General features: G+C 34.9%; 34 protein-coding genes (2 of these 34 cut by a window edge). 13 read left to right on the top strand and 21 right to left on the bottom strand.

The window, feature by feature from the left end; all coding sequences use genetic code 11:
- Window positions 1–75, top strand: partial view of a T9SS type B sorting domain-containing protein gene (locus NQQ59_RS20225; RefSeq protein WP_144216833.1) — the end only. Its footprint begins 3,981 nt before the window's first position; 75 of the gene's 4,056 nt are visible here — the last part of the coding sequence; its start codon lies off the left edge, out of view; it ends in the stop codon at window positions 73–75.
- 154 nt (window positions 76–229) lie between these two features.
- The gene (gene thiL / locus NQQ59_RS20220; RefSeq protein ID WP_144216831.1) at window positions 230–1,276 is read left to right on the top strand and encodes a thiamine-phosphate kinase; all 1,047 of its coding nucleotides are present in this window, start codon (window positions 230–232) and stop codon (window positions 1,274–1,276) included.
- A 103-nt stretch (window positions 1,277–1,379) separates the two neighbouring features.
- Here the strand turns inward: thiL and NQQ59_RS20215 are convergent, their stop codons facing one another.
- From NQQ59_RS20215 to NQQ59_RS20195, 5 genes are all read right to left on the bottom strand, one after another.
- Window positions 1,380–2,078 (bottom strand): response regulator, encoded by a 699-nt coding sequence (locus NQQ59_RS20215; RefSeq protein ID WP_144216829.1) that lies wholly within the window; start codon window positions 2,076–2,078, stop codon window positions 1,380–1,382.
- The gene (locus NQQ59_RS20210; protein WP_257698418.1) at window positions 2,068–3,870 is read right to left on the bottom strand and encodes a tetratricopeptide repeat-containing sensor histidine kinase; all 1,803 of its coding nucleotides are present in this window, start codon (window positions 3,868–3,870) and stop codon (window positions 2,068–2,070) included. The genes NQQ59_RS20215 and NQQ59_RS20210 overlap by 11 nt, the downstream gene beginning before the upstream one ends.
- A 351-nt stretch (window positions 3,871–4,221) precedes the next feature.
- Complete coding sequence (locus tag NQQ59_RS20205; RefSeq protein WP_144216825.1) at window positions 4,222–4,473, bottom strand: hypothetical protein; 252 nt, start codon at window positions 4,471–4,473, stop codon at window positions 4,222–4,224.
- Window positions 4,474–4,649: 176 nt separating this feature from the next.
- Window positions 4,650–5,468: a LytR/AlgR family response regulator transcription factor gene (locus NQQ59_RS20200; protein ID WP_144216823.1), complete on the bottom strand. Its 819-nt coding sequence runs from the start codon at window positions 5,466–5,468 to the stop codon at window positions 4,650–4,652.
- Between the two features lie 272 nt (window positions 5,469–5,740).
- Window positions 5,741–7,282, bottom strand: coding sequence for a glycine--tRNA ligase (locus NQQ59_RS20195; protein WP_144216821.1), 1,542 nt, complete (start codon window positions 7,280–7,282; stop codon window positions 5,741–5,743).
- 98 nt (window positions 7,283–7,380) lie between these two features.
- Here NQQ59_RS20195 and NQQ59_RS20190 point away from each other — a divergent pair, with 98 nt between their 5' ends.
- Complete coding sequence (locus NQQ59_RS20190) at window positions 7,381–8,061, top strand: ComF family protein (RefSeq protein ID WP_257698417.1); 681 nt, start codon at window positions 7,381–7,383, stop codon at window positions 8,059–8,061.
- Between the two features lie 3 nt (window positions 8,062–8,064).
- Here the strand turns inward: NQQ59_RS20190 and NQQ59_RS20185 are convergent, their stop codons facing one another.
- Complete coding sequence (locus NQQ59_RS20185; RefSeq protein ID WP_144216819.1) at window positions 8,065–10,740, bottom strand: zinc-dependent metalloprotease; 2,676 nt, start codon at window positions 10,738–10,740, stop codon at window positions 8,065–8,067.
- A 192-nt stretch (window positions 10,741–10,932) separates the two neighbouring features.
- Here NQQ59_RS20185 and NQQ59_RS20180 point away from each other — a divergent pair, with 192 nt between their 5' ends.
- The 4 genes from NQQ59_RS20180 (at window position 10,933) to NQQ59_RS20165 (ending at window position 14,623) form a co-directional block, all read left to right on the top strand.
- Entirely contained in the window at window positions 10,933–11,862 is a 930-nt protein-coding gene (locus tag NQQ59_RS20180) for a bifunctional riboflavin kinase/FAD synthetase (RefSeq protein WP_144216817.1), read from the top strand.
- A 116-nt stretch (window positions 11,863–11,978) separates the two neighbouring features.
- Complete coding sequence (locus NQQ59_RS20175) at window positions 11,979–12,416, top strand: hypothetical protein (protein ID WP_144216815.1); 438 nt, start codon at window positions 11,979–11,981, stop codon at window positions 12,414–12,416.
- Window positions 12,417–12,587: 171 nt separating this feature from the next.
- On the top strand, window positions 12,588–13,676 hold the full coding sequence (gene bioB / locus NQQ59_RS20170; RefSeq protein WP_144216813.1) for a biotin synthase BioB: 1,089 nt from the start codon (window positions 12,588–12,590) through the stop codon (window positions 13,674–13,676).
- 80 nt (window positions 13,677–13,756) lie between these two features.
- Window positions 13,757–14,623: a cupin-like domain-containing protein gene (locus NQQ59_RS20165; protein WP_144216811.1), complete on the top strand. Its 867-nt coding sequence runs from the start codon at window positions 13,757–13,759 to the stop codon at window positions 14,621–14,623.
- Window positions 14,624–14,669: 46 nt separating this feature from the next.
- Here the strand turns inward: NQQ59_RS20165 and NQQ59_RS20160 are convergent, their stop codons facing one another.
- The 3 genes from NQQ59_RS20160 to NQQ59_RS20150 form a co-directional block, all read right to left on the bottom strand.
- Complete coding sequence (locus NQQ59_RS20160; protein ID WP_144216809.1) at window positions 14,670–20,216, bottom strand: T9SS sorting signal type C domain-containing protein; 5,547 nt, start codon at window positions 20,214–20,216, stop codon at window positions 14,670–14,672.
- Window positions 20,217–20,694: 478 nt separating this feature from the next.
- On the bottom strand, window positions 20,695–24,537 hold the full coding sequence (locus tag NQQ59_RS20155) for a T9SS sorting signal type C domain-containing protein (RefSeq protein ID WP_257698416.1): 3,843 nt from the start codon (window positions 24,535–24,537) through the stop codon (window positions 20,695–20,697).
- 175 nt (window positions 24,538–24,712) lie between these two features.
- A complete protein-coding gene (locus NQQ59_RS20150; protein ID WP_144216805.1) occupies window positions 24,713–30,928 on the bottom strand; it encodes a T9SS sorting signal type C domain-containing protein in 6,216 nt (2,071 codons plus the stop codon).
- A gap of 281 nt (window positions 30,929–31,209) precedes the next feature.
- On the opposite strand from NQQ59_RS20150, the gene NQQ59_RS20145 reads away from it, so the two are divergent.
- The 3 genes from NQQ59_RS20145 (at window position 31,210) to NQQ59_RS20135 (ending at window position 40,297) form a co-directional block, all read left to right on the top strand.
- Complete coding sequence (locus NQQ59_RS20145; RefSeq protein ID WP_144216803.1) at window positions 31,210–31,692, top strand: regulatory protein RecX; 483 nt, start codon at window positions 31,210–31,212, stop codon at window positions 31,690–31,692.
- Window positions 31,693–32,097: 405 nt separating this feature from the next.
- The gene (locus NQQ59_RS20140) at window positions 32,098–37,098 is read left to right on the top strand and encodes an Ig-like domain-containing protein (RefSeq protein ID WP_144216801.1); all 5,001 of its coding nucleotides are present in this window, start codon (window positions 32,098–32,100) and stop codon (window positions 37,096–37,098) included.
- Between the two features lie 127 nt (window positions 37,099–37,225).
- A complete protein-coding gene (locus NQQ59_RS20135; protein WP_144216799.1) occupies window positions 37,226–40,297 on the top strand; it encodes a DUF7507 domain-containing protein in 3,072 nt (1,023 codons plus the stop codon).
- Window positions 40,298–40,354: 57 nt separating this feature from the next.
- On the opposite strand, the gene NQQ59_RS20130 is transcribed toward NQQ59_RS20135, so the two are convergent.
- The 12 genes from NQQ59_RS20130 to NQQ59_RS20075 all read right to left on the bottom strand — a co-directional run bounded on the left by NQQ59_RS20130 (window position 40,355) and on the right by NQQ59_RS20075 (window position 55,575).
- A complete protein-coding gene (locus NQQ59_RS20130) occupies window positions 40,355–40,969 on the bottom strand; it encodes a hypothetical protein (RefSeq protein WP_144216797.1) in 615 nt (204 codons plus the stop codon).
- On the bottom strand, window positions 40,959–41,390 hold the full coding sequence (locus NQQ59_RS20125) for an RNA polymerase sigma factor (RefSeq protein WP_372497278.1): 432 nt from the start codon (window positions 41,388–41,390) through the stop codon (window positions 40,959–40,961). The genes NQQ59_RS20130 and NQQ59_RS20125 overlap by 11 nt, the downstream gene beginning before the upstream one ends.
- Window positions 41,391–41,469: 79 nt before the next feature.
- A complete protein-coding gene (locus NQQ59_RS20120) occupies window positions 41,470–42,333 on the bottom strand; it encodes a TraB/GumN family protein (RefSeq protein ID WP_144216793.1) in 864 nt (287 codons plus the stop codon).
- A gap of 79 nt (window positions 42,334–42,412) precedes the next feature.
- A complete protein-coding gene (locus NQQ59_RS20115) occupies window positions 42,413–43,549 on the bottom strand; it encodes an aminotransferase class I/II-fold pyridoxal phosphate-dependent enzyme (protein ID WP_144216791.1) in 1,137 nt (378 codons plus the stop codon).
- 76 nt (window positions 43,550–43,625) lie between these two features.
- Complete coding sequence (locus NQQ59_RS20110; protein ID WP_144216789.1) at window positions 43,626–44,264, bottom strand: NAD(P)H-binding protein; 639 nt, start codon at window positions 44,262–44,264, stop codon at window positions 43,626–43,628.
- Window positions 44,265–44,452: 188 nt separating this feature from the next.
- On the bottom strand, window positions 44,453–44,734 hold the full coding sequence (locus tag NQQ59_RS20105; protein WP_144216787.1) for a F0F1 ATP synthase subunit epsilon: 282 nt from the start codon (window positions 44,732–44,734) through the stop codon (window positions 44,453–44,455).
- A gap of 71 nt (window positions 44,735–44,805) precedes the next feature.
- Entirely contained in the window at window positions 44,806–46,317 is a 1,512-nt protein-coding gene (atpD, locus tag NQQ59_RS20100) for a F0F1 ATP synthase subunit beta (RefSeq protein WP_109191011.1), read from the bottom strand.
- A 237-nt stretch (window positions 46,318–46,554) separates the two neighbouring features.
- Window positions 46,555–48,081, bottom strand: coding sequence for an SGNH/GDSL hydrolase family protein (locus NQQ59_RS20095; protein WP_144216785.1), 1,527 nt, complete (start codon window positions 48,079–48,081; stop codon window positions 46,555–46,557).
- A gap of 82 nt (window positions 48,082–48,163) precedes the next feature.
- Entirely contained in the window at window positions 48,164–50,995 is a 2,832-nt protein-coding gene (locus NQQ59_RS20090) for a TonB-dependent receptor domain-containing protein (protein ID WP_144216783.1), read from the bottom strand.
- Window positions 50,996–51,303: 308 nt separating this feature from the next.
- Window positions 51,304–53,154: a glutamine--fructose-6-phosphate transaminase (isomerizing) gene (glmS, locus tag NQQ59_RS20085; RefSeq protein ID WP_144216781.1), complete on the bottom strand. Its 1,851-nt coding sequence runs from the start codon at window positions 53,152–53,154 to the stop codon at window positions 51,304–51,306.
- A gap of 9 nt (window positions 53,155–53,163) precedes the next feature.
- Window positions 53,164–54,747, bottom strand: coding sequence for a DUF4270 domain-containing protein (locus NQQ59_RS20080; RefSeq protein WP_144216779.1), 1,584 nt, complete (start codon window positions 54,745–54,747; stop codon window positions 53,164–53,166).
- Window positions 54,748–54,768: 21 nt separating this feature from the next.
- Complete coding sequence (locus tag NQQ59_RS20075; protein WP_144216777.1) at window positions 54,769–55,575, bottom strand: glycogen/starch synthase; 807 nt, start codon at window positions 55,573–55,575, stop codon at window positions 54,769–54,771.
- Between the two features lie 77 nt (window positions 55,576–55,652).
- Between NQQ59_RS20075 and panC the strand changes: the two genes are divergently transcribed.
- The 3 genes from panC to NQQ59_RS20060 all read left to right on the top strand — a co-directional run.
- Window positions 55,653–56,531: a pantoate--beta-alanine ligase gene (gene panC, locus NQQ59_RS20070; protein WP_144216775.1), complete on the top strand. Its 879-nt coding sequence runs from the start codon at window positions 55,653–55,655 to the stop codon at window positions 56,529–56,531.
- A 14-nt stretch (window positions 56,532–56,545) separates the two neighbouring features.
- Window positions 56,546–56,896, top strand: a complete 351-nt coding sequence (gene panD, locus NQQ59_RS20065; protein WP_008465481.1) for an aspartate 1-decarboxylase — start codon at window positions 56,546–56,548, stop codon at window positions 56,894–56,896.
- Window positions 56,897–57,098: 202 nt separating this feature from the next.
- On the top strand, window positions 57,099–57,671 hold the start of the coding sequence (locus tag NQQ59_RS20060) for an alpha/beta hydrolase (protein ID WP_144216773.1). Its footprint extends 579 nt past the window's final position; only the first 573 of its 1,152 coding nucleotides appear in the window; its start codon is at window positions 57,099–57,101; its stop codon lies beyond the right edge, outside the window.

Here is a 57,671-nt window from a genome sequence, read left to right as displayed (position 1 = left end):
TATTGGTTTCGAGCCACCTATACCCAAAATGGCGTAATTGAGGAATTTAAAGCACATTTTGCTTTAAAACGTTAATCCTTTAAAAATACAATTTGGAGACACATTGTATGCTTCTCTGTAAAATGGAGAAATTAGAAAAAAACTCAGAACCTTAGTACCTCAGAATCTTAGCAACTTTAAAAAAAACCTTTGTACCTTTGCACCTTAATAACTTTGGAACTTAACAGAAATGATTGAAGATAAAAATCAGCAGAGAACTAGTATTGCTCAATTGGGCGAATTTGGATTAATTGACCATTTGACCAAAAATTTTGACGTTACTCAGGAATCAACTTTAAAAAGTATTGGTGATGACGCAGCTGTTCTTGATTTTAAGGAGAAAAAAGTAGTAGTTTCTACTGATTTATTAATTGAAGGAGTTCATTTTGATTTGGCTTATATGCCTTTGAAACATTTAGGTTACAAAGCCGTTGTGGTAAATGTTTCTGACATTTGCGCCATGAATGCAAAACCAACTCAAATTACGGTTTCAGTAGCGGTTTCAAATCGTTTTCCACTTGAAGCTTTAGAAGAATTATTTGCAGGAATTACGCACGCTGCAAAAGAATATAAAGTGGACGTTATTGGTGGAGACACAACCTCTTCTCAAAAAGGTTTGATTATCAGCATTACTGCAATTGGAGAAGCTGATGAAAACGAATTGGTTTACAGAAACGGAGCCAAACAAACTGATTTACTTGTTGTAACAGGCGATCTTGGTGCTGCTTATATGGGATTACAGGTTTTAGAACGCGAAAAGCAAGTTTTTCAGGTAAATCCAAACAATCAACCTGATTTAGATCCTTATACTTATTTGGTAGAACGCCAATTAAAACCAGAAGCACGAAAAGATGTTCGTACACTTTTGCATGCTCTTGAAATAAAACCAACTGCTATGATTGATATTTCAGACGGATTATCATCTGAAATTATTCATATTTGCAAACAATCTAAAGTAGGTTGTAATTTGTATGAAGACAAACTTCCTTTAGATCCTCAATTCATATCGACTTGCGAAGAATTTAATATTGACAGCACAACGGTTGCCATAAACGGTGGTGAAGATTATGAACTTTTATTTACAATTGACATTAATGATTTTGATAAGATAAAAGGAAATCCAAATTTCTCTGTAATTGGTCATATGGCCGAAGAAAATGAAGGAATACATCTTGTAACCCGTGCCAACACTAAAATTGCTTTAAAAGCTCGCGGATGGGATGCTTTGACAGAGTAGTTTTCAGTCGCAGTTTCAGTTTACAGTACCTAACAGAATTTTTAAATCTGTTAGGTATTTTTTTATATTCAATCTAAAATCTATATTCTAAAATCTAAAATATTTAGAAAAGTCCTTTACTTTTTGCTTCTCTGATCAAATCATCATCAGAACCACTTCTGATTTTAAGTAACTCTTTTAAATGTTTTTTTCTTTTTTCGATGGCATTCAGAGAAATCGGAACATTCTGCAGCATTTCATGAACAGCTGTTCCTTTTGACAAATGAATTAATATCTGCTTATCGTACTGATCAATTTCAATAGCATTATGAGTAGTCTGATTTAACATTTTAACTACGGACTGACTATAATATTTTTCATTTTTCATCACCTTATCAAAAGCCAAAAGCAATTCATCAAAAGTAAGATCATTTTTAATGATAAGTCCATTGGGCTGAATAGTTCTAATTATGGTTTTAATTTTTAGAAGTTCAGTATACATCGTTAGTAAAATAATCTTGCAGGAAGGCATTTTGGTCAACAGCAATTTTGCCAGATCTTCACCCGAATAAAGTTCTTTTTCTTCATAAGGCGGCATACTGATATCCAAAAAAGCGATATCAAAAACCGTCTTGTTATTACCTTCAATTATATCATAAGCTGATTTACAATCGTGTGCCTGAGAAATTAAAAACTCGTATTGTTTTGGATTATAACGCGTTATCGCATTTTTATACCCTTCAATAATAAATGGATGATCATCTACTATTAAAATATTCTTTTTAACTAATTGCGGAACCGGAGCTGTTAAATCAAATGTCATTATATTGCAGGTTATAATTTGGATCTATTGGGATATTTATAATAAGGATTGTTCCTTCTCCTTTGGCAGATTTTATAGTAACTGTACCCTTACATTCTGTTGCTCTGTATTCGATGTTGTGCAGACCAATTCCGTTCTTGGTTCTATTGGTATTAAACCCAACTCCGTCATCTTCGATCGTTAAGATCAAACTATCGCTTACATTCTTAAACTCTACTTTGATAATATCTGCATCTGCATATTTATTACAATTCTGAAGCCCTTCTTGAATAATTCGATATAAATTGATTTTAACAATATTACTAATTAATTCCCATTTAACATCAGAATCAAAAGAGGTGATCAACTTAGAACTATACGTATTCCTCTGATCTTCAAATAGTTTATTCAAAATAGCAACAAAATTATTAATTAATTCTGACTTTTCTCTATTTAAATCGTGAGAAATTTCACGTATATCCTGTTCAATATTCTTAAGTTCTGCAAGATATTTTTTTCTTTTTGAGGCTGCTTCAGCTTCATCAATCTTGTCCAAACTATCTAAACTGATTCGAATACCAAACATACGTCCGAGAACTCCGTCGTGTAATTCCTGTGCCACTTTTTTCTTTTCTTTAATTCGGGTAAGCTCGATTTCATTTTGTTGCGAAATCATTAAATTGTAAATATTTTCATTTGCAATTTGCTGTTCCTGCTTAAAAAGTAACTCCCTGTTTTTTGCCTGCTGAGTTTTATAAACATAAAAAAACAATCCGAGCAATGTACAAATACTAAAAACATAAATCAACGTTTTGTTCTTTTCCTGAAGATTGGAATTCAGATCTTTTATTTCGTTGGTTTCATATTCAATTCGGGAAAATTTTTCTCCCATATTGCGCTCTGCTTTTAGCATTTGGTCATTGAGCTGAATATATTCTTTAGAATAAATTGATGCATTTTTTGGATCAACAATTCCTATTTGCTTTAAGGCCGTTAAGGTGTTATTCAATTTATCTGAATAGCGCGAAATCAACAAAGCCTTTTTTGAAAATTGTATAGCCTCAAGAGTATCTTTTTTATACGCATAATATTCAGACAAGTGGATTAGATTGGATATCGTTGCTGTTTTTAATCCCAAACTATCCCTAATTTTTAGAGATCGATAAAAATCAGAAGGAAGATCATCCATTTTTCGAGATTTAAATTTAGAATAGGCTAAATTATCAAGCAACATTGCATATAATATTGTTTTTTCTTTAAATAAATTTGGTTCGCTTAATCCCTTTTGAAAATAAAATATCGCTTGTTTGTAGTTGTTCATACGCATATAAACAAACCCAATATTATTTAAAGAGGTGGCTTTCAGCTGTAGTTCTGAAGGAATAGATTTGTCATCTAATGTACTTATTGCTTTGTTTTGGTATTCTAAAGCTTTATGATATTCTTCTCTTTCATTATAAAGAATTCCAAGAAGATTATAACACTCATAAAGCTGATCACTAACATTTCTTTGATTTTTAAAAATTTCTAAAGCCTTAAACGCTGACATTTCACTTTCAAAAAAATCTGCTTCATTATATTGGAGACTTGCTTTACTTAATAATGTTTTAGCTAAATTAAGCTGATCGTTAATTTGCAGAAATTTTTTCTGAGCTTTATAATAATTTCTATAGGCACTATCAGAAATCATTTGAGAACTATAATAATCACCAAGATATGTATGTGCCTTTGCCACACTTGCTGCGTCATCTGCAATTAAGGATTTATCCAAAGCCATTTCAGATATCTTACGATATGATTTAAAATCATTCATATTATAATATCGATTAGCTATTTTAAATAGATTAGCTATTTGAAATGAATCATTTTTTTGAGTGATGACAATCGATAGTGCTTTTTGGGTGTAGCTTTGTCTCGTATTATAATTCAGATTATCGTCATTGGCTTTTGACAAATAAATAGGAAGGCTATCATTTAAAGAATTTACGTTTTTATCTAATTGATCTCTCTTAGTACAATTAAGAAAAATCAAAAATAAAAAAACTACTATTTGGTACTGTTTTCTCAATATTAGGTTCCGAATTTTACCAAAAATACTAAAACTAGGAACAAAAAAAAAGCTGTCAAAAAATTGACAGCTTTTTTAGTATTTATTTATATAGAATTAATCCATTTTTTTATTTCCACCAACAGATTGATTGATACTTGCAAAATTAGTTTGATCATTTCTGCTCATCAATTCATTATTTGCAACTACATCACGTTTTTTAGTACCTCCTGTCATACCTTGACCATTAACAGGTGGATCAATTTTTAATAATGAAGTCGACGAATTATTAGAAAATTCAGGATTTGCAAAAGAAGTTGCTACCATTACTAAAGAAAATAATCCGATTGTTAAAGCTGTTTTTTTCATGACCTGAGGTTTTAAATGTTTGTTTAATTTTTTTGGAGAATGACCGCTGTTTGCTGCGAATCATGGTGTAAAACTAATACGGAGGTCGAAAAAAATTTATACGAAAAATTGAGTTTATGGTAGATCATACCCAATTGATAGTCAATGGGTAGCAAATCCGTGTAAACGTCTGGTTTTTAGATTTCTAAGTAATTTCCTGCAGCAAAATCAGAAATTATAAGATCTACATTAGCTTTGTAGGTTTTAGAAAACGGGATTTTCTTGGAAGAGTTTTTTATGTAACAGATTGAGTTTCCGCTATGAATTCGCGAAATGTAATTTCGATTAATAACATAACTATTATGAATCCGGATAAAAGGATACGTTAAAACACTTTCAAAATGCTTTAACGTTTTAAATGCCGTAATCATTTCACCAGTATTCAAATAAATATCTGTCGAATTATTATCGGCCTGAAAATAACAAATATCGTCTGCATTCAAATACCGGTAATCACCGTATGATTTTATACAGATGGTTAATGGTTTTTCAATATTCTGGGGAATTGTGACGTTATTTACATTATCAATAACAATAGAAGTCTGTTCTTCTTTAAAAGGAGCCGATTTAGTATCTAAATTTGCCTTTTTAAGCTTCAAAACCGTTTTTAGAAGATCAACATTCGATAGCGGTTTTAAAATATAATCAAAGACGCCGTATTGAATGGCATCAAAAGCTTTATCTTTTTTATGAGTAGTAATAATAATTTTAGGAATCTCTTGAAAAAAGCGGTGAAGTTCACTAATAAATAAAAGAGATAATTGACTCGCATTGTTTTTAGGATCAATTTCCAGAAAAACTAAAGCCGGTTTATGCTCTAAAACCAAATTTAAACCCTCTTGAAAATTTGATGCAGAAGCCGTAAAAGATAATTCTGAAAAACCTGAAGCGGTTGTTTTGGTCTTCAAAATACTTTCAGCATCATCATCAATAATAATATACGAATACTTTTTCAAATTTTGGTTTTGTTGCTTTTCTCACTTCACAATCACAATCAAAAAAACAATTTAATAGGATCCTTTGCGAAAAGGTTTTTGGTTTTGGCATTTTTCCGCATTTAAAAATACGGATTTTATAATTTTAAGCCTTTCATTGTTAACACATTACATCGAAATGTTGATACAAAATGATGAAATGCAAAAAACATCGATAAAATACTTGTTTTTAAAAATCAAAAAATCCCAAACTCCTTTACGGAATTTGGGATTTATAATATAGTTTGTAATGATTACATTTTCATTAACCAGTTTTTCATCGAAACTTCGTTTTCTATAATACCTCTTAATTCGGTAATTTTTACACGATCTTGTTTCATTGTATCTCTATGACGAATAGTTACCGTTTCGTCTTCAAGAGTTTGGTGATCTACTGTAATACAGAACGGAGTTCCAAGAGCATCTTGTCTTCTGTAACGACGTCCTACTGCATCTTTCTCGTCATAAGCAACGTTGAAATCCCATTTCAAATCTTCAATGATTTTTCTTGAAATTTCTGGTAAACCATCTTTTTTAACCAATGGTAAAACTGCTGCTTTAGTTGGCGCCAAAACTGCTGGTAATTTTAAAACTGTTCTTTCTGAACCGTCTTCTAAAGTTTCTTCTTTTAATGAAGTAGCAAAAACAGCCAAGAACATACGATCTAAACCAACAGAAGTTTCTACTACATAAGGAACATAGTTTTCGTTTAGTTCAGGATCAAAATATTGTAATTTTCTTCCAGAATATTCTTCGTGTGCTTTTAAATCGAAATCAGTACGAGAGTGAATTCCTTCCAATTCTTTAAATCCGAACGGGAAGTTAAATTCGATATCTGCTGCTGCATTTGCGTAATGCGCTAATTTTTCGTGATCATGAAAACGGTAGTTCTCTTTACCTAATCCTAAAGATAAATGCCAGTTTAAACGAGTTGTTTTCCAGTGCTCGTACCATCTCATTTCGTCTCCTGGACGAACGAAGAATTGCATTTCCATTTGTTCAAATTCACGCATACGGAAAATAAATTGTCTTGCCACAATCTCGTTTCTGAACGCTTTACCCGTTTGAGCAATTCCGAAAGGAACTTTCATACGACCCGATTTCTGAACGTTTAAAAAGTTCACAAAAATACCTTGAGCCGTTTCCGGACGTAAATATAAGTCCATTGCATTTTCTGCAGAAGCACCTAATTTAGTTCCGAACATTAAGTTGAATTGTTTAACGTCTGTCCAGTTTTTAGAACCAGTTTCAGGATCCGCAATTTCAAGCTCTTCAATCAAAGCTTTTACATCTTCTAAATCTCCGTTTCCTAAAGAACGTCCTAAACGCTCTCTGATTTCTTTTTCTCTAGCCAAATATTCAATTACACGAGCATTTGTTGTAATAAACTCTTGTTCGTTGAATGCATCGCCAAAACGAGCCTTAGCTTTGTCAATTTCTTTTTGTGCTTTTTGGTGAATTTTTTCAGCGAAATCTTCAACCAAAACGTCAGCTCTATATCTCTTTTTAGAATCTTTATTATCAATTAATGGATCATTGAATGCATCAACGTGGCCCGAAGCTTTCCAGGTAGTTGGGTGCATCAATATTGCAGCATCAAGGCCGACGATATTTTCATTCATCTGAACCATTGATTTCCACCAATATTCACGGATATTCTTTTTTAATTCGACACCATTTTGTGCATAATCGTAAACAGCACTCAATCCGTCGTAAACTTCGCTTGACGGAAAAATAAATCCGTACTCTTTTGCGTGCGAAACCACATTCTTAAATATATCTTCTTGTTTTGCCATAGTGATGCAAAAATATAAAAAGTACCTTTAAAAAAAAGAAAAATAATAAAGATTGAAGTAGTGATTTTGTTATTTTTGTAAATAAAATCTTCCTTTTAGTGATTAATTATCTAATAAATTTGTTTTTCCCTAAAGTCTGTGATGGATGTCGTTCTATTTTACTTCAAAATGAAAATGTTTTCTGTACAGGCTGTCGTCACGAAATGCCTCTCACTCAATATCATTTAGATTCAAAAAATGAAGCTGTAAAAAAGTTTTATGGCAAAGTGGACATGCAGTTTGCAGCAGCATTTTTATATTTCAATAAAAAAGGATTGGTACAGGAACTCATTCATAATTTAAAATACAAAGGTCATCAGGAAATCGGAACAGTTTTAGGAAACTGGTATGTAGAAGATTTAAAAGAGCTTCAATTCAAAATTCCATTTGATACGGTGATTCCGGTTCCACTTCATAAAAAGAAATTTAAAGAGCGGGGATATAATCAGATTACCACTTTTGGAAAAGCAATTGCTTCTGGTTTTGAAATTCCTTTTAATGAAAAAATTCTCTTGCGAAAAATATACTCCAAAACCCAATCCAAGAAAAACCTTTTAGGCCGTTCTGAAAATATCGCAAACATTTTTGATGTAGAATTCGATGAAACCGATCACAACAAACATTTCTTGATTGTAGACGATGTACTCACAACCGGAGCAACTATTGAAGCTTGTTCTAGAGCTTTATTAAAAATTCCTGGTGCTAAAGTCAGTGTGCTTTGTATAGCAATGGCGCATTAAATTTTAATTCACAATGATTTTCTTTATCGTTCGTTTTTCTCCATCTGTAACGGTTACCAAATAAACGCCTGACGGAACATTTGGCAATTGAATATCCTGAATAAAATATCCTGAACCTCCAAAAGTATTACTGTAGACATATTTTCCTAAAATATCGTGAACATAAACTTTGACTTCTTTTGTAGAATTTCTGTCATATTGAATCGTAAAACTTCCTTTATTTGGATTTGGAAATAAGGCAAAACTAATATTTTCAAAATCGGAATTTTCGAGCGTATATGTTTTGCTGCAAATATTGACTGAAGCTGAATTGATAGTTCCTAAAGCCCCGGTGGTAGTATCACGAACTCCAAAAGTCCATGTTCCTTGAGGATCTTCGTTATTAAAAGCTGCCAATGCACTCGCAGGAACCACAATTTGACTCGTTGTTGTGCTACAGTTTAAACTTGCCCCACTATCATCAAACTGAAGTGCTAGTGTTGAATTTGTATTTCCGCAGCTTTTATTAAACAAACTTACTACCGTTCCCTTTGGACTTGTAATTTGCATTTCAAGATCTGAGAATCTTTCGTGTGTAACATTCACCGAAACATTGACATCTGAAACTGTTCCTGTTGAAGTTGGCACTGTAACGGTACTATTAGTATAAGCACTACCATTTCCTGTAGAATAACCTCCGTTGAAATTATACGTTGAACAAGATGTTGCTACAGAATATCCTATTGCAAAAGAAGTACTGTTTACAGCATAATAAATATTATTGACAGGCTCTATCAAAAGTCTGCAATTGGTAGAAGCTTCAATGTCTGAAGGAACCAATATGGTTTCTGAACCATCATTTAAAGTATTGGCAGCCAAAGTAACAGGAAAGGTCAATCCACCGTCCAAAGATAATTTCACATTAACATTGGAAGAACCTGGAAGTGTATTTGTATTATTGACACCCCAGGTAATAGTTTGTGCAGATCCTTTTTCCCATGATACATCTCCAGTATTTTGTGACGTTACTACAAAAGGTCCAGCAGACGCACTAACGGTAACGACCATAGCATCGACTCCAGTTTGAGCTTTTTCTTCGGGAGCATTATCTCTTCCCGTTAAAGTAAAATTCATTGTTTTGGCTATAGAAGAAACCGACTCCCATCTGGTTGTTAAAACATTATTTAAGACTGAACTTAGTGCTGGCATGTAACGAACCGGTGAAGTAGTTGGTGGCAATGACCTAAACATAGGTCCGTTTGGTTTTGTTGCGTACGTTATACTATTTGCTCCAGAGGTTGTAGTGGCATTATCATATTGTTCCCAGGTATACGTGATAGGATTTCCTTCTGGATCGGATCCTGTTCCTTTTAAAATAAATGGCGTACTGATTGGAATTGTATAATCGGCTCCTGCATTTATTACGGGAGGACTATTATCTATTGCTGTTGTTACAGGACAACTTTTACCCGCCAAGTTATTTTGAATCTGATTGATGCTTGCATAAGAAAAATAATCATCAGAATTATCCTGAACATCATAATCAGTCACACCAGCATACGCCATAATTGTTGATCCGCTGCCTGGTTCATAACTTGTTCCCAATCCTTCAAGCGCATACGAAAAAGTATGAGAACCTCCCAATTGATGTCCCATTTCGTGAGCAACAAAATCAATATCAAAAGTATCACCTTCTGGCCTCCTATCTGCAGGTGAAGTAAACGCACTTCCTTTTCCATATGGCACACTTGCTGTTGGATCTACACAAACGCATCCAATACAATGTGCATTACCGCCTCCGCCAGAAGCTCCAAACAAATGTCCAATATCATAACTTGCATTACCAATTACACTGGTCAAAGTAGACTGAACTTGCTGCCCCCAGGTTCCACCTTCTTTTGCTCCCTCGGCAGCATCAGAATAAGGATCGGTTTTAGAATCTAAATAAACAACTGCGTCATTATTTGCTATTAAAATTACTTTTACAGAAAGATCTCTAACAAAAACTCCGTTTACTCTTGTCAATGTAGCATTCATTCCTGCCAAAGCTCCTGCTTTTGTTCCACCAAAATACGCCGTATATTCTCCTGTACAGGATAAAGCCAAACGAAGTGTCTTAAACTGTTGAGCACTTGAAGCTGTTTTTGCTGTAGTCGAAGTTTTATTTTCAGAAATTGTATTAACGGTTTTACATTCTAAACGTATTTTTGAATCTGCATTATCTGCCGATTTAAAGACTACGTATTCTGATTTGTTATCTGGATTTTGCTCAATATATTCTGTTGGTTTGGCCACACGAAAAACCATTGTCTGTATTCCGATTGGTGCAACACTGAAATGAATTTTGGCACTTTTATCCTCTATTCCTCTTCCTTCATACGCTCTGATTTCGGGATATTTAGCCTGCAACTCAGGATCAAAATTAGAAGATTCCCAAACCGTAAAACGTTCCAATGTACCATCTGTGTTTGGAATCGTGATTTCTGTTTCGGCTTTTGAAGAAAATTTACTTGTCGTTGAGGCCAATTTAGCGCTTAACAAATCGGCATTTAATTTATAATACAATTTGCCCGAATCCGAACTGTTTACTTTTCGCGAAAGCGCTGATGAAGAAGTTACTTTCTGCCACAAAATGTCATTTTGAGCATTTACTGACAAACAACAGAAAATAAAAAATATATAAAGTAGTCGTTTTTTCATACTAGTAGGATATAACATCAAAATTACTTCAATTAATTTAGATTGTGCAATATATAAGACAATTAATGTAATTTGATCGACGAGTTCGCTGATTTTCACAAAAAGAAATTACAACTTCACTAAAATTCAATTTAAGCAGTATTAAATTTAAAACAGAATAGTATAAATTTGCAGCATCTTAAATAATATGTTTTGAAGCTCTTTCATTCTATAAACGATTTTCAGTCAACCAAGAAAACAATCTTAACTCTTGGAACCTTTGACGGCGTGCATATTGGTCATAAAAAAATTCTGGAAAGAATTACACAAAATACTGAAAACGGAAAATATGAGAGCCTTGTTCTTACCTTTTTTCCACATCCAAGAATGGTTCTTCAGGAAAAATCAGAAATAAGACTACTCAATACTATCAATGAAAAAATAGAGCTTCTTGAAGCTACAGGAATTGAAAATCTGGTGGTTCATCCGTTCAACGAAAGTTTTTCACGATTGACCGCAGAAGAATTTGTTCACACCATTTTGGTAGATAAATTTCAAATTCATAAAATAATCATCGGACACGATCATCGTTTTGGACGTAATCGAACAGCTAATATCGATGATTTAATTGCTTTTGGAAAAGAATATGGATTTGAAGTAGAACAAATTTCGGCCGAAGAAATTCAAGATGTTTCGGTAAGTTCAACCAAAATCAGAAAAGCTTTAAATGAAGGCAATATGGCTTTGGCAAATAAATATTTGGGATACGAATATTTCTTAAACGGTACAGTTGTAAAAGGAAAACAACTGGGTAGAACAATTGGTTTTCCTACTGCAAATATTCATATTGAAGAAGATTATAAACTGATTCCAAAGATTGGTGTTTATGTCGTAAAAGCTGTTGTGAATGAGGAAACGGTTTACGGAATGATGAACATTGGCTTTAATCCAACTGTGAATGGTGACAAGCAAACAATCGAGGTTCATCTTTTTAATTTTGATCAAGATATTTACGATCAAAATATCAAAGTTTCCTTACTTCATTATATTCGCGAAGAGCAAAAATTTGGCTCATTAGATGCACTCAAAGCTCGGCTTAATCAGGACCAAACAGAATCTTTGGCTTTTTTAAATCTTCTTTAAAAAAATCCAACTGTATAGTTTTAACGGTTTTTAAATCATCGTAGTTATTTTTTTAGTAAATTTGATAGAACACTGTTTTTCAAATATTTACTATTAACTTCTTAAAAGTAACCACTATGAAATTACCTAAAGAAATTACCAACGGTTTTTTGATTTTTCTCGGAATTGGCATTTATTTTTTATTAATGAATGTTTTGGGTTTAGCAGATTTGTTTTACTTAAGAACACTTAATGTATTCTTTATATTTTACGGTGTTAACAGGACAATGCAGATGAACCTTCACGAAGGAGAAACCAATTTTGTATCCAACGCTGTTTCTGCAATGGCAACTTCTGTTGTCGGAGTATCACTAAGCGTATTTGGATTACTGGTCTACAGCTATGCGCGAGGCGGAGATGCTTATGTAAAAACCTTATCTGAAACATTTATGTTTGGAGGAAATCCATCGGTACCAACTTATTGCATTTGTTTGTTGTTTGAAGGAATTGCATCATCTGTAATTGTTACATTAATGATGATGTTGTATTGGAATAATAAATATGCAGCCGATTAATTAATCAATAAAAACAAATATTTAAACACTCTAAAATCATAGAATTAAGAATTTTTATGATTTTAGAGTGTTTCTTTTTTGAAAAAGACTCACAAATCTTCATTTCGGAAAGCGTACGGCATCTGTCATCATAATTTACTTACTTTTAATGTTCCAAAAAACAATTTATCCATGAGCATTAAAAAACACAACTGGACAAAAGACGAAATAATTGCCATCTACAATAAACCATTGATGGATTTACTTTATGAAGCCGCTACGATTCACAGAGAACAACACGATCCAAATATTGTTCAGGTTTCTACTTTACTTTCTATAAAAACGGGCGGTTGTCCAGAAGACTGTGGTTATTGTCCTCAAGCTGCAAGGTACAATACAGGCGTTGAAGGAAACGATTTAATGACTGTAAGTCAGGTAAAAGCTCAAGCTTTAAGAGCAAAATCAAACGGATCTTCTCGTGTATGCATGGGAGCAGCTTGGCGAAATGTAAAAGATGGTGAAGAATTTGATCAGGTTTTAGAAATGGTTAGAACCATTAACAAACTAGACATGGAAGTTTGCTGTACTCTAGGAATGCTAACAGAAAACCAGGCAAAACGTTTGGCAGAAGCAGGTTTATATGCTTACAACCACAATTTAGACACTTCTGAAGAATACTATAAAGATGTTATTTCGACCCGAGGTTTCGAAGATCGTTTGCAAACCATAGAAAATGTCCGTAAAACAAATGTAACTGTTTGTAGCGGTGGAATCATCGGAATGGGAGAAAGCGTAGAAGACCGCGCTGGCATGCTTGTGGCACTTTCTACTTTAAACCCGCAACCAGAATCTGTTCCAATTAATGCTTTAGTAGCCGTTGAAGGAACTCCGATGGAAGAAGAAAAACCAGTCGAAATTTGGGAAATGATCCGAATGGTTGCAACCACAAGAATTGTAATGCCAGAAACACAAGTTCGATTGTCTGCTGGAAGAACCAATATGTCTCGCGAAGGTCAAGCCATGTGCTTTTTTGCTGGAGCAAATTCTATATTCGCAGGAGACAAATTACTTACAACACCAAACCCGGATGTAAATGACGACATGAAAATGTTTGAAACTTTAGGAATGGTTGCACAAAAGCCTTTTATAAAAATTATGCAACCTAAAACCGTTGAAGCGGCAGATTCTCAATTCAATGATTTAGGAGAAAAACCAAAATGGTCAAGACCAAAACATACAATTGAAAGAAACATTGAAGCTTCGATTAGATCAAAAATTTAGTCTATAGAGCTCATAAATCTCAATAAATATTTTTAAATTGCTTGTAGCACAGAGTTATAAGCAATTTTTTTATTTAGAAAATGAAATTAAAACAGATAGAACGGGTTAAAAAAATCTCTAAAGAAGACTTTATTTCCCAATATGTAAAAAAACAAATTCCAGTTGTTGTTGAAGAGCTGACTGAAGACTGGCCCGCTTATCAAAAATGGAAATTATCCTATATTAATGATATTGCAGGAGACATCACTGTTCCTTTGTACGATGATCGTCCTGTCAACCATGAAGAAGGATTTAATCAAGCTCATTTAGAAATGAAAATGAGTGAGTATATCAATCTTTTAGAATCAAAACCTACCAATTACCGCATTTTTCTTTATAATTTAATGAAACAGGTGCCAACACTAAAAAATGACTTTTTATGGCCGGATATTGGTTTAAAATTGGTTAAACAATTACCCATGTTATTTTTTGGTGGAGAAAATGCGAGAGTCTTTATGCATTATGATATTGATTACTCTAATATTTTGCATTTTCATTTTCATGGAGAAAAGCAGTGCATGATTTTTGCTCCAAATCAGTCCAAATATATGTATAAAGTGCCTCATGCTTTAATTTCGCGAGAAGACATTGATTTTGACAATCCCGATTATGAAAAATTTCCTGCTCTAAAAAATGCTGAAGGTTTTATTACGAATTTAAAACATGGCGAAATGTTGTATATGCCTGAAGGTTATTGGCATTATATGAAATATTTAACTCCAGGATTTTCTATGAGTCTTCGTGCATTTCCAAGAAATATTGTTAATTTATCTAAGGCTGCCTACAACGTTTTTATTATGCGTCATTTTGATATCATGATGCGAAAAATAAAAGGCCAAAAATGGATCGATTATAAAAATGAAAAGGCCATTACCAATACAAATGAAAATCTGAGGCGAACAGCATAATTGTAAAAAAGGCGGTTGAAATTTAAAAAATCAACCGCCTTTTTTATTAGTTGTAGATTACTTTTCTGGCAACCGTTTTACCATTATCCAATGTTATTCGAAGCAATAGAACTTGCGGTCCAGACCTTAGATTTGTAATGAGCCATTCTTTATTGTCAATTCCTTTTTTATCATATAATAATTTTCCTCCAACATCATAAACTGAGACCCCTTCCAGATTTTCACTATCTGAAAATGATTGAAGTTTGATATTCTTGTCTTTTACAGAAACAGCAATATTTCTTTCGGAATTTGTAAAGTCATCATTTCCTAAAGTTCCATTTGGATCAGTGTATCGTAAAACAAATCGTTTTTGAAAAACTCCAATTTCTGTTGTAAAAGTATAACCTCCTGTATTAAGATTATGAACTTTTTTCGTCACATTATCCTGTAGGTAAATCGTCTGATCGCTCAGGTTTCCATCGGTATGATCTATAGCTATTGTGAACTCACCTTTTAAAGCAGATCTATAACCTAATGGAATGGTATCTGACACTGTAAACGGAAGTGCTCTACCTTGAATGACAAGTTTTCTGTTATTATTTACACTGTAAAAGTCTATATCCGGATGCGCATCAAGACTTACGGCATCAAAATTGTTGTCCCACGAATTTGTTGCTCCTGTTATATATCCTATTAAAAGTTGTTTAAACGCTCCCACTGTGTTTGACAAATTTAACCAAGCCCTGTGTTTTTCTACCGCAGCCGTAGAACTGGTTCTAAAAAACTGACTGTTTTCTCCTGGTACACGCATTGCATTTGTAAAAATGACTCTCTGATTTGTTCTTGCTCTTACAAGGAATCCTTGACCACTTGCAATATAACCACTCGGGGTACTTTGGTTTCCTGGATTTGGTGACGGAATTCCAATTGCGACACTTCCCGATAAGTTATAAATCGCATAATCATCATTACTATAATAATAAAAACCATTTCCAGGAGTATATGGTTTTGGAAGTGTATTGTGAGTCCAAATATAAATAGTTCCATAAATATTCGCCTGATTATCATTAATAAATCGATCTGCATAAAGGGCTGACGGATACGGATTACCTACAAGATTGTATTTATCGGCAACAGGAGGTGGTCCTAAAATATCACCATTATTAGGAACTCCAATAAACTGAGAATTATACACAGAAGGTACATCTAAATCATTAGACTGAGGCGCTCTCACGGTATAACCTCTTCCTGGTTCCATTTCATCTGTTCCTCCATAGATCAAGACCCATAATGCTACAGGATCAAACTTAAAGTATTTATCCGCTAATGTATTTGGTGATAAATCATGTAACGTAAAGGCAGGGGTTCTTTTAACAGGAGTTGACCAATGCGTAAAATCGTAACGTCTTACAGGCTTAGTATCTCTTTTATAAATAATATTTCCTGTATTTATTACATTTGCGGTCTGCACTAAACTTGAATTATTTTCGAAAGTCAATGTTCCTCCAGTATTTGTAACTGCATTTGTAATCGTCAAGGTATGATTAGAATTTACTGTAACATTTACACCAGAATCTACAGTACAAGAACAACCACTTAAGTCACCTGTTGTTGAATAATTCCCTGAAAATCGAATAGCATCTGTTAAGGTTGGTTCACTTCCTTTTGACCAAGCAGTTCCATTCCATGTATTGGTAACTGGGGCTAAGATTTCTACATTTGCTGTTGGCATTGATGGACAACCAGAAGGTTCCTGAATTGTGAAATTGTAATTTCCCGGACTCAAATTTGAAATCGTATAAGTTGTTCCAGAAGATGTGTAAGTTTGAGAAACCGTTCCATATTCAGTAATTATCCAACTTGGTGTTGAAAGCAAACTATTTAAAACAATACTTCCCGTTGGAGTTACACAAGTGGGCTGCGTAACTGTTCCAATTACAGGTGTAGAAGGCAATGGAGTTACTGTAATTGTTGCTGAGCCTCCAGTAAAGCCAGTAGTTCGTGCACAAGAATTAGCTCCTGTTACCGAAACCAAAGTATAAGTTGTTGATACAGTAACCGGAGTAGTAAAAGGTGTAAAAGCTGTTCCACTAACAACTCCCGTTGCCGTTCTGTTTGTTCCGTTGTTTTCTGTATAAACTATTGTATAAGGTCCTGTTCCAGCAGTAGCCGTAAAAGTCAATTGGCCTGCACCGGATCCGCATAACGGACTGACCGCACTTAAACTTCCCTGCGGCAAAGGATTAACAGTAATTGTTGCAGAGCCTCCTGTAAAGCCTGTACTTCGAATACACGAATTAGAATCTGTCACTGAAACTAAATTGTAAGCTGTATTCGCTGTAACCGGAGTGGTAAAAGGTGTAAAAGCCGTTCCACTAACAACTCCCGTTGCTGTTCTGTTTGCTCCGTTGTTTTCTGTATAAACTATTGTATAAGGACCTGTTCCAGCGGTAGCCGTAAAAATCAATTGGCCTGCACCAGATCCGCATAACGGACTGACCGCACTTAAACTTCCCTGCGGCAGGGGATTAACCACAATTGTAGCTGAAGCTCCTGTAAAGCCAGAAGTTCTTACACAACTATTCGCTCCCGTTACTGAAACTAAGTTGTAAGCTGTATTTGCTGTAACCGGAGTAGTAAAAGGTGTAAAAGCTGCTCCACTAACAACTCCCGTTGCCGTTCTGTTTGTTCCGTTGTTTTCTGTATAAACTATTGTATAAGGACCTGTTCCAGCGGTAGCCGTAAAAGTCAATTGGCCTGCACCGGATCCGCATAACGGACTGACCGCACTTAAACTTCCCTGCGGCAAAGGATTGACGGTAATTGTTGCAGAGACTCCTGTAAAACCTGTACTTCGAATACACGAATTAGAATCTGTCACTGAAACTAAATTGTAAGCTGTATTTGCAGTAACCGGAGTAGTAAAAGGTGTAAAAGCTGTTCCACTAACAACTCCCGTTGCCGTTCTGTTTGTTCCGTTGTTTTCTGTATAAACAACTGTAAATGGTCCTGTACCAGCGGTAGCCGTAAAGGTCAGCTGACCAGCACCGGATCCGCACAACGGACTGACCGCACTTAAACTTCCCTGCGGCAAAGGATTAACCACAATTGTAGCTGAAGCTCCCGTAAAGCCTGAAGTTCTTACACAACTATTCGCTCCCGTTACTGAAACTAAGTTGTAAGCTGTATTTGCTGTAACCGGAGTAGTAAAAGGTGTAAAAGCTGCTCCACTAACAACTCCCGTTGCCGTTCTGTTTGTTCCGTTGTTTTCTGTATAAACTATTGTATAAGGACCTGTTCCAGCGGTAGCCGTAAAAGTCAATTGGCCTGCACCGGATCCGCATAACGGACTGACCGCACTTAAACTTCCCTGCGGCAAAGGATTGACGGTAATTGTTGCAGAGACTCCTGTAAAACCTGTACTTCGAATACACGAATTAGAATCTGTCACTGAAACTAAATTGTAAGCTGTATTTGCAGTAACCGGAGTGGTAAAAGGTGTAAAAGCCGTTCCACTAACAACTCCCGTTGCTGTTCTGTTTGCTCCGTTGTTTTCTGTATAAACTATTGTATAAGGACCTGTTCCAGCGGTAGCCGTAAAGGTCAATTGACCTGCACCTGATCCGCATAACGGACTGACCGCACTTAAACTTCCCTGCGGCAAAGGGTTTACAGTAATTGTAGCTGAAGCTCCCGTAAAGCCAGAAGTTCTTACACAACTATTCGCTCCCGTTACTGAAACTAAATTATAAGCTGTATTTGCAGTAACCGGAGTAGTAAAAGGTGTAAAAGCCGTTCCACTGACAACTCCCGTTGCCGTTCTGTTTGCTCCATTGTTTTCTGTATAAACTATTGTATAAGGTCCTGTTCCGGCAGTAGCCGTAAAAGTCAATTGGCCTGCACCGGATCCGCATAACGGACTGACTGCACTTAGACTTCCCTGCGGCAAGGGATTCACTGTTATTGTTGCTGAAGCTCCTGTAAAACCTGTACTTCGAATACACGAATTAGAATCTGTCACTGAAACTAAATTGTAAGCTGTATTTGCAGTAACAGGAGTGGTAAAAGGTGTAAAAGCCGTTCCACTAACAACTCCCGTTGCCGTTCTGTTTGTTCCGTTGTTTTCTGTATAAACTATTGTATAAGGTCCTGTTCCTGCACTTGCTGTAAAGGTCAATTGACCAGCACCTGATCCGCATAAAGGACTGACCGCACTTAAACTTCCCTGCGGTAAAGGGTTTACAGTAACAGTTGTAGGACTAGACTCAACCACACTACAAGCTCCATTCTGCACTATTGCTTTAAACTGAGTCGTTTGTGTTAGTGCTCCAGAAACGTAAGTGGTAAGATTAGTTGTACCCGTAATATCTGTCCAAGTAGAAAACGGACTTACTGATGATTGCCATTTTGTAACTGCTCCTGTTTGTCCAGACAATGTCAAAGTACCACTTGTCGCTCCAGAACATATTGTAGTTCCTCCAGTAACATTCCCTCCTACTGATGGAGATGAAACAGTCACATTGGCTGTATTAAATGATGATATATTCGTAGAACAAACGCCTGATCTTATGTTCGTAACTGTAATTACACTAGTCCCTGCTGTTGTTAAACCTTCTGCAACAAAAGTTCCTGTACCTGCGGAACCTGCAAGTATAGTCATTGTTGTTGTCAAATTCGAACCTGTTGGAATACTGCGATTGTAGGTAACAGTATATACACCTATTGGCAATAATGCAGCGGTAGCTGTTAACTGTATGGTTGCAGTTCCTAACGAAGTACAAGCTCCTGTTAAAGCTGACGTTGAATTTACACCGTAAGTTGGACAAGTATAAGTTACATTAACCCGACCCGCAGCTCCAGCACCACCCGGCTGAGCAGGAGATCCTGATAGATGTAATCCACCGCTTCCACCACCACCTGGAGGTGTACCTGGCTGCCCTGGTCCTGCTCCCAATAAAACACTCCCCGCTGCTACACCTCCCGCTCCTCCTCCTGTTCCTCCTGCCTTTCCTCCTACTCCTGAAGATGCTAAAAGATTTAACAAAGCTGCAGCTCCAGCACCACCATCAGACCCAGCTATTGGTGGAACAGACCCTTTAGAAATCGAGGCTGAACCTCCTAGCCCTCCTGCAGCAGTCCCAGTAGTATTAGCTGCTCCACCGCTACCACCAGCTGCAAGGAAAAATGATTCAAATCCTTGAATATAAGAGTTCCCACCATTACCTCCTGTTCCTGTAGTACCTGCTACCGCAGGAGCAACTTTAATCTGAAGTGTTGTTCCAGCTGTAACTGATATTACTGCTTGTGCATGAGCACCACCACCACCACCTGCACCACTTCTTCCTGTTAAAGCAACCGAACCACTTGCTCCTCCTCCTGCTCCACCAGCTCCCCAGCCCTCCACATTCATAGTAAGAACACCTGCTGGGACAAATATTGTTCCATCAGCATTAAATGGAGGATGCTGCGCCCATAAGGAAACAGAGAAAAGAAAAAAGAAGGCAGAAAGTTTAACTTTAGAACAAGAAACTTTAGAATGTAAATTCGTTAAGGAAAAACGAAAGATAAAAAATTGAGGCAAAATCAACGAGGCAGGTAATTTTTTTTTCATCGCACTATTTTTTAAATTATATAGAAAAGATTCCAATCAAATAAGCTATGATTGCTTTCAAATTCTAAACACCTTAAAAAATAAATTCTGACTTGAGAATAGTCTCTCAAAATCAAAACAGAAAATAATGAAATGCTGTTTTTTTAAGTGGTATTTAAAAAAGCAATCTTATTTTGGCTGATAAACATTAAACACAATTCGACTATGAAGGAAATAGACTAAATGTATTTTAACAGGCTTTTATGTATTTTATCGAGTTATCACCACAACAAGGTACGATTTTATTTACATTAAAATTCACAATGTAGTATTAAACATATAAATTTAACACTCAAAATACAATAATCATAAAAAATAAGAAAAAACTGTTAATTTTATAACTATACAGATATAAAACATTGCATATCAATGAAATAAAACACAAAAAAGCTTTTATAGTAATCTATAAAAGCCTTTTTGTATAATTTGAAAAAAATAGTTAAAAAATGATTTTATGAGAAGTGGAATTCCCATTTTCATATAGCACTTTGACTAGTAAAACCTGATGAGAAGAAATTAAATTCTGAATAACAACTTTATTGTTTTCAATATGCTCTCTTTTATATAATTGTTTTCCGGAGATATCGTAAATCTCAATTGTTTTAAGCTTTTCCACAAGAGAATCAACCGTAATAATTCGGTTTTTAACAGATATGAATACGTCGTTTAAATCTTTTGTATTAGTTTGAATTCCTAAAAAATTATTGGTATAAACAATTGAAAAACGGTTATTAAAAGTTCCCGAATCGGAATAGAACTCGTATGAACCCTTACTTAGATTATGTATTTTGTTTAAAGTTTTGTCGACTAAAAAAACAGTGATATTATCAAAAAAATGATCCTGGTGATCAATCTCTATATAAAAAGTCCCTTTTGCCTTTGCTTTATATCCCAAAACAATTGAATCATTTTCATCTAAAGGTTTTGCCCTTCCCTGAATAGCTAGTTTTTTGCTTTCTACAATACTATAAAAATCTACTATTTGATCTGCACTTAAAGCTTCAGCATCGTAATTCAAATCCAAGCTATTCGTGGCTTCATCAGCATATCCTAGAAGAATCTGAACAAATCCATTATTTTTATCTGTAAGATTTAGCCAAAAACGATATTTTTCATCCTTACTTTCCTGGGTTTCCAATTTTTTAGTAGGTTTAAAAAAAGTGGTATTCTTTCCTAAAATTCGCATACTGTTGTTAAACTCTAAAACACCAACTGTATTGCTTCTCACAAAGAAGCCCTGCCCTGTAACTATAGTACCATCTGGCGCCTCATTACTCACTCCAGAATTCAAAGAAGACCTTGTTCCAACCCCTCCTAAAAGATTATAAACTGCAAAACCTTCACTTGAGTACACATAATTTTGAGGTGGTTGATTATGAGTCCAAAAGTAAATTGCTCCTTTTATTTTTCCTGAATTATACTGTATAAAAGCATCTGCACTAATCGCAGAAGGATATGGATTTCCAACTAAATGATATCGATTTGCTGTTTCAAAATTAACTTCGACCTTTCCATTGTTGGGAACTCCTTTAAAAGTTCCTTCAAATATTACACGATCAGTAAGTGAATAACTTTGAGGTGCTCTAATGTTGTAACCATGTCCAGGAATCATGGTAATTGTTCCATTATAATTGCACGTCCATCCTTGAATTGGATCGAACCAAAAAAATTTATCTGCGAGCGTTTCTGGTGAAAAATCGATTAACTTCTGACCCTCTACAGGAGAAGACCAATAAGTAAAATCATATCTCATTACTGGTGTCGTTTTTCTCTTTAAATGAATAATTCCCGTATTAATGATTTCATCATCTGGCTGATACAAACTGGCAGAATTCTCTATAATTAAAGTACCCAATCCTGTGTAGGCAAAATCGATTCCTAAAGTATTTTCCTCCAACAATACAACTTTCTTTCCTTGATCGATATTACAACTACAAATATTTATTGATGTTAGATTTGGATAATCTTCCTTAAAATAAACATCTTTTCCATCTTCAGGGAAACCATTTGACCAAGAAATTCCGTTCCATGTTGTTGCATTTACACAGAGTTTTAAGCGAGCAATTCTATGTTTTGAAACACCAGAAATCGCATTGAAATTTCCACCTGCCAACAATTTATAATCAATTGTAAAATTCATTGCAAAAAGAGTATTATTCAATGCAGCATTAAAAGAATTATCATAAGCCCCGGAAGGCATTAACCTAATGAGTCTGGAAACGGCTACATTTTTATAACTTCCAGAAAAAGTACCTCCAACTAATATTCTCTGGTCTGGCTGAATTAAAATAGTACGTACATCTCCTTTACTAAAACCTGTTCCAGATTCAAAGGTTGCATCAAGACTTCCATCTGTATTTAAACGTAGGATTCTCTTTTGCGAAATCCCGTTAAAAGTTAAAAATGATCCTCCCAAAATTATTTTCCCATCAGACTGAAATGCAATAGCATAAACATTTTTATCAAAACCATTTTGGATATTAAAGCTTGTATCAATACTTCCATCAGAATTTAGGCGTATCAGCCCAGAAAAGGGCAAACCATTAAATGTTTTAAAACGACCACCAACCAAAATTTTCTCATCTGCTTGTAATAATACAATGTCAATAATTCCGTCTGCTCCTGAACCAGTATTAAAAGTAGGGTCTCTGGAACCGTCTGAAAGTAATCTGACAATTCTTCCTGAATTTATTGATGATCCGTTATATCTTGTGAAATTACCCGCTACAAGTATTTTTTGATCATTCTGAATGGCTAATGAATAAACTTGTCCATTACAGCCTTCGCCTACATTAAAAGAATTATCAATTTGTCCCGTACGATTTATTCTAACAATTCTATTAATCGCAATATCATTATATTTTGTAAAATTTCCTCCTACAACTATCTTTCCATCAGCTTGTAATGTAATTGTTTTTACAAGGTTATTTGTCTCTAATTTTTCAGGATTAAAAGTAGTGTCAACAGAACCATCTTCTAAGAGACAAGTAATTCTTGATGCTTTTTCTCCGTTGAATTTTTTAAAATTGCCTCCAACAATTGTTTTTTTATCGGATAAAGGCAAAACACAAAACACCGAATTATCAAATCCAATTCCCGAAGACAGATACGAAATATCATGTTCTCCTTCATTACTGATTTTAGCTAATCTGCCCTGATTTAGTCCATCAAAAACGGAAAAAGAACCACCAACAAACCAAGAACCTTCATCATCAAATTCTAAAGATAAAACGGATGCTGAAGCTTGTCCCGCTCCAATATCAAAATCAGATTTCGGTGTTCCATTGGCATTTAGAAGAACGAGTCTGTTAACTTCGTTATTATTATAAAAACCTGTAAAAGATCCCCCAACCATAATATCTCCATTTGCATTGATTTTCAAAATCTGAACACCTTCTTTGCTAAAGCCTGTGCCAGTTTGAAAGCTTTCATCTTTTGTTCCATCTTCATTTAAACAAATTATTCTATTGGCCGTGATATCTTGATAAGTCGTAAAGTTTCCTCCTAAAATGATTTTTCCATCAGGACGTAAAACAATTGCATTTACATCATCATTGAATCCTGATCCATAACTAAAATTTGAATCTAAACTGCCATTTTCGTTTAGTCGAATTATTCTACTGGCGCTTATATTGTTTAAGGCCGTAAAATTCCCTGTTAGAATTATTTTCTGGTCTGAAGTAACTCGAGCATGCGTAATATTCACAGAAGATCCCGAACCAGTCAAAAAAGAAGAATCGAGGGTACCGTTGGGAAACAAACGTGCAACTCGATTAACTGTTGTGTTTGTATATTTTGTAAAACTTCCAACAATAATTATTTTACCATCAGACTGTACGGCAATGTCATAAATAATTCCTGTAGTTGCTCCAATAGACGTATTAAAACTTTCATCATAAGAACCGTCAGGATTTAAGCGAATAAGTCTTCCAGCATTAATTCCGTTATACGTTGTAAAACTACCTCCCAAAACAATTTTACCATCGTCTTGCAAATAGGAAGCATAAACTTTACCATTAAAACCTGTTCCTGTATTAAAGCTTTCATCAATAGATCCATCAGGATTCAAACGGGTAATATAGGAAACAGGAAATCCGTTTAAGCTTAAATAATCTCCACCTACAATCAAACTCCCATCTTGCTGTAAAAGAAGTGTTCTCACTGCAGCATTAAAACCATCACCATTTTGTCCGTCATCTTTAGTATTAAAAGTGATATCTACTTTACCCTGTTGTGCAAAAAGGTTTTCACTGAAAGATAGAATAAGAATTAAAAAAGCCAAATAATATGTATTTTTTATCAAAACAATATAATTAGAGTTATTTTTTGTAAGAATTAAACTAAAATTATAAAGTATTAATAAAAACCACAATACCAAGATTTAGGGATATTATAGAAATAAAAAAAGTCCATTCTTTTAGAGAATGGACTTTTAAATTTTAGGGAAAATGACTTCTTTATAAATTACTAAAAATAATTTTCTTAGTAAATGAATGTCCATTTTCCAAAGTTATTTTCACTAGCAATGCTTGATCGCTTGAATGCAAATTAGAAATCTGCAATTCTGATGAGTTCACATTATTCTTATTATATAACAATTGTGCGCCAATGTTAAAGATATTTACTTCTTTTATTGATTCTTGTGAAGATGTAATTTTTATTATTCTATCTTTTACAGCAACCAAAACACTGTTTTCTAAACTTTCGAAATCATCTGTTCCTAAAGTAGTATTTACGTATCGAATTACAAAACGGCTGTTGAATGTTCCTGCTTCTGATGTAAATTTATAATTTTCAAGACGCAGATTGGTCATTTTTCCTGTCGTTTTATCCTGCAGGAATACTTCCTGATCATTATTGAATATACCATCTGCCTTATCTATCGAAATTATATAATCTCCTTTACTAGCCGCCATGTATCCAAAAGTAACCACATCGGTCTTTACAAAAGGCCATGCACGACCCTGTATCACTAATTTTTTAGAACTATTGATACTGTAAAAATCAACTGAACCACTCGCAGCCATTGAGGTAGCATCAAAATTGGCGTCTAGGCTGTTTGTTGCTCCTTGGGCATAACCTACCAGAATTTGTTTGAAATCGCCTGTTGTATTGGCAAATTTCAACCATAAACGATATTTTTCTACAGTTGATTCAGCTGTTTTGAAAAACTTTGTATTGTTTCCTGATCTACGTTGACCATTGTTAAAGTTTATCGTTGCGGTAGGCGCTTTTATAATGAAACCTTGAGCCGCAGCAATATATCCGTCAAAAGGTGCGGGACCTGCGGTTCCTAAATCATTAAAAGTTACAAAATCGTCTTTGTAACGATAGTATATGTCAGTGCCATCATTAACTGGAAGATTTGCATGTGCCCAGAAATACAACGCACCAACTCCATCATTTTCAGCAAGGAACTGAGCAGCACTTATGGCAGAAGGATATGGGTTTCCGATCATGTTCCATTTTCCTGCTGCAACAACTGTAGGGATATTTCCATTATTAGGTATTCCTGTAAACTGTCCAATAAAATCAGATGCGGTTGTAAGGTCATGATCTTGAGGAGCCCTGATATTATAACCTATACCGGTCAACATCTCCATTTCTCCATTATAATCTAACGCCCAGTTTCCTATAGCAGAATCAAAATAGAAATATTTGTCTGCTAAAGTATTTGGTGATAAATGTTTCATTTTAAATCCTGCTTTTGTAACCGGCATTGACCAATAGGTAAAGTCATAACGGCGTACAGATGCTATTCTTCTATATACAATTTCTCCCGAATTTTGAACAGTAGTATTTTGAATTAAACTTGCACCACTTTCAAAAACTAATTTACCATTAGAAGTTACTGCATTGGTAATTGTTAGAGTCACTCCAGCAGGAACTGTCACAAACGGATCATTCAGACCATTTGGAACATTTATCGTCAGTGAGCAAGCTTCGGTATCTGTTGCAAAAGGGCTTCCGTTTGTAGAAGATATAGTTACGCTTTTAGAACTTGTAGGAGGTCCATTTGACCAAATCGATCCGTTCCATGTAGTAGATGATCCATCCTTAATCTCAACCGCACTACTTTGTGCTGATACGCAAGTATCATCTGTTCTAATTGTAAAATGATAAGTATCTGCAGCCAGACCTGTTACAGTTCTTGATGTTCCAGTACCAGAAAAACTATCTTGTGGTGTAGTCAAACCTGTTCTAACAATATACCAAGTTCCTGAAGGAAGATTTTCTAAAACTACACTTCCTGCGCCTAGACAGCTTACATCTGTAATTGTTCCTATTGATGGGGCTGTTTCTATTTGGCGTACCGTTACTGTCCAGCTTCCACTTGATAAAACTGGACTAGTATTACAAGTGCCATCACTTGCATATCTTGTATAAGTAGTTGTTGCTGTTAATCCTGTTGGAGGTGTATATACTTTACTATTTGAACTTGCTATATTCACTCCATTTGCTTGCCATTGGTAAGTTATCACTCCATTACCACCACTCGCGTCTGTTGTACTACCTATTTGAGAAGGATTTCCACCAGAACAAATTGTCTGTCCTGTTGAACTAATAGTTCCTGTCGTAAATTGAGGAAGAACAGTTACAGTAAAATTCTTTCCTGTAGAAGTACATCCGTTTGCATTTTTCACAGTTATTGTTCCTGTATATGTATTTGCAGTCGCTGTAGAAGGAATTACTATAGAAATAGAACTTGCCGTAATTGAAGCATCTAATACTGGAGCAAAAGTATTTGCAGGTGAGGCATTCCAAGTTATACTATAAGTCGTTGGTGCTCCAGTTGTTCCTGTATATGATAAAGAAGCACTTGTTCCTCCATAACAAACTTCAGATGTTGTAGCTGTCGTTGCTATTGTTGGTAAAGGATTCACTTTTATTAAAAGAATAGGTGAAGTACTTGTACAGCCACCAGAAGTAACTATTCTACGGAAATATGTAGATTGGGTCAAAATTCCAGGAGTATAGTCTTTACTATTACTACCTGAAATAGTATTATAAGGTCCTGCGGCAGATGTACTACTTTGCCACTCATATGAAAATGGATTATTTCCGGTAGGATCACTACCAGATATCGTTCCTGGTGCTGTTCCAGAACAAATGGCTTGTGAATAATATGCAATTACTCGTAAATATTTAAATGTACCAACACATGGATCATGAAAAACAGAATTGCTAGGTAGGATTTGAATCGTTCCAGAATTACCCAATAAATCATTTTCTACTATACTCTGACTATCTGAAGCATGACAGCTAGAGTTTAATGAAAATGAAGGACAGCTTCCAAATGCCGTTCCATAACTTGCAAAAGTTACTGTATTAAAGTAAGTCCCTGTTGGAGCTATAAAATCTGCGGGGGTCTCATTATTTTCTTCAGCATTTACACAAATAGATCCTGATGTACCTTCCGAATATGTAATTGTATTATTTCCTATTCCGATTGTTATAGTACCACCTGTAGACGCTGTTGCGCAAGAATTTCCCGTTGTGTTTACAGAATAATAGAAAACACCACTTTCTGTAGGTGTACCACTTATTGTTACAACTCCTGATTCAACAGAATATGTAACTCCTGTTGGAAGACCTGTAACAGTTGCTCCTGTAGCACCGCCCCCTAGATTCATTACTATATTACTCATTGCAGCATTCTGACAAACACTTCGGTTTGGTGCCGCACTAATCGTATGAATAGAATTTACGGTTACTGTACCGCTCAAACTGGCAGCAGTACATTGTGTTGCCTGTCCTGTTGTAGCAACAGTATAGTTTCCTCCTGCTGTAGGAGTACCGCTTATTGTAACAGTATTTCCACTAACATTCGAAGATAAGCCCGCTGGGAGTCCTATAACATTTACACCTGTAGCTCCTCCACCAAAAGTATATACTATATTTGTTATTGCTGTTCCTGGACAGACTGCAGGCGATGCTGTTCCACTTGTTAATGACAAAGTAGGAGCCGGATTTATGGTAATTGTTCCATTCTCACTAACAACAGCACATGGAGATGATTGTCCTGTTGTTGAAACGGTAAAAGTCCCTCCTGCTGTCGGTGTTCCACTTATTGTTAATGCTCCCGCATTTATATTTGAAGTCAAACCTGCTGGAAGGTTTGTAACAGTTGCTCCTGTTGCACCTCCTCCAAAGGTGTACACTATATTAGTAATTGCAGATCCTCCACAAACTGTCTGCGCTGCCGCACCACCAGATCTCACTAAAGTCGCAACCGGATTTGTAGTAATAGAAATCGGACTACTATTATAAGAGCAAGATGTACTACTTGTAGCCGAAGATACTGTTCTTCTATAGTAAGTGACATTTTGAGTTGTATTACCAGTAATTGCAGCCGGTGTATAATCTTCGCTGGTTATTCCTGTACCAGTAGTAACATTCGCCCATGGCCCAGAAGCACTTGACGAAGATTGCCATTGAAATCTTACGGTTGGATTTACATCTCCACCATTATATTGATAAGCAGATCCATCTATTAACCCTGGCGCTGTTCCGCTACAAACAGTAGTCGTTGCTGGTGCAGTTATTGTATTAGAGCTGGCATCAAAAGGTGTCATACTAAATTCTATAACATTACCGCCACCATTTTCATAATAATCCAAAACTAATTGGCTTGAACCTGTAAGATTGACAAATACATTTGAATAAGTTGTTGGTGATTGCTCTTGCCATTGGTCAACAACCTTTACATTATCAACATACAATCTAACGCCATCATCTGCTCTTACCCTAACCATGTAACAGCCCGTTTTTGTTGATTTCATTCTATAACGGATTGCAAATTGCTCTGTACGAATCGAACCTCTCTCAACTCCATTTGAATAAACACGAAAACAAGCATCATCACCACCAAAACCTTGAGTGATAGATTCTCCTGTTTCATCGTAATAACCAGCATATTCTGTTGTACTAAATGGAGTTGTAGTCGATACTGCAGGAGATGAAGATCCACCTGGAGGTAAACTTGCACTGGTCCAATTATAGATATGTCCTCTCCACGTATTATCAGTTGTGCCTGTTGACAATTGATCATCTAAGCTATTTCCAACTGAAACTAAAGAAAGATTAAGTCCTCCTGTTCCTACTATTCCATTATTTGAACAGCTGCCTGTGGATACAACCACTTTTACTTGTCCTGAAAATGTTGCAGGCCAACTTGTAATTACCGCACCGTTAGCACCTGTATTAGTTGCTGCTGGTGAAACATCTAAATCTGTTGCCGCATCCAGAATATTTATTTTTTCATTATTTCCTGAAAAAACATCTCCAACCTGAAACGTATATTTATACCCTTGTATTACATTAACTAAAGCATATTGACCAGAACTTATATTTGGTGTTGTCTGATTATTGTTTGAATCAACACAAAATGAATAAGTCCCTACTGAAGTAGTCGGTGTATTATTACCATTTATTACAAAATTTACTGGCGTTCTAGTACATGTTGGTCCTCCTAAAGTAGCGTGGAATGTATATGTACCAGGTGTATTTGTATTACTCAAGCCTGATCCTGTAACACCAACAGGATTAAATGAACTTCCTCTCCCTAAAAAAGTTCCTCCTGTTGAAGCAGTATACCAACTAATAGTCGGCAAATTTATCTGGCCACCAGCCGGAAGTGTAACATTCCAAACATAATCTCCTGTATAAGTACCACTATTGGTAGAAAATGTAGTCGAAATCAAAGTATAAACAACACCTGCTGTAAGATTTACTGTCATTTTTGGTTCCTTTCCTGATCCATCTTCATCATCATCACCACTTACCCATGTTCCACTCCCACAATTTCCAGGCGTAAATGCACCACTATATATATAAGCCATACCATCAAAACTATCTGTATCAGTCATTTTAAATGTATATGACCCACTTACATTTACAGTAAAGTTTGTAGCAGTATAATTTCGAACCGCATTACCAAATCCACAAGACGGATTATTACTGCTCTTAATTGATGTTGTAATAATTCTTGCTGTAGGATCAGTTGATCCATTCCAAGACCCAGCAAAAACATAGGTGCCGCCTGTTGCTGTTGTTGACGGAGGAGTTGCTGTCAAATTTCCAGAACCTCCAACGCAAATGGTTGTACCTGTAGTATTAGGTGCTGGAGGACAGCCTACTGTTCCTCTAAAAATAAAATCATTAATACTGTATTGTCTAGTTCCGTTACCTCCCCAAGCATAAACTCTAAAAGTTATACTTCCAGTAACTCCTTGATAAGTCGAAGCAGATAATGATATAGTTGTTCCAGTAAGTGTAGCACTTCCAATGTTAGAAGCGAAATTATCTAAACTTGATCTTATAGCAATATTTGCTGTGTTTGAAGCTTGTCCAGTATAAGCAAAACTAACAAGGTTCAGTGCGCTTCCCTGATCTGGAGTTAATGTAAACTCAATATATCTACCAGAGTCAAAATTATTACTCCATCCTGTTGTATTATATCTATTATCACCATTTGCACCTGATACTCCTGTTTTTGAAATTCCTGAAACAGTAATCCCTGTCGCAACAATTTGGCCTGCCATATAAGGGTTTGCTGTATTACCAGGATTATTACCATTGATATCATTTGACCAGAGTGTAATAACCTGTCCAAAACTAGTGGCATGTAAAAAAATAAAAAATAAAAACGAGTAAAGTAGTTTTCTCATCATATTCGGTAGGTATTTGTTTAAATTTGTTTTTGGGCTGCTAAAAAGCAAAAATGGCAATATTTCTTACATACGAAGAATGGTGGCATTTGGTTTTTAACTAAAATTTAAATGTTAAAATTCTGATTTTGAGCAGAATCCTTAAAATGTTAAATTCTCGTACAAAAATATTTAAATTAGCCTAATACGCAAGGTTATAATTTATTTCTTTTTAACAAATGTTAACAAATTTTAGAAATAATTTATAACTATTTGAGCAATATTACAATTAAACGTTAAAAAGCATGAAAAACCCGACGAAATACACTTTCACCATCAAAGAAGCTTTACAAAAATTAGAACATTTTTGTGCTTATCAGGAACGTTGTCACGACGAAGTGGTTGCAAAATTATATAGCTTAAAAATGACGTCAGATGAGATTGACACTATCATCGTAAAGCTTATTGAGGATAATTTTTTGAATGAAACTCGCTTTGCGTGTAGCTTTGCCAGAGGTAAACACCGCATCAAACAATGGGGCAAGATTCGGATTACAAACGAACTGAAGGCAAGACATATTTCGTCGACGAATATCACTTTGGCCTTAAAAGAAATTTCCCCAGAAGAATATTTTGAAACTTTTGAAAACCTAGCCGAAAAATGCTGGAACAATTTGACCGAAACCAATATCTTGAAAAAACGCAAAAAATTTTGTTACTACATTCTTCGTAGAGGTTACGAAAGCAATTTAGTGTACGAAAAAGTTCAGGAATTAGAGAAAATGTAAACTGCTTTTCGGAGTTAAAAAGGAATGATTTTAACTCTTTCAAAATCATTTTTATCGACAAAAAACAACTATAAATTCCTTACAGAAACCCAAACAACTTTTGGTTGTAATTTATTCGTTTTTTGAGGAATTTATATCAAACTCGACGTTTTTTAGTTCAAAATCACAAAAAAGCATTCTTAAAAATGTTAAATTTTACGATTATTCTTATAAAAATTTTTAACATTTTATAAGAATAACCGTCGATTGACGATATTTTTTATGTAGTTCGTCGAGTTTTTTAACAACTCATCGAATAACTAGTCATTATTAAATCCTTCCTTATTTCCAGCTCGTAGATGTGTTTATATTTGCGCGGGCACAAACAATTATGCCAGCATAACAAACTGATAGAAAAACATCTATATGAAAAAAACTCTACTTTTATTTTTGTTTTTATTGCCTTTTTTGGGGATTTCTCAAAACATTGAATTAGTTAAATGGAATAACAGTGGCTACAGTGCTAATGTACTAGTCCCTGCTTCACAGGTATCTGCACCGGCAATTTCTGGAAATAATCTTGCAAATACGAATTCTTCAGGATATTCTAGTACCCAATGGCCTGTTGGTAATGCTATAAATCCAGATAAATATATTCAAATAGGGATCAAAGCAGAAGATGGATATAAAATTGATTTATCATCAATAAAATTCACCTATTTAACTGTAAACGAACTTACTGATTCACCTAAAAAATTTCAGGTTCGATATTTAAAAGGCTCTCAATCAACATGGACAATTCTTGAAGACTATCAAATTTCATCAAAAATAAAGAACGAAACAATAACTTTGCCTCCTGCTTTTACTTTATTACCAGGTGAAACAGTGTATTTTCGCTTTTATGGATACGACAGGGCAAACACATACTGGGATGGTGCTACCTGGGGATTAGTAAATTCTCTTACAACTGATGGTGGAAAATATTCTGTTCCAACAATAATAGGTAAAGTTTCTCCTTACATTCCAGGTATTACTGCTAATGATGATTCAGTAACAATCTATCAAAATAATTTTGCCTTTATAAATGTTTTAAACAATGATTTAGCAGGAACAAATCCGATATCATCAGTAACCATTGCTTCTCAATCTGCCAATGGAACAGCAATTGTTGGTAGCGACAATAGAATAAAATTCACTCCTACAGCTGGTTTTACGGGACCAACATCTTTTACTTACACGATTGGAGATGGAACCAATACCTCAACAGCTACTGTAAATGTAAACGTTATTACATCTGCTGCAGTTTCTCTAGTTGAATGGAGCGGTCCTGACAATACTTTACCAACTATTACTGCTCCACCTGCTGCAGTAGCTGCAGAAAATTTCACTGTTGGTTCTGGTACACAATTAGCATTGCAACCACAAGGTGACGGATATAACGGATACGGATGGCCGACACAATTTAGTATTGATGAATCTAAATATTTCGAATTTACAACTTCGGCAAAAACAGGTTACAAACTTAAACTCGATAAATTCAACTTTACTTATAACCAAGATACAAATCATTTTATAGAGAGATATCAGGTAAGATATTCAAAAGATAATTTTGCCACAAGCTTTTTACTAGTAGACGAGCCAGCAAATATGGGCAAGACCAATAAATCTTTAGATTTATCAAATGTAACATTGTACCCTAATGAAAAAATAACAATTCGCATTTATGGCTACAAATTAAGATCTAGACAAAATCCTAACTCTCCGATATTTTTAGCCAATGCAGCTAGCAGGTCACAAGGAGAAACTGTTCCCACAATTACAGGAACTGTTTTAAGCTATGATGAAAAAGATTTAAATGCAAATGACGATCTTGTTTCTACTCAAGAAAATAGAGCTATTGCATTTGATCCATTAGTAAACGATGTACATACTACTGGAGCAACTATTACATACACACAGCCACCAAGTACTGCAGGTACAGTTTCTGCCAATGGTACTATTTTTACCTTTAAACCTGCAACAAACTTTAAAGGTACAACCACATTTACTTACACACTTACAAGTGGAGCACAAAATTCTACCGCAACTGTAACTGTTTATGTTAATGAACTTAGTCCTAAATTAATTATTTGGAATGGTATACTTCAAACTCCAAAAGCTGTAGTTACAGATCCAAATATATCAGGAAAAGATCTAACAGTAGGAGGAAATGGAGTATCTTATCGTAATGATCTAAACGAGTTTTTTGTTTTAGGTTTGCAAAATGGTGGATCAACTGCTGAAAACCTAAATAGATATATAGAAGTAGGCGTTACTCCTAAAGAAAAATACAACCTAACATTAACAGAATTTAAATTCAGATACAAATCTCCTGGAAGCGAAGGAGCCAACATGTTTCAGGTACGTTATTCTAAAGATAAAAATTTTCCTGACAATGGCACAGTTTTATTGGGTCCAACAATAGCTGTTAAAGATACAGAAACGGATATTGCAATACCGTTTCCTAGTGGAACAAGGGTTTTAGGAGACAAGGGAGAAACTTTTTATATTAGAATTTATCCTTACGCTGTATCAAATTTATCAAATGGCTATTTTATATTAAAAAATAGTGATGGTGGTGATATTGGCCCAACTCTCAGCGGTATTGTAGAACCGTCAAACATAATCACTGCAGTTGCCGACGTTGCAAAAACGAATACGAATACTGCTGTTGATATTCCGATTTTAGCAAATGATGAGAACTATATACCATTGGTTTCTATAACAACAACTCAGCCAACTGTTGGTGGATCTGTTACGGTTAGTGATGATAAAACTAATATAACATTTACTCCGACACCTGGTTTTACCGGAACATCAACATTTGACTATACTATTTTCAATGGTTTAAATTATTCAACTGCGACTGTAACAGTAACAGTAAACTGTGAGGCTCCAGGAAACCAAATTGATTTTGGACCAAACCAATGGATTGGATACGTTTATAAATTAACCGATAATGCTACAATTCCACCAAATATAACTTTATCAGGTTTGCCAGATTCTAATATTGCGACCTATATTGGAAGAGTAACCGAAAATAAAAACTTCGATAGAGATATGGGCGATGGTGGACCTAGCGGTCTTACCACAGAGATTCCTTGTGAAGCAGCCCCTACTGATCGTTTCTTCATACGTTACAAAATGCATGTCGATATTACAGAAGCCGGAACTTACCGTTTTGATCTTGGGAGTGATGATGGAGTAAGACTTTTTATAGGCGATAATGAAGTTTTCTCAAGTTGGGGCGACCGTGGTTATGCAAACGATTCTTTTACAAAGGATTTAGAAGTTGGCAGTTACGATTTCGTACTTGAATATTACGAAAATGGTGGCGCAGCAAGAAATTCTTTCTTCTTTGGTATACCAATAGGAGATCCGTCTGAATATGGAGACAAAGTATGGAACGTTTATGGTTATGTAAATAACGACATCACATTAGATAATGTTAGATATGCTGGTTATTATGTAGATCCTAATCTTAATCCAGACTCAACCAATTATTGGCCAAAAGACAAATCACCTTCCAGTGCTACAATCTGGCAGGGTGTTCAGATACCGAACGATAACTTTACTGTAGTTTACAAACGTAAAGGTTTTGAGTGTGGACGCTATCAAATACAGCACGTAAATCACGATGACATCGTTGAAATTTATATTGATGGAGAACGAGTCTTTTATAACTATAATTGGGATTACCCTTCATTACCAATAGAAAATGGAAAACTATATGCCTTAAATAGTGAATCAAAAGTAGAAATCCGATTACAAGAGAATGGTGGTGATTCAAATCTTAGTATTGAATTTAATAAAACCAATGTTAACTATACAGATGGACTTGGTGATGAATCTGGAAGCAATCTAGTTGTTAATAGCTCTCAAACATTGAGTTCAGATCTTACGGTATGCTCTTGTACTGTTAACGCCGACTATACTTTAACAATTCCAAAAGATGTTACCCTGACAGTAGATGAAAATATTAATGTAGCAGATGGAGGAAAATTACTGATCCTTGATGGCGGATCGCTAATGCAAACAAGCACAAGCAAATCAATGTTTACTGGAAATTCAACTGCTTTTGAAATTCAGAGAATAGCATCTGTACGCCGTTATGACTTTACCTATTGGTCAATGCCGGTTACAAAAGCAGGATTTAAAATGAAACACTTATCGCCAAATACTTTAGCAGACAAATATTTCTATTTTGATACTGCTGTAGGAAACTGGGCGTTAGATTATAATGGAGAAATGGAAATGTTGACCGGGATAGGTTATAATATCAGGGCTCCTCAGGATCATGACCTTACAACTGCCTCTGATTTTATTGGTAAGTTTACAGGAGTTCCTAATAATGGAAATATCCCTACAGTTGTTGCAGCAGGAAAATGGAACCTGATCGGAAACCCTTATCCTTCTGCAATAGATGCAGCTCAATTCCTTGATGAAAATGATGGAGTTGGTGCGTTGTATTTCTGGGCACATGCAAACCTTCCGGTTAATGATGGTACTGACAAATACTATCGTTACAAAGACGATTTTGTAACTTATAATGGTTTAGGAACCGCAGGTCCAGCACCTTTTGACGGATATATTGCTGCAGCGCAAGGTTTCATTATAAAAGCACCTACCGCAACTATAAACTTTAACAACGGCCAGCGTAGACCAGGAAACAATACAAAGTTTTTCAAAACAGCCAAAACAACTGTAGAAAAACATCGTATGTGGCTAAATTTTTCAAATGCAGCAGGAGATGTGAAACAAATTCTAGTAGGATATGCCCAAGGAGCAACAAACAGCATAGACACCAATTTTGATGCTACCTCAATGGCAGCAAGTGGTTCAATTGATTTTTACAGCATCAATAGTTCTAAAAAATTAGTAATACAGGGTCGTGCATGGCCTTTTGTAAAAACCGATGTGGTTACTTTTGGCTACATGGCAGCTAGTAAAGGAGATTATACTATTTCGATCAATAAGGCAGATGGTATATTTAATGAAGATCAGGAAGTGTTCCTACAGGATAAAACTACCGGAAAAATGACCAATCTGCGTCTTGAAAATTATAAATTCACATCAGAAGCTGGAACATTCAACAGCCGTTTTGTAATCCGTTACGTGAATACCTCTTTAGGAACAGATGATTTTGAAAATGTAGAAAATGGCGTTTTTGTTTCTGTTAAATCTAAAATTGTTAACGTAAAATCTTCTACAGAAAACATTAGTGAAGTACAGATTTACAATATCGCAGGACAAAACCTTTACACAAAAAACAAAATTGATTCTCAAGAATTACAGATTTCAAATTTACAAGCTGGCAACCAAGTTTTATTGGTTAAAGTTATTTTGGAAAATGGCACTGTAGTCACGAAGAAGATCATTTTTAATTAACATCATATAACATTTAAATCCGGCATCTCATCAATGTCGGATTTTTTCATATTAAAAATTACAACTATTTAGAAAAAGCACCCGAAAAAACAGCCCCATTATCAACCAATCTTAACCGAAAAACTTCATGAGCACAAAAAAGCCATCGAATTCCCGTTCTTTATCATTAAAAAAAATCAGTATTTTATTTTTTATGATATGCCTAAAAGTTACAAGCCAAAGCAATACGATTACCAGAATTCACACCGACTGGAATAGAAGTGGAACTGGTTATTGGACTTCAAACAGTGCAACAGGATTAAACAACCGTCCAAATCGGGAAAATAATCTTCTAGCATTTGAATGGAGAGGCAAAACTTTCTCAACTGGTGTAGACGATGCTAAACTAACTACCAACACTGTTACTTTTGACGCACAACGATATAGAGCCTTAAAAATTCAAACCTTAGCTTTTAATCAGGACACCTTCTTCCTACAAGGCTCAATGATTGACGAATCTGCATCCGCAACAATATTAACTCCTGCTATGGCAGGTACCAGCGCATCAGGAGCAGAACTTGCTTCGAGACTTACAGATGGTGCAAACGGATTAAGTCTAGGAACTGGTATTGCCAATATCGCTCCTGGTACAGCAGAATTCAAAATTGGAACAAACAACTTAAATTTAACTGGAATCAATGATGATATTCCAGACATATTAGTAACTCAGGTGGCAGCGCCTGGCGGAGCAGATGTCTTCAAATTTGTAGATGCTTCAGGTCACACCGTAGGAAATGAAATCTCTGTAAATTTTGGTTCAGTTTCTGTTATCGGGACTTATAGTTTAGACTTATTCAGAGCCAGTAATGGAGCACCTGCTTTTGTTCCCGCAGATACTCGTGATATTAGAATGTTAGGTTTTGAGACAAGTTCATTTGGAATCAACAGCGGCAATGCGGCTCAGGTTGATCGTTTTGTAGTCGTTTTTTCTGGATCTTCAGATTGCGCTTTTATTGCTGTCAATACCAGATCTCTTAAGATTGCAGAGTTAAGCATGATCAAAAAAGCTACCTTATCATCATGTGGTAAAGCGGGAGATGTTATTACTTATAATTTTGATATAAAAAATACAGGAGAAGTTCCTATTACTAATATCAGCGTTTCAGACCCTATGGCCGGAATTGTATTTTCTAACAATTCAATCTCCAGTTTAGCAGTAGGTGCAACCGCTACAATAAACGCAACTTACACTGTAACTGCTGCCGATGTTACTGCTGGAAGAATTGTAAACTCGGCCACGGTAACAGGAACAGATCCTTCATTAAATACAGTTACCGATATTTCAGGCGATGATTATAGCAATAATATACCAACCACTACAATTTTATTAGCGCCTCCTACTATTAGTGCCGTACATAACGTTACCTGCCCAAGTTCAGGAAGTATCGATTTATCAAATCTTCCTTCAACAGGAACTTGGCGCATCACACAAACAGGACATGCGTCTGCAACTTATGATGGTACCGGACCAACATTTAACGTTCCGAATTTAACAGTTGGATCGTATTTTTTTAGAGTAAGTATTGACGGCTGTAATTCACCCACAACATCCAGTATTGCTATTATTGATGATTCTTCTACTACATGGACTTCTTCAGGCTGGTCAAATGGATCTCCGGGATTAACCAAAAGAGCAATCATAAATTCTGCTGCTACACAACCTTTTACAACCAACACCACAGCTTGTTCATTAGTTATTAATGTACCGACTGGCACAGGAGACCCTAATGTTGTTATTCCTGAAGGGGTAACATTAACCATTACCAATGCGGTAACTTCTAACGGTAAACTGGTTTTTGAAAATGGTTCTAGTTTAGTACAGACTAATAATGTCACCAATACAGGTGAAATTGTATACAAAAGAAAAACTTCTGTGCGTCGATATGACTTTACCTATTGGTCAATGCCGGTGACAAAAGCAGGTTTTAAAATGAAAAATTTATCACCAAATACTTTAGCAGACAAATATTTCTATTTTGATTCTGCTGTAGGAAACTGGGCGTTAGATTATAATGGAGAAATGGATATGTTGACCGGTATAGGTTATAATATCAGGGCTCCTCAAGATCATGACCTTACAACCGCATCTGATTTTTTTGGAAGATTTACAGGAGTTCCTAATAATGGAAATATCCCTACAGCTGTTGCAGCAGGAAAATGGAACATGATCGGAAACCCTTATCCTTCTGCGATAAGTGCTGCTCAGTTTCTTGCTGAAAATGATGGAGTTGGTGCATTGTATTTCTGGGCACATGCAAACCTTCCGGTTAATGATGGTACTGACATATACTATCGTTACAAAGACGATTTTGTAACTTATAATGATTTAGGAACTGCAGGTCCAGCACCTTTTGACGGATATATTGCTGCGGCGCAAGGTTTCATTATAAAAGCACCTACCGCAACAATAAACTTTAACAACGGTCAACGTAGATCAGGAAACAATACAAAGTTTTTCAAAACAGCTGAATCAACTGTAGAAAAATATCGTTTATGGTTGAAATTTGCCAATACAACAGGCGATTTCAAACAAATTCTGGTAGGTTATGCCCAAGGAGCAACAAACAACATAGACACCAATTTTGATGCTACTTCAATGGCAGCTAGTGGTTCGGTTGATTTTTACAGTATCAATAGTTCAAAAAAATTAGTGATACAGGGACGTGCATGGCCTTTTGTAAAAACCGATGTGGTTACTTTTGGATACATGGCTGCTAGTAAAGGAGATTATATAATTTCGATAGATCAGGCAGACGGTATATTTAACGAAAATCAGGAAGTATTTCTGCAGGATAAAACTACAGGAAAAATGACCAACCTTCGTCTTGAAAATTATAAATTCACATCAGAAGCTGGAACATTTAATAGCCGTTTTGTAATCCGTTACGTGAATACTACTTTAGGAACAGATGATTTTGAAAATATTGCAGACGGAGTATTGGTTGCTGTGAAAAACAAAATTATTAGCATTTCCTCTTCAAAAGAAGCAATTACCGACGTGACCGTTTACAATTTACTAGGACAGGAAGTTTTCACTAAAAAGAAAATCAATACTAATGAACTTGAAATTCCAAATTTAAAGACAGGAAATCAGGTTCTATTAGTAAAAACAACTCTTGAAAACGGATATATATCAACAAAAAAAATAATAATGAACTAGTTTTAAGTTCTACTATCAGCTAAAACAAAACCCATCAGATTTGATGGGTTTTGTTTTTTATTCTTCTTTTAATTCATCTATTACTTTTTTGATTTCTTTTGCAGATTTGCCGTAAAAATGACGTACCCACCATTCTACATAAAACCCCATAGAAAATAAGCTAAAAAGCACAATTGAAAACAATCCAAACAATTGGAAATTTGTAAACTCATTTGTAAAATAACCTGGAATTTTCGAAAAAGCATAATAAAAAATACCTACTAAATACAAAATCAGAAAAGGGGTCAGAGCAAAACCGAAAGTTTTGTAAAGTTCCATGTTAAGTCTAATATCAAAATACGTTTCATACAAACTGTCTTTTGTTTTGAGTGTTAAAGTGTTCAATCTGGTGTAAAATCGATAGAATTTTATCAAATAATAAGCACAGATAGCGACATATAAGCTAAACAACAAATAAAATAGAATATTCATTTTCTCAGGAAAATCATAAATCAAGGGAACAAATCCGAGAAAAGCAATGCAAACAATCTGATATTTAAATTCTCTTCTAAGATTTCTTTTTATTTTATCTAAAGGTGTATTGGCGGATTGAATTTTCTCTAGATTCGTTGGCAGTATAAAGTTTTCAGGTTTTTCATTATTCCATGCATTTTGTATATCGTTAAAATCCATATCCTTGATTTTTAATAATTTCTTTTAATTTTTCTTTGGCTCTGTTTAATTTCACTCTCGCATTTCCTTCAGAAATTCCAAGATTCTGACCGATTTCTTTATGCGAAAAACCTTCTAGTTGATAAAATATAATGGCTTTGTCAATTTTCTCCAATTTACGGACCGCTTTATAAAAATGATCCAATTGACTTTCCTTTATATGTGAATCATCATCGTCTTCCTTAATGTTCTCCGAAGCAATTTCATATTTGTCTATTTTTCTTTTTTCTTTCTTTAGAAAAACAATTGCTGTATTAACGGCCACTCTATACATCCAGGTCGAAAACTGACTTTCATTCCGAAAAGAATCATACGACTTCCACAGCTGACAGATAATTTCCTGAAACAAATCCTGCTGATCGTCAGAAGTATCCATGTACATTTTCGAAACTTTATACAAAATCCCTTTATGGCATTCTATCCGATTCAAAAATTCTTGCTCTTTCTCTTTCAAAACAGATCTAGTTCAGTACAGGTTTTACAGTATAACCTTCTTTTCTCAACAAATTAATAACACCATATTCACCACCTAAATGTCCTGCTCCAATAGCAAAGAAAACACTATTTTGGTTAATTAAATCAGGCATTATCTTTACCCAGTTTACATTTCTATCGTCAAGAATCTGCTTTTTGGTTTTCTCACTTGTTACTTTTACATCTGTACTTAAAGCATACATAGCTTCGATGTTCTCGGTTTTATAAGCATCAACTAATTCTATTGTTTCTGTTGCATTTGATTCTTCCAAAAGTTTTAAGATTTCATCGTTTGAGTAAGCATTTTCTAGAATTTCAAATTGTGATTTGACGGTTTCAAGACCAGAAATCCCTATGTTTCTTTTTTTAGCTAAATCCGAAAATTCCATTTCATAAAACTTTAAATCTATACAACCGAAACTCTTAATAGAAATCAAACTCAAAACCGTTAGAAGACTAAAATTATCCACTTGCTGAACAGTCATTCCTGCTGTATTTTTCAAAATAGAATCCAATTTCGCTAATTGTTCTGGAGTTAATCTTTTACTCAATGGCTCTTTTCCCATTGCCAATTTCTGCATCTGACTCATTTCATTCGGATCCGTAAAATTGATTTCTAAAAATAATTTCTCTGAGTTATCGAATGCCTTTTTGGCTTTTTCAGACAAAAAATAATCTTGAGAACAAATCATGTGAATTGTTCCGTACAAATACGAAGATTTCTTAAGGCCTTTTCCTGAAACCTCCCATAAAAGTGAATTTTCAAGTTTTGGAGATTTCGATTGCCCTTTAAGATTAAAAGCAAAGAAGAATATAAATAAAACAGTAACTGACCTGAATAAAGTTTTCATAATTAATATAGATTGATTTGATTACGATGCGTAAGTATCAAAAATATCAAAACGTTACAAAAACTTTTATTTTTTAGAATTAAAAAATAAAATCTCGCACTAATTCCAAAACCTGCTTAATCTCTTCTTGCGAATTATAACTATGAATACAAAAACGAAGACGTTCCTGACCTTCTGGAACTATTGGCGAGAGAATTGCCTGCACATCAAATCCTTTATCGTGAAGTTGTTCTGCTAGTTTTTTCAAGTTGTCAGTTCCAGGAACTATGGCAGAGTGGATAGCCGATTTACTATGCACAAACATCGGCTTTAAACCTAACAAATTTTTCTGCTGATTAAAAAATACAATGTTCTCACGGAGTTTTTCAATAGCGTTGTTTTCAATTTCTAAATGCTGGTAAGCTGTCAAAATTGTTGCAACAACATGAGGAGATAAAGCTGTTGTATAAATAAAACTTCTTGCGAAATTTATTAGATATTCTCTGAGTTCAACTGATCCTAAAACCGCCGCACCCTGACATCCTAAAGCTTTTCCAAAGGTTATAATGCGTGCAAAAAATTTATCTTGTAATTGCAAGTGCTGAATTAGACCTTCTCCTTTTTCACCAAAAACGCCAACAGCATGGGCTTCATCAACAATTAAATAGCAATTGTATTTTTCTGAAAGAGAAACCAATTCTTCAAAATTTGGACTATCTCCATCCATAGAAAAAACACTTTCCGTTACAATGTAAATATTGGAATTAGGAAATCTAAGAATAAATTGTTCCAGATCTTCAAAGTCGTTATGAATAAAATGATAACACTGAGCAATTGATAACGCAATGCCGTCCTTAATCGAAGCATGACATAACTCATCATACAGAACTACATCATTTTCTTGCGGTACAGCGCTAAAAAAGCCCAGATTGGCACTGTAACCCGAATTAAAAATTAAAGCCGATTCTGCATCGTGAAACTGCGCTAAAAAATCTTCTGTAATTGAATAGAGAGAATGATTACCAGAAATCAGTCTAGAACCTGTAGCTCCGTTCTGAAACATATCGTTTTCCAGCAAACAAGCATGTGCGTTTTTAAAAATAACTTCCGATTTTGAAAAACCGATATAATCATTAGAAGAGAAATCTACCACATTATTAAAAACGGGCAGTTTGCGAAACGAGTTATTCTGTTTACAATTCTCTATTTTCTGTTTTAGATTTTCAGCTATTTTCATAAAGTAAAGTTACGCAATTGAAGTATCAACAAAACAAACAGCGGATGATTCAAATCCGCTGTTATAAATTTAACCTTTAAATTTCACTAATAAAAGGCGATTGTCTACTGTATTTTGAGACAATCATTTCTTCTATCATAAAATTTGAAATTTCTAGAGCAGAAATTTTATCTCCTAAACAATCTTCGAGATTGACATTTATTTCGAAATCATCATCTCTAAATTCAATAAAAGGAACACGAACCTGAGTCCAATTAACATCACTTTGTTCCAAAAGATCATATGCTTTTTGACGATCTTCCTGAATGATTGGAAAATTATTTTTCATCCAGTCGGTAGCCATCAGTGTTTTTGGACTTTTCTTATCAAAAGGAGTATCAATATTAAGTCCAGCAAGCAGAACATAACGTTCAATTTGATATTCCTTCATCACATCCAGAATATGCTTTGTTGCCAAACTTGCAACCAAAGGCTCTCCTTTTCTTTGTCCGATTGTGCTCAAAACTGCCTGACAGTCTTTTAAAAGTAATTTTATAGAATTAAAATCGAGAGCATCACCCTGAATGATTTCTATTTTTGGATTTTGAATTTCGAAGTTCTCCGGATTTCTGAGTAAAATTTTTAAACTAAATCCTTTTTTCAATAACTGGTTTACAAGATAATGACCCGTTTTTCCACCGCCGCCAAGAACAGCAACTTTTGTTATATTTTTCATAAGTATTCTTTATAAAATTTGACATAATAAATTGCGCTTTATAAAGCATATAAAGCGAAAAAGATAAAAGATTACTTCTCTTTTATCATTGTATCAATATTTTACAAAGAGATTTTAATACTACAAAAGTAAGAAAATAAAAAAGCCAGACAAAACTGTCTGGCTTTTTTGCTTATTGCTAAATTGTCTTAGTCAACTAAAACAATTACTTTATTGTCTTTCATTTCGATTGTACCTGACGTAATCTCTAATGTATAGTTTTGGTCATTAACTCTCGTGAATTTATCAGCTACTTCTTTAGAAAAATTAAAGCTTGACGCTGCAATTTTAATAGTTCCTTTTTCTAAAATAGAAACAATAGGAGCGTGATTATTCAAAATCTGGAAGCTTCCATCAACTCCTGGTAAAGTAACCGAAGTAACTTCTCCTGAAAATAATTTCGCTTCTGGTGATACTATATCTAAAATCATTTTTTTTTAGTTTACAGTCTCAGTTTACAGTCTCAGTACTGCATACTGCGACAGAATACTGAAAACTAGATTTATGCTTCAGCTAACATTTTTTCTCCAGCTTCAATTGCATCTTGAATAGAACCTTTCAAGTTGAAAGCTGCTTCTGGAAGGTGATCTAACTCACCATCGATAATCATGTTGAAACCTTTGATAGTATCTTTAATATCTACTAATACTCCTGGGATACCTGTAAATTGCTCTGCTACGTGGAATGGCTGAGACAAGAAACGTTGTACACGACGAGCTCTTGATACAGAAAGTTTATCTTCTTCAGATAACTCTTCCATACCTAAGATAGCGATGATATCTTGTAATTGTTTGTATTTTTGAAGAATTTCTTTTACTCTTTGTGCACAATTGTAGTGCTCATCTCCTAAGATGTGTGGAGTCAAAATTCTTGAAGTAGAATCTAACGGGTCAACCGCAGGATAGATACCTAACTCAGCAATTTTACGAGACAATACAGTTGTTGCATCTAAGTGCGCAAAAGTTGTAGCCGGCGCCGGGTCAGTTAAGTCATCCGCAGGAACGTAAACCGCTTGTACAGATGTAATAGATCCTTTGTTTGTAGATGTAATACGCTCTTGCATTGCACCCATCTCAGTTGCCAATGTTGGTTGGTAACCTACCGCAGATGGCATACGTCCTAAAAGTGCTGATACCTCAGAACCTGCTTGTGTAAAACGGAAGATATTATCAACGAAGAATAATACATCTTTACCTTGATCAGATCCAGCTCCATCACGGAAATACTCAGCGATAGACAATCCTGAAAGTGCCACACGTGCACGAGCTCCAGGTGGCTCATTCATTTGTCCGAAAACGAAAGTAGCTTTAGACTCTCTCATTCCTGGCATATCTACTTTAGATAAATCCCATCCTCCATTTTCCATAGAGTGCATGAAATCATCACCGTATTTAATAATTCCTGACTCTAACATCTCACGAAGTAAGTCATTTCCTTCACGTGTTCTTTCACCTACTCCAGCGAATACAGAAAGTCCACCGTGACCTTTTGCAATATTGTTGATCAATTCCTGAATCAATACTGTTTTACCAACACCAGCACCACCGAACAATCCAATTTTACCTCCTTTTGCATAAGGCTCGATCAAATCGATTACTTTGATACCTGTAAATAAAACTTCAGATGAAGTTGATAAATCTTCGAATTTTGGAGCTTGTCTGTGAATTGGCAAACCATTTTCTCCAGTTTTTGGTAAATCACCTAAACCATCAATTGCATCTCCAACAACATTAAATAAACGTCCATATACGTCTGGACCGATTGGCATTTGGATTGGATTTCCAGTTCCAACTACCTCATATCCTCTAGACAAACCGTCTGTAGAGTCCATAGAGATTGTACGAACAGTGTTTTCACCAATGTGAGATTGTACTTCTAGAACTAAGATAGTTCCGTCTTTTTTAGTGACTTCTAGTGAATCATAAATTTTTGGAAGTTCAACATCTTTACCGTTGAAAACTACGTCTACTACTGGTCCAATGATTTGAGCAACTTTTCCTATTACTTTTGACATTACTTATGTATTTATTAAATAGCTATTTAGGTTTATCGAAAATACCTCTTTTTTCAGAGCGCAAAGATAATTTTTTAAAATATAAAATCAATTTTTTTTTCATAAAAAATACTACGATTTTGTTTGATTCATAAAACTTGTCCAAAAAATAACAAAAACGGTATTTTTTTAATAAAAGAAAAAAACCGCTTCATCTTAAAAATGAGCGGCTTTTTCAAAGTTATAAAAGTTCTTTAATTATAATTGTTTTGGGAATAAAACCTGATAATTTCCAATATCAACTCCTTTTAAGTTAGAACCGTACTTCGCATTTATTGCTTCAATAAATTTATTTGCAATAAAAGCATACCCTCTTGGAGTAGGATGAACTCCATCTAGAGAAAACATACCTCCTGTAACAAATGTTGCTTTCAAAGTAAAGTTATTCATTGAAATTCCGTTTGGCGTATTTAGACTAGTCATGATTGATTCCGCATCCACCATCGCTAAACCATTTGCTTCAGCAGCTGCTTTTATAGTTGCATTATAAGCAGCAGTAGCAACTCCAATTTCTGCTACTTCAGAAGGAAGTAAAACATATCTATCTGGCAAAGGAAAAGTAACTCCCAATTGTGACAAAGATGGAGAAGGCGAAGCAATTCCGTCCGCAGCCACAGTTGGCACTTTACCAATTCTACTAGAAGCCCCTAAACAAATTAAATCTGTAGGTAGCGCTTGTCTAGCTCTCCCAAAAATCTGCCCCATTGCTGTAGCAGTAGGAACATCCAATCCTCCACCAATTAAAACAGCCCTTAAATTTGCTGATAGATCAGGCAACGTTTCATCTACAATTAATAATGGGTTATTTCCCGTTGTTGCCAAAAGATTAATCCTACTTCCTTGCCCTAAAAACGCCAAAGCATTATGTAAAGGCCCGTACAATTGCGCGTTCAAAGCCGGAATCAAACTAACTCCTTTATCAGTCAAACTAGCTTGACTAAGTTGATTATATGCTATTACATGAAAATGAGGAAGAGTTGTAATAACTGGCAAATTGGCCACAACTCCTTTTCTTCCACCAGCAACAAGCTGTGCAACCAAGGCTTTATAAGCCGCATCAAAAGTTGCAGGAGGCGTTAACGGGTTCACCGCTGGATCTCCACCAGCAGTAGCATACCCTAATTCATCATTTCCTCCAATCCACAAAGAGAAGAAAGTAGGATTCTGACTTAATGCATCTGCTAAAACTGTAGTTGTATTACTTGAAGCAAAACGAGCAAAATAAGGATTTGCTGTACCAGTAAGCACCCCCCCAGGATTACCATAACCAGGCGCAAGCAAATGAAAACTCTTAGCTCCAGGAACTCCTAAATTATTAAACGGCCCAGACAAACGCGCTGTAACTTCTGTCGTTGGAGCACCCTCAACTGGAACAGGAGTAACATTTAAATACAAACGTGGCCCAACTATAACATTTCCACCCAATAACAATCCACCAATATTATCATTTGCCAAAGGAGTTTTAAACTCCCCACCTCCAACTAAAGCAAATTGCTGTGCTAAAACATTAGGATAAGCCCCTTCCTGCCCTTTTATAAATAAAGCATTATCACTAAAACCCGCTGCAAAAGAATCTCCTAATGCTACATATTTAGAAAAATCTGCACTTCCAGCTGTCAAAGGCTTACCATCAGACGACTCCACAGGAGCAGTCGCATCATCATCACTATTACAAGCCATAAAGGTCAACGAAACCAATAAAAGCCATTTGAAATTTTTTATCATAATTTATAATTTTTATAATTATCTGTTTCTAAATCATCTTTAGAAACATCAATATGAATTTGACTTAGCGTTACTAATTTAATTACGGATTGATAGTCCAAGAAGCAAAATACTGCTGACCAATTAATCCAGCTCCAATAACTTGATAGTATTCTTTACCACCAATATTAGCAGCTCCTAATTTTAAAACCGATTTTAATTTTGGAATTCCGTAATTAATCTGAGCATCTATTACAGTTGCAGACTTAATCATACCATCAGCAAAACCAGCTTGCCATAAATATTCACTATTCCATCTTCCGCTAACACTGAAACCGAAATTTTTGAATAATTTATCGTTTCCAATTGACATTTTAACTCTATGTTTTGGCGTATTAAATCCAGCTTCAAAACTTGGATCTTTGTCTTGATCGAAATCAAATTGAGCATAATTATAGTTAAGCCCCAATTCGAAATCAGCAATTACTTTTCTAGAAAGTCCAACTCCAAATCCTAACGAATGTATTTCTACATCAGAGTTTGTATACAATTGATATACTCTATATTCTCCGTTTTGAATAGCCCTTACAGACTGCACTCCTGCATCTGTCGTCCCAGCTGCAAGATTCGGATTATCCTGTGCTGTTCCATAATAAGGAGAAATCACATTTAAAGTACCAATGAAATTATTATAAATATTATAATATCCATTAAGATCTATCGACGTACCTTCAAAAACAGATCGATATCCAACTTCAAAAGCTTTTACCTCTTCAGGTTTTACTAAGTTTGCTCTTGATTTTTTCAACAAAGCCGCCGCCGCAATTGGATTACTTCCCGCCATAGCTGAAAATGCATTCACAGAACTTGCTATATAGGAATTATTATAAGCATCAACACCCGTCATATCTTTAGTAGCGTTTCCGTTACTGTAAGACTGACCTTCTGCGCTTAAATTAAATGTCTCGCTAAATCTTGTTAAGTTATCCGGAGCAGAACCAATCAACACTGCGCTTCCAATATTAAATCCGATGTATTGATCTTGAGTTGAAGGATTTCTAAAACCTGTTTGAAAAGATCCTCTGAAATTGTGATTTCTTTTTTCTCCACCTGAATAAACCAAAGATAAACGTGGCGAGAAATTACCATCAAAGTTTTTAGATTTATCATAACGAAGAGATCCTGTAAATTTCAATCTGTCATCTAAGAATTTTTTCATTAATTGAGCATAAGCACCATATTCATTATAATTAATAGGTCCATTTGCATCTGTATAAATTCTACCATGCGAATTCAACTCATAAGCTCTAAACGAACCCCCAACTTGAATTTCAGCAAATTTTATTTGATCCTTGAAATTATAATTAGCATCTGAATGATAAATTTTTGAGTTATCTACCAATCTTGAACCCGAAAGAACATCTGCCTCGCTAATAACTTGATTAAATGCATTTTTGAATTCTGGTGTACCTGGCAAGAAACGCCCAGTATCTGCAGTAGATCTTGCAGCTGCATGCGCTTGATCTGGTGTCATCCCTGCCAAAGTTCCTTGAATATAAGCTCCAGCATATTGACCAAACCAAGTATTATCGTCTTTCCATTTTCTATTTACATTAATACCTGTAAAAATCATATCATAAGACTGCCCTCCACTTTCTGAAGTCGTGTACCCTCTTACGAAAAAGTTTTTTCCTTTGAACTCTAACTTATGCTGCTGCATAAAAAAGTTATTCAAATAATATCTATTTGCTCCTTGATAAACCGCATTACCAGTACCAAATTTACTTTGCCAAATAATCTCCAATCTTTCATCCCCAAAAGGTCTACCGTGGAAAGAAAAGTCAATTTTTGTATTAGCGGCTTTATTATCTGTTAAATCGATTTCATTATATCCTGTTCTACTAACTGTAGAATTTGGAAGTAAATTAGAAGCTCCAACAGGAATTATACCTAACGCTTCCAACCTCAAACCTACTCCTTTAATATTCGTAGAAGCCTCATCACCATAAACATTTATACCGTCATAACTAGGATTTGTTCTATCGATACCTGCTCTGGTTTTATCATCATAATTTGTCGCATACCAATCTGTAGCTTCCATATAAGTAAAGTTAGCTTTAGCAGCAAAATACTTATTGAAAGCATGAGCGAAACGAATTCCAAAATCATAATACCCATTTGTTCCAGCAGCTTCTTGCGATGTCACACCATATTTAAAATAAGTAGAAATTCCTTGATTGGTAAACGGACTTTTACTGGTCATAAATAAAATTCCGTTAAATGCATTTGCACCATATAAAGCAGAAGAAGCACCTGGAAGAAGCTCTACACTCTGAACATCAATTTCAGAAACACCTATCATATTCCCTAAAACGAAATTCAATAATGGAGAAGAATTATCCATACCATCAACCAACTGCATGAAACGAGTATTAGCCACAGTAGCAAACCCCCTTGTATTGATTGATTTGAAAGACATACTACTAGTATTCATCTGCACCTCTTTCATATTCTCCAAACCATCGTAAAAAGAAGGAGAAGCGGTTCTTTTGATCTCCTGAATACCCATCCTTTCAATAGTTACAGGAGATTCCAAAACTCTTTCTGGAGTTCTGGAAGCAGAGACTACGATTTCATCCAATTTAGTCTCTTCATCTTTTAAAATTACATTCACTTTTTGATTTGCGGCAGTAACATTAATCGTTTTTGACTCGAATCCAACCGCAGAAACCTTTATAGAAAAAGGCAATTTAGCATTGGTAGTCAATTTGAACGATCCGTCGAAATCAGTAGATGCACCACTATTTTCTCCGACAACAACAACATTAGCACCAGGAATAGATTGTTTGTTACCATCTGTAACCGAACCTGTTATTGTATTCTGCGCAAAAGATATTCCGCTGAACAACAACATAATTAGCAAGTAGACTCTCATTTGGGTTAGTTTTTTCGTTAGTATATATAGCCAAAATAAGCAAATATTTTAATACACATAAAAAAACGTTAAATAAAATTAATATTTAGCATCATTTTTTACAATATTTTAACTATTTGTTAATTGAATTTCTTAAACTAAAATCAAAGAAAACAAGAAGAAAAACCAATATACTATGCATACATATAAATTTTTATCAAAAAATTGAAAAATTCATAAAAATACATATCCGAAAAAAAAATTCTGACAATAAAAAAAAGCGAGACCTAAATCTCGCTTTTTTAACATTATTTGTATTTAAAAAAAATCTATTCTACCGTAACTGACTTTGCTAAGTTACGTGGTTGATCCACATTACAACCTCTCATTACAGCAATGTAATAAGACAATAATTGTAACGGAATTGTTGTCACTAATGGAGACAACGCATCTGAAGTTTCTGGAATTTCGATTACATAATCAGCTAATTCACGAACCTGAATATCACCTTTTGTAACTACAGCGATAATTTTACCACTTCTTGATTTAATTTCCTGAATGTTACTTACAATCTTATCGTAATGTCCTTGTTTAGGAGCAATCACAATAACTGGCATATGCTCATCAATCAAAGCAATTGGACCGTGTTTCATTTCAGCAGCTGGATAACCTTCTGCATGAATATAAGAGATCTCTTTTAACTTTAAAGCACCTTCTAAAGCAACCGGGAAATTATACCCTCTACCTAAATAAAGACAGTTTGGCGAATCTTTAAAAGCGGCAGCAATTTCTTTTGCTTTATCATTAGTTTCTAATGCTTCAGCAACTTTTTCCGGAATAACTTCTAATTCCTGAAGATAAGTATGGAAATCTGTATTCGACAACGTTCCTTTTGCTTTTCCTAATTTCAAAGCAATCATTGTCAAAACAGTGATTTGAGTAGTAAACGCTTTTGTAGAGGCTACTCCAATTTCAGGTCCAGCGTGCGTATAAGCACCTGCATGACTTTCTCTTGAAATAGAAGAACCAACTACGTTACAAACACCAAATACAAATGCTCCGTTTTCTTTTGCCAGTTTGATAGCCGCCATAGTATCTGCAGTCTCACCAGATTGCGAAATAGCAATAACAACATCATCTTTATTGATAATTGGATTTCTGTATCTAAATTCAGAAGCATATTCTACTTCGACTGGAATACGTGTAAATTCTTCAAAAATATATTCTGCAACCAAACCTGCGTGCCATGAAGTTCCACAAGCTACAATTAGAATACGTTTTGCATTTAAGAATTTCTCTAGATTATCTTCAACTCCAGCCATTTGAACGATTCCCTCATTTGCATGAAGCCTTCCTCTGTAAGTATCTTTAATAACACTTGGCTGTTCGTAGATTTCTTTTAGCATGAAATGATCATAACCACCTTTTTCAATCTGCTCCAAGTTCATTTGAAGTTCCTGAATATAAGGATCCACTAAAGAGTCATCTTTAATTTTTCTAATTTTGATTGGCTTATGCAATCTGATATTTGCCATTTCACCATCTTCTAAATACACTGCATTTGAAGTGTATTCTATAAATGGTGACGCATCAGAAGCAACAAAATACTCGCCTTCTCCAACACCAATTGCCAACGGACTTCCTAATCTTGCCGCCACAAGTTCGTTTGGATTCTTTTTATCAAAAACAGCAATAGCATATGCGCCAACTACTTGGTTAAGTGCAACCTGAACAGCTTTACCTAATTTAATATTTTCTTTCTTTTGAACTTCTTCTATTAAATTAACTAAAACTTCTGTATCTGTATCCGATTTAAAAGTGTAGCCTCTTTTGATCAACTCTTCTTTTAAAGGAGCATAATTTTCAATAATTCCGTTATGGATAATTACCAAATCTCCAGAGTTTGAAAGATGAGGATGCGAATTCACATCGTTTGGAACACCATGTGTTGCCCAACGCGTATGCCCAATTCCAATATTTCCGTTTGTCGTAAAACCTTCAGTTGCTTTGGCTTCAAGATCCGAAACTTTACCCTTCGTTTTACACAACTTTATGCCCGACTCTTCGTCATACAGCATAACACCGGCACTATCATAACCTCTGTATTCAAGACGCTTTAAGCCCTTGATCACAATAGGATATGCGTCTCTATGACCGATATATCCAACAATTCCACACATATATAATTATTAATTTGGTTTCGTGTAGTAGACCTGAAGTTTTACTTTTTTATCACCTGCAGAAGCTTTTCCACCGTATAAAACCGTACCTAAAGGACTCAGAACCGACGATCTCGGTACTGTAGAAAAATATTCAATTGGATTCGTATTAATTTGAATCCTATTCTTCAACGCATTAAGCAAAGTTGTTGGCGTACTTTGAGAAACAACCAACCCTAAATCAACATTTTTTGCTGTTGTATCTTTTATAAGATTACGAATATGATTTGTAACTTTCAACTTATAATACTTTCCTTTTTTATTAGAATCAAGAGTAATTCCTCCCCCAAGAACAGTTCCGTCACTAGAATAATCCAACAAAACAGTATTATTCGTCAAATCATATAAATAAACTCTTTGTGGCTCTTTAGTATTAGCCATCTTTTCAGTATCAATGTAAAAAATAAGATTTGCTTCGTTGACTTTCCAATTACTCTTTCTTATCGTTTCCAGTTGTGCAGCAAATTCATTAAGACGGATAATAGCCAAAGATCCCTGCCCACCTTTTAGATAAAGTTTATCATCACCTTCAACACTATTAGCACTGGTCAAAGCACTTTGATAAGTAGCTTCTTTAGCATCCTGAAGAAAATTGGCTGTGCTAGCAACTCCGCCAACCTCACCACTTTTAAAATTTATCAAAATCTCTTTATCTTCTGTAGTTTCAGGAGCATCAGTCGTCAAGGCTGTTTTAGCTTTATATTTAATAGTAATTACACCTTTAGTAAAATCAAGTAAAGCCATATTACTAGGAGAACTTCCTGATTTTTCAACCATAAAGTACAATCCTCTGAAATATTCCTGAAAAAGAGCTTCTGTAGACAATTTGGATGCCTCAGCTTTTAATATTTTATCCTGAAAAAAACCATTATTAAGCTTCAGAACCATCTGAGGAGCTGTTCTTTCAGTTGTTTTTACACCTTTATCGTCAGTCTTATCGACTCTGATTTCATTCGGATCAAAAAAGAAACTATCATCTACATTAACTCCATTTTTTATCGAGTCGTTTAATCGTAAATCACCCTTAATGCCAAAAAACTCATTATTTTGATCTGTATAATACAACTGAGGCAATTGCGTACCACCACTAAAATAACTGTTTCTCATCTGCATCTTTGACTCGTATACACTTAATTTAAGCTTTCCATTTGCATCTCCGTAAATAGAATCTAAGACATACGTACTATTTCCGTCTGAGGCTGTTGTTTTGCTTTTAATAAGATACGGAATCGTAAGTATTGCACTTTCTATCACTGGAGATTCCCCAATTGTAGGAGCATAAGTTGCAAGACCTAATTGCGTTACAAAATTAGCCGTTGTAGTACCAAAAACAGGATTATCATAAATACCCAATGCATTTACAGCCATAGTATTTGACTGAACTGGTGTAACTTCCTGATTAAAAGCTATAACACTATAATCTTCTGGCTCAAGCCCAAAATGATCATCTCCAACTAAACCATCACCAATTGCATTAAAATCTTTGTCGCATGAATATAAAAAAACAACAATTAAAGCTAAAAGAATTTTCTTAATAAAAGAAGTATTATACATGTTTTATAATAAAGTTAAAATTTAAAGTCCAAACGTTCTGTAGAAATTTGTATAAGCGTCAGCAAATGCATCTTTCGTGGCGAAAGGTAAAAAAGGTTTTCCTGAAGATTCTATAAATTTTGTTAAACTTGGAGAAACATTTTCTGACGCAATAATAACTCCATCAGAATGCAAGATGCTCGCTTTTAAAACGTTCTCGTAATTTGGCACTTCTAAATCTGAGACAGCTTCGTGAGGAACGCCATCAAATTTAACTTTATTTATCATTTCTAAATCCAGATTTTCATCAAAAGACTGTCCGTAAACAGAGGTAATGATTTTGGTTTCAGAAAACAATGCTTCATGTTTGTAGTAGTGTTTCATGTAAATTGGAAGCATCGCTGCCAACCATCCATGAACGTGAATGATATCCGGAACCCAGTTTAATTTTTTCACTGTTTCCACAACACCTTTAGCAAAGAAAATTGCTCTTTCGTCATTATCAGGATATAAAGCACCTTCTTCATCCGCGAAAGTTGCTTTACGTTTAAAATATTCATCATTATCAATAAAGTAAACCTGAATTCGCTCTTTCGGAATTGATGCTACTTTAATAATTAAAGGCATATCTAAGTCATTCACTACCAAATTCATCCCTGAAAGTCTGATCACTTCGTGTAATTGATGTCTTCTCTCATTGATATTCCCATATCTTGGCATGAAAATTCTTATCTGACCACCTTGGTCGTTAATCATTTTCGGAACGTCATAAGACATTAAAGAAACCTCATTTTCAGCCAAATAAGGCACGACTTCAGATGATACATATAATATCCTCTTATCTTTCATAATAGTATTTTACTTAATTTTGGTAATAAAAACGTCGCAAAATTACAAAAATTTATGCAGTTTATAACTAATATATTATGTTTGCACTAAATTTTAATAATACCTCAATGCACATTTTCTACAGTAAAGCAGCTTTGATAGCCTATATTAAAACTATCAAAACCGCAAATTCAACTATTGGATTTGTACCAACAATGGGCGCTTTACACCAAGGACATTTGGCTTTAATGCAGCGTTCACTAAAAGAAAACGACGATACAGTTGTAAGCATTTTTGTCAATCCAACTCAATTTAACAATCCTGAAGATTTAGCAAAATATCCGAGAACTCTTGAAGAAGATATTAAGAAAATGCGTACATTAAGTGATAAAATCATTTTATACGCTCCTTCTGTCGAAGATATCTATGAAGGAAATACGGTTTCGCAAACTTTTGATTTCGATGGATTAGAAAATCAAATGGAAGGAAAATTTAGACCTGGACATTTTAACGGAGTTGGAACCATCGTAAAACGTCTTTTTGAAATTGTAACTCCAACGAATGCTTATTTTGGAGAAAAAGATTTTCAGCAACTTCAAATTGTTAAAAAATTAGTCGAAAAGAATAATTTACCTGTAAATGTTGTTGGCTGTCCCATTTTTAGAGAAGACAATCAACTGGCAATGAGTTCTCGAAACGAACGTTTAACAGCTGAAGAAAGAAAAGACGCATCGATTATTTATAAAACTTTAACCGAAGCAAAAGAGATTTTTCAGAATCAAAGTCCACAAGAAACTCTTGAATTTGTAGAAAATTCTTTCAAAGACAACCCAACGTTTGAACTGGAGTATTTTGTTATTGCTGACGAATCTACACTTTTACCCATCGATCAAAAAGAGAATGACAAAAAATATCGCGCATTTATAGCAGTATTTGTTAATTCTATAAGACTGATTGACACCATTTCATTAAATTAATCTAACTTTGCAGCATGCAAATTCAAGTTATAAAATCAAAAATTCATCGCGTTAAAGTAACGGGAGCCGATTTAAATTATATTGGCAGCATTACTATTGATGAAACTTTACTAGAAGCTTCAAACATTATTGAAGGCGAAAAAGTATCTATTGTAAACATTAATAATGGTGAGCGTTTTGAAACGTACGCTATTAAAGGTGAAAAAAATTCAGGCGAAATCACGTTGAATGGTCCTGCAGCAAGAAAAGTTCAAAAAGATGATATCATCATTATCATTTCTTATGCAACCTTGGATTTTGAAGAAGCAAAAACCTTCAAACCGTGGATTATTTTCCCTAACGAAAATGATAATTCGCTAACCTAATCTTTCTTATTTTTTAAGATTTTACTTTCTTTGTCAAAAGCACTTTTTTGAACAAAGAATTCCTCTTTTGTCTAAATCAGAAATGATTTTGGCGATAAAACACTGTGCTTCAATTTTAACCCCAATTAACAAAGAAGCAAATAAAATAGTATATTGCTACACTATTTTTAATACTTTTTAATTCACTGAAATGCCACAAATCATGAAAAAAGTTTACCTACTATTTTTTTTAATTTCATTTTCGTCGTTTGCCCAAAAAACGTTCGATAACATCAAATCTGAAAAACTCGGAGAAGAACGTAGAATCACAATTGGACTGCCTCCTTCTTACGAAGCCAACAAAGACAAAAAATATCCTGTTCTTTATTTATTGGATGGAGATTACTTATTTGATCCTTTTTCTGGAGCAGTAAGCTATGGTTCGTATTGGGATGATATTCCAGAAATGATCATCATCGGAATTCATCAAAATAAAGATGGGGAACGTTTTGATGATACTACAATTGATCAGAACGAAGGACTTCCTTTTGAAAAAGGTTCCAAGTTTTTCGAATTCATTGGATCAGAATTAGTCCCATATATTGAAAAAAAATATCGCACCTCGCCTTTCAGACTTATTGCAGGTCATGATATAACAGCAAGTTTTGCTAATTTTTATTTATATAAAGAAATTCCGCTTTTTAATGCATACATCTGCTTAAGTCCAGAACTTGCTCCAAAGATGGAAGTGCGTATTGCTGAAAAATTTGCTAAAATAAAAAAACCAGTTTTCTAT

The sequence above is a fragment of the Flavobacterium panacis genome, from assembly GCF_024649945.1.
GTDB lineage: Bacteria > Bacteroidota > Bacteroidia > Flavobacteriales > Flavobacteriaceae > Flavobacterium > Flavobacterium panacis.
This window is presented reverse-complemented; position numbering and strand designations above follow the sequence as displayed.

Bases quoted from the DNA above. Each gene is read 5' to 3' on its own strand.
- NQQ59_RS20175 (WP_144216815.1), top strand. From the start codon at position 11,979: ATGAAATTACCTAAAGAAATTACCAACGGTTTTTTGATTTTTCTCGGA.
- NQQ59_RS20165 (WP_144216811.1), top strand. From the start codon at position 13,757: ATGAAATTAAAACAGATAGAACGGGTTAAAAAAATCTCTAAAGAAGAC.
- NQQ59_RS20215 (WP_144216829.1), bottom strand. From the start codon at position 2,078: ATGACATTTGATTTAACAGCTCCGGTTCCGCAATTAGTTAAAAAGAAT.
- NQQ59_RS20150 (WP_144216805.1), bottom strand. From the start codon at position 30,928: ATGATGAGAAAACTACTTTACTCGTTTTTATTTTTTATTTTTTTACAT.
- NQQ59_RS20130 (WP_144216797.1), bottom strand. From the start codon at position 40,969: ATGGATTTTAACGATATACAAAATGCATGGAATAATGAAAAACCTGAA.
- NQQ59_RS20105 (WP_144216787.1), bottom strand. From the start codon at position 44,734: ATGATTTTAGATATAGTATCACCAGAAGCGAAATTATTTTCAGGAGAA.
- thiL (WP_144216831.1), top strand. From the start codon at position 230: ATGATTGAAGATAAAAATCAGCAGAGAACTAGTATTGCTCAATTGGGC.
- NQQ59_RS20135 (WP_144216799.1), top strand. From the start codon at position 37,226: ATGAGCACAAAAAAGCCATCGAATTCCCGTTCTTTATCATTAAAAAAA.
- NQQ59_RS20140 (WP_144216801.1), top strand. From the start codon at position 32,098: ATGAAAAAAACTCTACTTTTATTTTTGTTTTTATTGCCTTTTTTGGGG.
- NQQ59_RS20205 (WP_144216825.1), bottom strand. From the start codon at position 4,473: ATGAAAAAAACAGCTTTAACAATCGGATTATTTTCTTTAGTAATGGTA.
- NQQ59_RS20095 (WP_144216785.1), bottom strand. From the start codon at position 48,081: ATGATAAAAAATTTCAAATGGCTTTTATTGGTTTCGTTGACCTTTATG.
- NQQ59_RS20120 (WP_144216793.1), bottom strand. From the start codon at position 42,333: ATGAAAACTTTATTCAGGTCAGTTACTGTTTTATTTATATTCTTCTTT.
- bioB (WP_144216813.1), top strand. From the start codon at position 12,588: ATGAGCATTAAAAAACACAACTGGACAAAAGACGAAATAATTGCCATC.
- NQQ59_RS20160 (WP_144216809.1), bottom strand. From the start codon at position 20,216: ATGAAAAAAAAATTACCTGCCTCGTTGATTTTGCCTCAATTTTTTATC.
- NQQ59_RS20145 (WP_144216803.1), top strand. From the start codon at position 31,210: ATGAAAAACCCGACGAAATACACTTTCACCATCAAAGAAGCTTTACAA.
- panC (WP_144216775.1), top strand. From the start codon at position 55,653: ATGTTTGCACTAAATTTTAATAATACCTCAATGCACATTTTCTACAGT.
- atpD (WP_109191011.1), bottom strand. From the start codon at position 46,317: ATGTCAAAAGTAATAGGAAAAGTTGCTCAAATCATTGGACCAGTAGTA.
- NQQ59_RS20185 (WP_144216819.1), bottom strand. From the start codon at position 10,740: ATGAAAAAACGACTACTTTATATATTTTTTATTTTCTGTTGTTTGTCA.
- NQQ59_RS20110 (WP_144216789.1), bottom strand. From the start codon at position 44,264: ATGAAAAATATAACAAAAGTTGCTGTTCTTGGCGGCGGTGGAAAAACG.
- NQQ59_RS20115 (WP_144216791.1), bottom strand. From the start codon at position 43,549: ATGAAAATAGCTGAAAATCTAAAACAGAAAATAGAGAATTGTAAACAG.
- panD (WP_008465481.1), top strand. From the start codon at position 56,546: ATGCAAATTCAAGTTATAAAATCAAAAATTCATCGCGTTAAAGTAACG.
- NQQ59_RS20090 (WP_144216783.1), bottom strand. From the start codon at position 50,995: ATGAGAGTCTACTTGCTAATTATGTTGTTGTTCAGCGGAATATCTTTT.
- NQQ59_RS20075 (WP_144216777.1), bottom strand. From the start codon at position 55,575: ATGAAAGATAAGAGGATATTATATGTATCATCTGAAGTCGTGCCTTAT.
- NQQ59_RS20080 (WP_144216779.1), bottom strand. From the start codon at position 54,747: ATGTATAATACTTCTTTTATTAAGAAAATTCTTTTAGCTTTAATTGTT.
- NQQ59_RS20210 (WP_257698418.1), bottom strand. From the start codon at position 3,870: ATGAATGATTTTAAATCATATCGTAAGATATCTGAAATGGCTTTGGAT.
- glmS (WP_144216781.1), bottom strand. From the start codon at position 53,154: ATGTGTGGAATTGTTGGATATATCGGTCATAGAGACGCATATCCTATT.
- NQQ59_RS20125 (WP_372497278.1), bottom strand. From the start codon at position 41,390: ATGTACATGGATACTTCTGACGATCAGCAGGATTTGTTTCAGGAAATT.
- NQQ59_RS20195 (WP_144216821.1), bottom strand. From the start codon at position 7,282: ATGGCAAAACAAGAAGATATATTTAAGAATGTGGTTTCGCACGCAAAA.